The organism is Nocardia cyriacigeorgica (assembly GCF_005863245.1).
Classification (GTDB): Bacteria; Actinomycetota; Actinomycetes; order Mycobacteriales; family Mycobacteriaceae; genus Nocardia; species Nocardia cyriacigeorgica_C.
This window is the reverse complement of the sequence record NZ_VBUT01000008.1, coordinates 226,273-282,566: the sequence shown is the minus strand read 5'-3', so window position 1 is coordinate 282,566 and position 56,294 is coordinate 226,273. Positions and strand designations below refer to the sequence as shown.

Sequence of the window (56,294 nt, the reverse complement as noted above, 5' to 3'; positions counted from 1 at the left end):
TTCACCCACCATCCCACGATTCCGGTATCGGCGGCACTCGCGCTCACGCCGCAGGAGTCCGGATCGCCGGGCCGCCGTGTCTCGAGCGCGCTGCGGCCCTGCACGGTGATCGTGGTGGTGGTGTAGCCGAGCTTGTCATTGTTGGTGCGCTCGTTGTTGAGCGAGCCGATCTCGTACCAGTTCAGCGTGACCATCCCGCCGCCGGTCGCGCCGCCCTCCAGATCCCACATGCACACCGCGCCGTAGAACGAGGGCTGCACGAAGCCGGTCTCGTCGACGACCTTCGCGATCTGATCCTGGGAGACCACATCGCATTCGCGCAGCAGCTTGTCGAAATCGGTATTGACCGTGCTCGCCTCGGCGGCGCCGGCCGGCTGGGCCGAGCCCTCGACGGTGCGCCCGCAACCGCCGAGGACCAGCGTCAGGCCGACGGCCGCCGTCACCGCCATCGTCGCGCGCACGCGCCTGCCCCCGCTCATCACCGTTCCCCTCATTGCAGCCTCTGCACGGTCAACTCGGCCAGCTTGCGCATCTTGTCGCACGGATTGCCGCCGTTGGCCTCGAACAAGCCGTAGGACATCGACCATTCGAAGAAGTCGTCGCCGATCTGGACCGCGAGGTCGCAGACCGAACCGCTCGGCTCCAGCGCCTGGAAGCCGGTCTTGCCCGCGACCTCGATCGACTGCGGGTTGCGGCCCTGGGTGGTGACCCAGGCGCGCTCGCGTTCGATCGGGCTGCCGCGGAAGGAGGCGAAGGTGACGCTGGTGGATCCGCTGCCCGCCGCCTGCCAGTTGCAGCCGGTGGAGTTCTTGAACACCTGCGAGATCTGGGCCATCCCGGCGACCTGACGCACCTCGTCGTCGGTGACGTGGCCGCATTCGCCGACGAACGGACCGAGGGTGGCGACCTTCGGCGGCGGCCGGTGCGAGACCTGCGGAGATTCGTCCCCCTCGCTGGAGCCGCACGCCGACAGCAACAACGTCAGGGCCGCAACCGAGACGAGGACCGACGGGATACGCATGCGATGAACTCTACCGACCGGTCGCGAGTCCGGCCGCGCTACAAATTGCCGCGGGCGTCCTGTTCGCGCTCGATGGCCTGGAACAGGGCCTTGAAATTGCCCTTGCCGAAGCCGAGCGAGCCGTGCCGTTCGATGAGCTCGAAGAACACCGTCGGACGGTCGGTGAGCGGACGGCAGAAGATCTGCAAGAGATAGCCGTCCTCGTCGCGGTCGACAAGAATGCCACGAGATTGCAACTCCCGCACCGGAACTCGCACCCGGCCGATCCGCGCGCGCAGCTCGGGGTCCTCATAGTAGGCGTCGGGGGTCGGCAGGAACTCGATGCCCTCGCGGCGCAGATTGTCCACACACGTGAGGATGTCGGAGGTGGCCAGCGCGATGTGCTGGACGCCTGGGCCGCGATAGAACTCCAGGTACTCGTCGATCTGCGAGCGCTTCTTGCCGACGGCGGGCTCGTTGAGCGGGAACTTCACCCGATGATTGCCATTGGCCACGACCTTGCTCATCAGCGCCGAGTACTCGGTGGCGATATCGTCGCCGACGAATTCGGCCATATTCGTGAAACCCATGACGCGGTGGTAGAACTCGACCCACTCGTCCATCCGGCCCAGCTCCACATTGCCGACGACGTGGTCGATCGCCTGGAACAACCGGACCGGAGCACCCGGCCGCGGCTGGTAGGTCGAACGCCGGGCGACATAGCCGGGCAGGTAGGGGCCGAGGTAGCCGGAACGGTCGACCAGGGTGTGCCTGGTCTCGCCGTAGGTGGCGAGGGCGGCCGAGCGGACGGTGCCGAATTCGTCGGTCTCGTCGTGCGGTTCGACCAGCACGGTGGCGCCGTGGCGGCGCGCCCAGTCGATGCACCGGTCCACATCGGGCACTTCGAGGGCGATATCGACGACACCGTCCCCGTGGCGATCGTGGTGGGCGATCAGCGGACTGTCCGGATCGACGGCGCCCTTGACGACGAATCGCACACCACCGCTGCGCAATACGAACGCCTTGTGGTCGCGATTGCCGGTCTCCGGACCCGAATAGGCCTCCAGCCGCATCCCGAACGCCGACTCCAGGTAGTGCGCGGTCTGGGTCGCGTTACCGACCACCCACACCAGCGCGTCCCAACCGATCACCGGGAACGGATCGACACTCACATCGTGGTCCACCAGGCCGACCAGGGTGCGCAGCTCATCGTCGGCCGGGGCATCGGCGCGCCGGGTGTCCGGTAACTGCTCGAGAGTCATGCACCTAGGAAATCGCCGCGCGCGCCGGTAGGCAACCAGCGGGTTTCCGAGTAGCCACACTGGCAGATCGGTCTAGTAAGGCGCCTCGGATGCTGGGCAGAATGACTAGCATTGAGGCATACCGCAGTGTCCGAACGGAGGCCGCCCATGTCGCGCACGCCGGCGAAACTCGACGAACTCGATCTCGCGATCCTGACCGCGATGCACGAGTACCAGAAGGCGGGGATCCTGGAGCTGTCCCGGCGCACCCGGGTCGCGCGGGCCACGGTGCAATCGCGGATCGCGCGAATGGAGGAGGCCGGGGTGATCGCCTCCTACGACCCGCAGATCGACGTCACCGCCGCCGGTTTCGAGGTGCAGGCCTTCGTCACCCTGGAGATCGCCCAGGGCGCGCTCGACGCCGTCGCCGCCGAACTCGAGGCGATCCCCGGCGTGCTCGAGGCCTACGCGACCACCGGGTCCGGTGATGTGCTGTGCCGGATCGGCGCGGATTCGCACACCGGGCTGCAAGAGGTACTGCTCAGCATCGACCGGACGCCGCCGGTGGTGCGTTCACACAGCGTGATCGTGCTGTCGACGGTGGTCGAGCGGCGCACGCTGCCGTTGCTGCGGACCCTCACGCCGACGGGGACGAGTAAGGCGCCGGCATATCGCGGGAATCGACCGCCGTCCTAGCGCCCTCATGGGCGCAGGTCGGCACCCACGTCGAGGATGTCGAGCCGCGGCGCGAGGTCCGGTTCGAGAAAGGCCAGCAACGCCGAGGCCTCGGCTTCGACCTCGGCCTTCTCCCGCGCGGTCCAGGCGCGGTTCGGGCTGATCCGCATCCTGACGGCGGTCTTGTCCGGAAAGACTTTGTACATGCCGGCCAGGAAGCCGTCGACCAGGATCGGCGAGGCCAGCAGCCGGGAAATGCCGGGCTGGCCGTCGGGTGCGATGCGCGAACGATCCTGGTGGGAGAGCAAGGCGTTGTCGTACCAGCCGAGCAGCCGGACCGGCGCGGGCAGATCGGGATCGGCCAATTCGGCGTCGGCCAGGTCGTAGAGGGTGCGGCCGCGCTCGTCGCTGTAGGTGCGCAGGCGGTCGCCCAACTGCGCGACGACCGTCTTCATGCCGGTAAGCCGCGACCAGGTCTGCATATCCATGGTGCTCGCCGGCCCGAACGCGCGCAGGTACCGCACCACCAAGTCGGCGACCGGATAGTCCGGGTCCAGCGGCGCGCCGAGCCAGGGCTGCACCCGCGACCAGATCGGTCTGCTGTTGTCGCGCCACATTCCGCGCGGCGGGGTCTGCAATACGGGCAGCTGATACAGCCAGGTCTGCACCACCGCCCCCGGGTCGCGGTCGGGAAACAGTTCGGCGGCCCTGGCGCGTAGCTCGGCGGCCGGCATCGGCTCGTCGCCGAGCACCTCTTCCCCGCGCCTGCGCACCTCGTCCGGATCCAGGCCGACCATCGCGCCGTAGTTGAACCCCTTGCGGAACGGGACCTTCTCCAGTTCCGGCTGGATCAGCGGCGCGATGCGCAGCGCGTCGGGCGGGGTGACCAGGTGAATCGTGCCGCGCATCAAGGTGATCCGGACCAGCGAACGATCCAGCAGGCCCGCCGAGACCGCGGCCGGATCGAAATCGGCGAGGCGACTCCACAACGCGACGAACGGCGGCGGCACATCCTGGGCCTGCAAACCCACCAGGTGATCGCACATCTCGGGCACCGAGAGATTCGCGCGTTCGAGCAGGTGCTGGCGGGCGAGCAGGGTCCGGTTCAGCGTCCGGGTGGTCAGTTTCATGGTCCGCTCACGGTAGAGCGAGCCACCGACAGGCGCTAGGCGAACCAACAGCACATGCGACGCACCGAGCCGATTCAGCGCCTCGGTGCCGGCGCATGCGGCTGAGCGACAGACCTACAACGGCCGCGCACGGCGCCGACTCGATTCCGCCGACCGCGCAGCCGAGCCCGGCGACTCAGCGCACGGTGACGACGACCTTGCCGGTGGCCGTGCGGTTGTCCAGCGAGGCGACCGCGTCGGCGGCGCGCTCCAGCGGGAACAGCACCGGCTGCGGCGCGGTGATCGCGCCAGAGGCCAGCAGCGGCTCCACCTCGGCCCACTGTTCGGCCAGGTAGCCGGGATGTGTCATCACCCATTCGCCCCAGGCGGCGCCGACCACCTCGACGTTCTTGAGCAGCAGCCGGTTCACCTTCACGGTGGGGATCTCGCCTGCGGTGAACCCGACCACCAGCAACCGGCCCGCGGAGGCGAGCGAACGAATGCTGTCGGTGAAACGGTCGCCGCCCACCGGGTCGAGCACGATATCCACCCCGCGCCCGCCGGTCAGCTCCTTCACCGCGTCCAGCCAGCCGTCGGTGAGCACCACATCGGTGGCACCGTTGGCTCGCGCGACCTCGGCCTTCTCCTCGGTGCTCACCACCGCTATCGTCCGGCCTGCGCCGAGGGCGGCCGCCATCCGCAGCGTCGAGGTGCCGATGCCACCGGCCGCGCCGTGCACCAGCACCGTCTCGCCCGGCGCCAGCCTGCCGCGATTACGCAGGCAGAAGTGCACGGTCAGATCGTTGAACAGAATGCCGGCGCCGGCTTCCAGCGACACGTTGTCGGGCAGCCGGAACACCATCTCGGCGGGCACCACGGCCACCTCCGCCATGGCATTGCCGAGCAGCGTCAACGCGATCACGCGATCGCCCGCGCGCACATGCGCGCCCTCGGGCGCCTCGCGCACCACACCGGCGATCTCGCCACCGACGACGAACGGCAGCTGCGGCTTCATCTGGTACAGCCCGCGCGTCATCAGCACATCGGGAAACGCGACTCCGGCCGCGTGCACATCGATCACCACACTGCCAGGGAACGGCGTGGGCTCCGCGATATCGACGACCTCGATGGACTCGGGTCCTTCCAGCTTGCTGACCTGGGCTGCGCGCATGTGCCGACCTCTTTCGTCTCCGCGCCGTCGTCATCGGCGACGCCGGATCCCAACATAATCGGCGCGGCCGCACCCCGCGTGCCCAACCCGCGCACCGCCACACCCGGCCCGCGCGCCGGCACCTCGGCGCGCCCGATCCGCTTGTGCGCAGGCCCTGTTCAGCGGCGGTGCCTTTGTTAAGCTCTCCCACAGTGCATCGGGAGGGAAGGGGGACGTCCGTGAGCGAGAACGAGAGCAGCACGACCATCCGCGTCGATCCGGAGGTGCTGCGCAGTTTCGCCGGGCAACTCGGCGACGAAGCGGGCAACGTCAGCGGACTCGGCACGGCCGAGGACGCGAACGTCAGCGGAGCGGTAGCGGCGCTACCCGGCACCACCTTCGGTACCGCCGCGCAGCACGCCGTCGACGCCACCGGCAAGTGCCTACAGCGCATCAGCGACCGGCTCACCACGGTGGCCGACAGCCTGCGCAATACCGCGGGCGCCTACGAACTCACCGAAGCCGATTTCGAGCAGAAGCTGCGCACGATCGGACTGACGCAGTGACCCTCACGATCCCCGACGTCGAGCAGTGGAAGCCCGACCAGCTCGGCACCGCCGCCACCAACGCGTCCAACCTCGCCACCCGCCTCGACGGCCTGGCCACCTCCGGGCGCACCAGCACCGAGACCTTGCAGTGGAGCGGTCCGGCCGGCACCGCCGCCAAGACCAGGATGGATACCGAGAAGACCAGGACCGGCGCGGTCAGCGCGGCCCTGCTGGAATTGCAGACGGCGCTCAACGTCGAGGTCGGCAACCTCACCGAGACCAAGAACAAGGTGCTGCAACTGCGCGATGCCGCGCAGACGCCCAACGGCGAGATGCCCGGCTTCCAGGTCGCCGCCGACGGCACCGTCAGCGCCCAGGCACGCATGGACTACCTGCGCAAACATGCCGAAGGCAAGGCGAATGTGGAAGGCGAATGCCTGGCCGAGATGTATCTGGCCGCGGTGCATCAGTGGCATATCGCCAATGCGCTCAAGGCCGCCGCCGATGCCGCCGAGCGGGCTCGGGTCGCGGTCGAGAACGCGGCCGTCAAGCTGGACCAGGCCTTCGAAACGCTGGGCGATCCGAAGCTCAACGTCGCCCCGCCCGCGGTCCCGGCGAATACCGCGCCCGCGTCGGTATCGGCGCCGCAGAGCGATAAGCCGAGCAACAGCAGCCCGCTGATGTCGGGTTCCGGCTCCGGATCCGGCGGCAGCGGCGGCGGTGGCGGTGCGAGCTCGGGCGGCGGCAGCTGGTCGGAGAGCGCCCTGGCCTCCGGCGGCCCGCCGAGCAAGATGCCCACCGGCGAGCAGGCGCAATGGATCCAGGAAGCCATCCGGGTGCTGCGCGAAAACGGTTACGACGTCTCCGATTCCGATGCCGCGATCATCGCCGCCATCATCGAGAAGGAGTCCGGCGGCGACCCGAACGCGATCAACCTCTGGGACAGCAACGCCGCCGCCGGTATCCCGTCGAAAGGCCTGATGCAGACCATCGACCCCACCTTCAACTCCTACAAGCTGGCCGGCCACGACGACATCTGGAACCCGGTCGACAACATCATCGCCGGATCCAGGTACGCCATCGAACGCTACGGATCGCTGAGCAATGTGCCCGGCATCGTGGCCATGAGCCAGAACCAGGGTTACGTCGGCTACTAGGACGCGAGGAGGTTGCTGGAACCCCGGTTCGCGGGCAGGCGGTGCGCCCCGACCCGGCGGCTCGACGCGAGGGTGTGACGCACGCCCCGTAAAGTCTTCTCACAAGAAGCACCGCATGAGAACGCGGCACACCGTGCAGCGCGAGGAGCACAAGTGTCACTCGATCAGCCACTCGCCCCGCTTCCCCAGGAGGGCATGGGCTTTGCCTCGGCGTGGCCCGTCCGAGCCGGCGATGTGGATCCCTACAACCGTCTGCGATTCGACGGCGTCGCCCGCTATCTCCAGGACATCGCCTGGGAGCAGCTGCAACAGACGCTGCTGGAGCGGACCGATCCGAACTGGATCGTCCGGCGCACCGTCATCGACGTCGTCCGGCCGATCATGTGGCCGGATCAGGTCCGGCTGGAGCGCTGGTGCTCGGCCATGTCGACCCGCTGGACGAATATGCGGGTCCGGATCACCAGCGACAACGGCGGTCTCATCGAGACCGAGGGATTCTGGATCAATATCAGCGAGTCCAACAACCGCCCGGCCCGGATCAGCGATGAGGGCCTGGCCTACCTGGCGCAGACCGCGCAGGAACACCGGCTGCGCTGGCGGCCGTGGCTCACCGACGCCACCCCTCCCGAATCGGACACCGACCTGCCGTTCCCGGTCCGCGCCACCGATATCGACCAGTACAACCACGTCAACAACGCCTGCTACTGGCAAGCGGTCGAGCAGTTCCTGGTCGACTATCCGAAGCTGGTGGCGGGCCCGCACCGCGCCGTCATCGAATACGTCGCGCCGGTACTGGCGCGCGAGCACATCACCGTGCGCAGTCGCTACGAGCCCGGTGACGGCGCGGGCGCGCCCACGCTGCGCCTGTGGTTCGTCGTCGGCGGCACCACCACGACCATCGTGCGTGTGATGCCGCTGCCCAGCTGATCGAACGGCACCTGGCCGCGCGCCTCCCGGCGTTTACCGCGGTCAGGTGCCGCTCGGGTTCGCTCAGCTGTTGGCGGCCTTGAGCAGGTCGGGGCGGGTGGTGAATTTGACCCGCGGACGACCGGCGGATTTGCCCGCGGTGCGCTCGGCCTGGTCGATGGCCCGCCAGCCGTCGCGGTCGACCAGATCCGGCTGACGCTGTTGGACCAGGGCCCGCAGTGCGGCCCGGTCACCCCGTGGGTTGGCGAGTTTGCCTGCGATGAAATCGGCGATCAGGGCCTCGACGGTCTCCTCGGCGTCGACCCGGTTGGAACCGATCACACCGCGCGGGCCGCGCTTGATCCAGCCGCTGACATACACCCCGGGCACCGGTGTGCCGTCCTCGCCGATGACCCGGCCGTGCTCGTTGGGCACCACCGCGCGCCGCTCGTCGAAGGGCAGGCCGGCGACGGGTTCACCGCGGTATCCGATGGAACGCAGGACCAGCGAGGCGGGCAGGCTGCCGGTGCGGTCGGTCGGCCGGGCCACCAACTGCTCACCCTCGGTGAGCAATTCGTTGTGCACGTACTCCAGCGATTCCACCCGGTCGGTACCGGTCAGCCCGGTGGGCGAGGCCAGGTAGCGGAAGACGATCCGCTTGTTGGCCGGATCGCTCGGGGCCGCGGCGTACTCCTTGGCCAGGGTGTACTTCAGCGCCAGCGACGGCTCCACGTCCGGATCGTCGAGAATCGCCTGGCTGGCCGGATCCAGCTCCAGTTCGGCCGGATCGATGACGACGTCGACGCCCTTCAGATGCGCCAGCGCCATGAACTCCGGCGAGGAGTAGGCGGCCTGCAACGGACCGCGCCTGCCGAGCACCACGACCTCGCGGATATTGCTGCGGCGCAGCGCGTCGAGGGCGTGGTCGGCGATATCGGTCTTGGCGAGCTCATCCGGGTCGACGGTGAGCACCCGGGCCACATCGAGGGCGACATTGCCGTTGCCGACGATGACCGCGCGCTCACCCGACAGATCGAATTCCCGGTCGGCGTAGTCGGGATGACCGTTGTACCAGGCCACGAACTCGGTCGCGGAATGGCTGCCGGGCAGGTCCTCGCCGGGGACGTTCATATGCCGGTCCGAGGCCGCGCCGACGGCGTACACCACGGCGTGGTGATGTTCGAGCAGCTCCTCGTGGGTGATGTGCTCGCCGACCTCGACGTTCAGATAGAACTGGAGCGTGTCGCGGCGGAACGCCGTCTGGAACATGTTCGCCACGCCCTTGGTGCCCGGATGGTCCGGGGCCACACCCGCGCGCACCAGGCCCCACGGCGTCGGCAGCCGGTCGAACATCTCCACCTCGACCTCGGATCGGCGCAGGAGTTCATCGGCGGCGTAGCAGGCGGCAGGGCCCGCACCGACGACCGCCACCCGTAGCGTGCCCAGCTCCTTGGGTGGCCGGACGGGCGCGGCGATCGGGTCGAAGTTCGTCTCCAGCGGATGCCGCTGGAAATAGGCGGCATTGACATCGCGGAATCGGGCCAGCGAGGCGGTCAGGTCGTCTTCGGAGAAGATGGCGTCTACCGGGCACGCGTCGACACAGGCTCCGCAGTCGATGCAGGTGTCCGGGTCGATGTAGAGCATCTCGGTCGTCGCGAACTCCGGCTGGTCCGGGGTCGGTCGGATGCAGTCGACCGGGCACTCGGAAACGCAGCTGGCGTCATTGCAACAACGCTGCGTGATTACGTAGGCCATAGTGTGCAAATCCTCGAAAACTGTGCGGGGGCTGTGACCACCCCGGGTTCTGGGTGGCGCAGCGTCACGGAGCGGATCACGGGGTGACCGAGGGCCGTCGTGCTGTGACGCCGCTTTCAGTTTGCCTCGAGTGTGGCAGGTGTCTCTGCACCGGAGGGCTTACGGTGGTGCCATGGTGCGGACTCTGATCCTCATGCGGCACGGTAAATCGGCGTATCCGGACGGCGTGGAGGACCACGAACGCCCGCTCGCACCGCGTGGGCAGCGGGAGGCGGGACTGGCCGGACAGTGGCTGCGCGAGACCCAGCCGCCCATCGACGCGGTGCGCTGTTCGACCGCGACGCGTACCCGGGAAACGCTGGCCGCGACCGGCGTCACCGCGCCGGTGGTCTACGAGCGCGGCATCTACGAGGCCTCGCCGCAGACCCTCATCGAGCTGGTCCAGCTCAGCGATGACGACGTCGCCACCCTGCTGGTGATCGGCCACGCACCCGGCATGCCGTGGACAGCGTGGGAGCTGGCGAGCAACCGCGACAGCGAGCCGGCGATCGAACTCAGCCGCAAGTTCCCCACCTCGGCGCTGGCAGTTCTGCACTTCGACCGGCCGTGGTCGCAAGTGGATCCGGGGACCGGTGAACTGGTGAGCTTCCACGTGGCGCGCTGAGTACGTCGAGACCCCTTGCCGAACTGCCGAACCGGGCCGTCAGCGCAGCAGCTTGCCGCCGAAGACCACACCGGCCCCGAGCAGCACCAGCAGCACGAAGGCCGCGAACCCGCCGAACAACCACCACACCACACCGAGCGCGAGCGCGAACGGCGCGACGGCGATGGCGGTGATCACCGGGCTTTCCTTGACCGTGGCCCAGGCCGAACGGGCCCGGACGCGGTCGATTTCCTTACCTGGCATGGCTCCAGGGTAGGCCGGAAGCAGCAAACGTGTCGGTGCTCGATGCGATGCTCGTCACATGGATTGGAAAATCGAACTCGTGGCCATCCCGGTGACCGACGTCGACCGCGCCAAGGACTTCTACACCAAGATCGGTTTCAACGCCGATCACGATCATTCGCCCAGTGAGGACATCCGTTTCGTGCAGCTCACCCCGCCCGGTTCCGCCTGTTCGATCTGCATCGGGCGCGGCATCACCGAGGCGGCGCCCGGCAGCGTCGAGGGGATGCAGATGGTGGTGGACAGCGCCGAGCAGGCCTATCAGCAGCTGCGCGCGGCCGGCGTGGAGGCCACGCCGGTGAAGGACCTCGGCTGGGGCCTGTTCACCTTCTTCTCCGATCCCGACGGCAACAAGTGGGCGGTTCAGGAACTCCCGGATTACGCGGCCGGTTCGCCCAGCTGAGCCGGGCATCTGCCGTTCCCCTCTCATTTCGCGTTTGCTTGGAGTGCACTCCAGGTGACTAACGTCGTCAGCGTTCGGCGAGAGGGGCAGTCAGGTGAGCGAAACCGCACGTCAGAGTGTCGACAGCAGTGAGAGGGAACGGCCGCGCTATTCGATCGGCGAAGTCGCCGAGCGATGCGGACTGAGCCGGGACACGCTGCGCTGGTACGAGCGGATCGGGCTGATGGATTACATCGGCCGCGATCACACCGGCAAGCGTCGTTTCAGCGACCGTGACCTGGATTGGCTGGAGCTGATCGGCCGCCTGCGCACCACCGGCATGTCGGTGGCGGACATGGTCCGGTACGCGGAACTCGTGCGTGCCGGCGATGCCACGCTGCCCCAGCGCCTGGAGATGTTCCGCGCCACCCGCGCGGACACCCTGGCCAAGATCGCCGAACTACAGCGGACTGTCGCCGTGCTCGATTACAAGATCGAGCTCTACGAAGGCAAGGCGACGACGGTCCGCCCGATCAGGTCGATCCAATGCGAAGGGACAACCGATGAATGACGCATCGCGCAGCGAGTCCGTGCGAGACGGCGGCACCACGACCGAGCACGGAAGCGCCGGTCGACTGGCCGCGACGCCCCTCGGGACCAGCGGCATCGACGTAGGCGCCCAAGGCCTCGGTTGCATGGGAATGAGCGAGTTCTACGGCGCGACCGATCTCGCCGAGGCCCGCGCCACGCTGGACCGGGCACTCGAACTCGGCATCACCCTGTTCGACACCGCCGACATCTACGGCTCCGGCGACAACGAGGAATTCCTCAGCGATTTCGTGCGGGCCAACCGCGAGCAGGTGGTGCTTGCCACCAAGTTCGGCATCGTGCGCAAGGCCGACGATCCCACCTACCGGGGGTTCGACAACTCCCCCGAATACATCCGCGCGTCGGTCGATGCCAGCCTGCGCCGGCTCGGCATCGACGTGATCGACCTGTACTACATGCACCGGCGCGATCCCGAGGTCCCGATCGAAGACACCGTCGGCGCGATGGCCGAACTGGTCCAAGCCGGCAAGGTGCGGGCGCTGGGACTCTCGGAGGTCACCGGCGCGGAGTTGAAGGCCGCCTCCGCGGTGCATCCGATCGCCGCCGTGCAGTCGGAGTGGTCGCTGTTCTCCCGGGACGTGGAGAAGACCGCCGTTCCCGCCGCCGCCGAACTCGGCGTCACGTTCGTGCCGTACTCCCCGCTCGGACGCGGTTTCCTCACCGGATCGTTCAGCACCGCCGACGACCTCGGCGACGGTGATTTCCGCACCCGGATGCCACGCTTCACCGGCGACAACGCCGCGCGCAACGCCGCGCTGCTGGCCCCGGTGCGCGCCATCGCCGACGCACGCGGGGCGAGCGCCGCCCAGGTGGCGCTGGCCTGGGTGCATTCCCGGGCGCACGCCCACGACCTCACGGTGGTGCCGATTCCGGGTACCCGCAAGCGCACCCGGCTCGAAGAGAACGTCGCCGCTGCGTCCCTGGAGTTGACCGCCGACGAGCTCGCGAGCCTGGAACCCATCGCGGACCAGGTGGCCGGTGACAGGTACGCGGACATGTCGTTCACCTCCGCGGGCCGGGAATGAGCCGGGCCGGATGATCCGGTAGCCAACCCGCTACCGACGTCCGAGCGATCGCCGACGAGCACCATCGAGCGTGAGTACGCTGGCGCTCGTCGGCAGTTCCGGTGGGCCAGTGCCGGTCCTGGGCTGCCACCACGATCGGCGCGTCCGACCGCGTGTCGGTCCGAGCACACTCGCGGTACTCGAGAGGAGCAGCGGATCATGACGGAATCGACGGTGGCGACCACGGTCGCCGACAATCACGACAAGCATCGCTTCGAGGTCTTCTACGGCGGTGAGCTGGCCGGCTTCGCCGAGTACGAGGAGCGCGGCGACGAGATCGTCTTCGTCCACACCGTGATCGATGACGCGTTCGGCGGCAAGGGATTGGGCACCACACTGGCCCATCAGGCGATCGAGGACGTAATCGCGCGCGGCAAGACCATCCGGCCGGAATGCCCGTTCATCAAGAGCTATCTCGACAAGCATTCCGAGTACGACGAGCACGTGGTCGGCAAGGGCGCGGGCCGGTGAGCGATCTGGACCCGCATCCGGACGAGGCGCTGTGTGAGCCCTCGCCCGGCCCGGGTCCGGTGGCCGAGCCGTACCCCGCGCGCGAGGTGCCGCTCGGCGGGGTGCGCGGTGTGTTCGTCGAACGGCTGCTGCCGCAGCGCGATCTGCCGACCGTCGGCGCCTGGTGTTTCCTCGATCATTTCGGCTCGCCCACCGTCACCAAGACCGGGGCGCCGCCGGATATCGATCCGCATCCGCATATCGGATTGCAGACGGTGACGTGGCCGTTCGAAGGCAGGATCCGCCATCGTGATTCGGTCGGCTCGGATGTGGAGATCGAGCCAGGGCAGCTGAACCTGATGACGTCCGGCCGCGGCATCGCGCATTCCGAGTACGGCGTCGCCGGCGCGCCCGCCGGGCACGGCCTGCAATTGTGGATCGCGCTGCCCAGCGCGGCCGCCGGGATCGAACCGCATTTCGAGCAGCACCGCGAACTGCCGGCCTACGAAGTCGCGGGCCTGCGCGCGACGGTGCTGCTCGGCACCTTGGCCGGAGTTGCCTCGCCCGCGATCGCCTACACACCCTTGGTGGGGGCTGATGCCCGTATCGATGCGGGCGCGCAGGTGAGGCTGCCGGTCCAGCCGGGTTTCGAGTACGCCGTGCTGGTGCTCGAGGGCGAGATGGCCGTCGCGGGAACCGAACTCGGTCCCGGCCCACTGCTGTACCTGGGCACCGAGCGCGAGGAACTCACTTTCACCAGCGGCTCGGGCGCGCACTTCGCCCTGATCGGCGGTGAACCGTTCGGCGAAGACCTGGTGATGTGGTGGAACTTCGTCGGCCGCAGCCATGACGAGATCATCGCCGCCCGTGCGGATTGGGAGAACCGCAATGTCGAGCGGTTCGGCGATATCGCGGGACATCCACCGCAGCAGCGGATTCCGGCCCCGCCGCTGCCCGGGTTGCGGCTCAAACCACGCAAGCGGCGCTTCGGCAGGCACTGACAGCAGGCGACCCGGCACCGCCGTGGCGGCCCGGGTCGCCGGGAACTGCTGGCGCTCACGCCGATTCGGCCAGCAAGGCGTCCAGAGCCCGGTAGCTGTCGTTGAGCCCGGATTCCATGCCGGACTCGAGCATGCCGTCACGTTCGGCCTTGGTGTGGAACTGGCTGTCGGTGACCACCTTCGTGCGTCCGTCTCCGAGGTCGACGAACGTGGTGGCATCGATGGCGACGTGGGCGGGCATGCCGTCCCATTCGAAGGACTGCACGATCCGCTCCTTCGGGGTGATCTCCCGGAAGCGCCCCTCGAAGCCGTGCGACTCACCGTCGGCGTGTTCGACGAAGCGCCAGTGCCCGCCCTTGCGGAACTCCCAGCGTTCGACATCGAGCTGATTGCCGCGACCCCACCAGCGCGACAGCTGCTCGATCCTGCTGTAGGCGTCCCAGACGCGATCTACCGGGGCGTTGAACACCCGCTCGACATGGATCTCGGTATCCGAGGTCGTGCTGATGACGGCATCGTTCGTGGTAGTGCTCATCGGTTGTGCTCCGTTTCCCTTGGTTCGATTTCCGTTGATTCGAGGAATTCACCGAGACGGTCCATCCGGGCCTCCACCATCCGCCGATAGCCCTGCATCCAGGCCACCTCACGGTCGAAGACGTTCTCGCCGAGCCGGCAGTACCGCACCCGGCCGCGCTTCTCCGTGACCACCATCCCCGCCGCTTCGAGCAGGTGGAGGTGCTTCTTGATGCCGGTGAGGGTCATCGAGAAGCGCTCCGCCAGCTCGCTGACGGTGGCGGGACCACGTCCGAGGTGCTCGAGGATGCCCCGTCGAGTGGGGTCCGCGAGCGCTCCGAAGGAGGCGTCTAGAAAGTCATACTGAACCATCTAGTTCAGTGTTGCCGATCGATTCCGCCGCTGTCAATGCCCTGGCGCGAATTCCCGGCGACTCCTGGTTGTGTGGCGTCACGAAACCTCCCTGGACCACAGCATTTGGTTTCTGCCGTTGCGGTGCGCCCGGTATGGTCTTCGCAACCCGAACCGGACATTTCGCCGACGGCGCGCACGCAAAGGACACGATGAGGCTCACCAGGATCACCGCGACGACACTGCTCACGCTGGCCGTCACCGGCCTCAGCGCCGGCCTCGCCCCCGCCGACCCCGCTGCCGACAAGGCGAAACTCGACCTGTCCGGCACCGTCGAGCAGATCGACTACCGGGTCAGCGCCGACCAGGAGCGGCGCGCCGCGGTGACCACGGTCGACGGCGGCCGCTTCGACCTGATCGAAGACGACCGGGTCGTCACCCTCACCGATCGCACCGGCCACGTCGTCGCCGCGTTCCCCATGGCCATCCGCCTCGGCGACAAGCAGGTCGAACTGACCCCGCTGATCGAGAACGACGGCACCAGCCTCACCCTCGCCCCGGCCGCCTCGGAGACCGCACCCGCCCCGCTGCGCGACATCAACGCCGAGGAACGCTTCTTCGCCGAGGTCGAACGCCACAAGCCGGCCATCATCACCGGCGCGGTGATCGGCGGCGCCATCGGCTTCGTCCTCGGCCTGCCCCTTGGCCTGTTCGTCCTCGACTTCATCACCGTCCCCGTCGGCACCGTCGTCGGCGCCGCCATCGGCGCCTTCGCCGGCCTCGCCCACTCCGGCGGCCAACCCGCCATCGACGCCGCGGTCGCCTATATGACCCGCACGCCCTGAAGGTAGTTCGCCACGGCCTTACACTCAGTTTTGAGGAAACTGAGTGTAAGTTCGGGTCATGGAATCAGTTACGCCATGGCCGCCGATTGGCTGGGAGGCGCGGACTTGGGTTCCATCGGTCCCCCCAGACCTGGTATCGCGAAGGATCCGAGAGCGCCACCGCGGCCCCTACGAGTCCGCTGTCGTGCCACGCATCGCTGCGCAGCCGGTCCACCTGCCCAGCGCGATACTCGCCGTCGCCGACGAAGCTTCGATTGAGATCGCGCGCTTCGATGCCGAGTCCGGCGCACGACTGGCGCCCTTCGGCGCGATCTTGCTGCGATCGGAATCTACATCGTCGTCCCGCATCGAAAACCTCACCTCCGGCGCAAAGGCGATAGCACTCGCCGAACTCGGCGCTACCGATCAACGCAATGCCGTAGAGATCGTCGGCAACGTTCACGCCATGCAGACCGCCATCGACCTCAGCGGCCAGCTCGATGAGAACCTTGTGCTCGCCATGCATTCGGCATTGATGTCGGCCATCGACTCGGGATCGGCCGGCCAGTGGCGGACCGAGCAGGTCTGGATCGGCGGAGACAGCTACGGCCCGCACGGAGCGACGTTCGTCCCTCCGCATCACGACCACGTTCCAGCGGCGATGGCCGACCTTATGGCCTTCACCCGCCGCGATGACATTCCGATTCTTGCGCATTCAGCCATATCGCACGCACAGTTCGAAACGATCCATCCGTTCACCGATGGCAACGGACGTACCGGCCGAGCACTGATCCACTCGATGCTGCGTGCGAAGGAACTCACTCCCAACGTGACGGTTCCGATCGCTGCCGGCCTGCTCACCGATGTCGATGCGTATTTCTCCGCGCTGACCGCCTATCGTGCCGGTGACCTGGCACCGATCGTCACCGCCCTAGCGGAGGCATCATTCGCCGCGATCACCAATGCCCGCCAACTGGTGTCGGAGATCTCCAGCACCAGGCAACGATGGGACTCGATGATCAGGGCCCGCCCGCAGGCCATGTCCTGGCAGGTCGCCGATCTGGCACTACGAATCCCGGTATTCGATGCGGAGACCGTCGCACGAGAACTCGGCACCACTGCCTCGAACGCACTGCGAGCCCTCTCCCCCCTCGCCGAGGCCGGCATCCTCACCGAGTTCACCGGTATGCGCCGCAACCGCATGTGGCAGGCCCGGGAGATCCTCGACGCGCTCGACGCATTCGCCGCTCGCGCCGGTCGCCGAAGCCTCGGCTGACCAGGTTCGGTCGAAGAAAAACATTCGGCCCCCGCACCGTGAACGATGCGGGAGCCGAATGGTGTTGCCTACCTACCGATTACCGGTAGTCGCTGAAACCGTAGTCGTCCAGCGGGACCGCGGCACCGGTGGTGGTGCCGAAGCCCTCGGGGCTGTAGTAGGTGTCGTCGTAGGACGGCACCGCGTACGCCGCGGCACGGGCCTCTTCGGTGGGCTGAACCTGGATGTTGCGGTAACGGTTGATACCGGTACCGGCGGGGATCAGCTTACCGATGATCACGTTCTCCTTGAGGCCGATGAGCTTGTCGGAGCGGCAGTTGATGGCCGCGTCCGTCAGAACTCGGGTGGTCTCCTGGAACGACGCCGCCGACAGCCACGAGTCGGTGGCCAGCGACGCCTTGGTGATACCCATCAGCACCGGGCGACCGGCCGCGGGCTCGCCGCCCTCGGACACGACGCGACGGTTGGCCGCCTCGAACTCGGCGCGCTCGGTGAGCGAACCGGGCAGGAACTCGGTGGCACCGGAGTCGATGATCGTCACACGACGCAGCATCTGACGCACGATGACCTCGATGTGCTTGTCGTGGATCGACACACCCTGCGAGCGGTAGACCTCCTGGACCTCGTGGACCAGGTGGATCTGCACCTGACGGGGGCCCATCACGCGCAGCACCTCGTGCGGATCCGCCGCGCCTTCCAGCAGCTGCTGGCCGACCTCGACGTGGTCACCGTCGGAGAGCAGACGCTCGGTGCCGTCGTCGTGCTTGAACACGCGCAGCCGCTGACGCTTCGAGAGCTTGTCGTAGACGACCTCTTCACCACCGTCATCCGGGATGATGGTGATCTTGTAGAAGCGATCGTCGTCCTCGAGCCGCACCCGGCCGGAGACCTCGGCGATCGGCGCCTTGCCCTTCGGCACACGAGCCTCGAACAGCTCCTGAACACGCGGCAGACCGCCGGTGATGTCGTCACCCGCGACACCACCCTGGTGGAAGGTACGCATGGTCAGCTGGGTACCGGGCTCACCGATGGACTGCGCGGCGACGATACCGACGGCCTCACCGATGTCGACCAGCTTGCCGGTCGCCATGGAGCGGCCGTAGCAGGTCGCGCACACGCCGGTGCCGGTGGTGCAGGTCAGCACGGAGCGGACCTTCACCTCGGTGATGCCGGCCTCGAGCAGCGCCTCGATCGCCGGGTCGCCGAGATCGTGCCCCTTCGTGATGATGACGTTGCCGTCGGCGTCGATCGCATCCTGCGCCAGCGTGCGGGCGTAGGTGGAGGTTTCGACGTGCGCATCGCGGATGAGCGTGCCGTCGGGCTGCTTCTCCGCGATCGGCACCACGATGCCGCGCTCGGTGCCACAGTCGTGCTCGCGCACGATGACGTCCTGCGAGACGTCCACCAGACGACGGGTCAGGTAACCCGAGTCGGCGGTACGCAGCGCGGTGTCGGCCAGACCCTTACGGGCACCGTGGGTGTTGATGAAGTACTCGAGAACGGTCAGGCCCTCACGGAAGGAGGACTTGATCGGCCGCGGGATGAACTCACCCTTCGGGTTCGTCACCAGACCCTTCATACCGGCGAGGGTACGAGTCTGGGTGAAGTTACCCGTGGCGCCCGAATCGACGATCGTGATGATCGGGTTGTCGGCCGGGTAGTGCGCGCGCAGCGCCTTACCGACCTCTTCGGTCGCCTCCTGCCAGATCTTGACCAGGGCGTTGTTGCGCTCCTGGTGATCGAGCGCACCACGCTGGTACTTCTTCTCGATCTGATCCGACTGCGCCTCGTAGCGCTCCATGATCTCGGCCTTCTCCGGCGGAACCAGAACGTCCGACATGGAGACGGTGACACCCGAACGTGTGGCCCAGTAGAAGCCGGCGTCCTTGAGCTTGTCGACGGTCTGCGCGACCACGATCATCGGGTAGCGCTCGGCGAGATCGTTGATGATCGTCGCCTGCCGCTTCTTCGGCATCTGCTCGTTGATGAACGGGTAGTCCGCGGGCAGCAGCTCGTTGAACAGCACCCGGCCCAGCGTGGTCTTGGTGGTCCACGCATCGCCGCGACGCCAGCCGTCGGGGAACAGCTCGGCCTCGACGTCCTTGGGCGGACGCTGCTCGGTCAGCCGCACCTTGATCAGCGAACGCACGGTCAGCTCACCACGGTCGACGGCCATCTGCGCCTCGGCGGGCGAGGAGTACACGCCCTGCTCCGGCCCATCCTTGGTGGCGGGCTGGTACTCGCCCTTGGCGCCTTCCTGCAGGCGGGTCAGGTAGTACAGACCGGTCACCATGTCCAGACGCGGCATGGCCAGCGGGCGACCCGAGGCCGGCGACAGGATGTTGTTCGACGACAGCATCAGGATGCGCGCCTCGGCCTGCGCCTCCGCCGACAGCGGCAGGTGCACGGCCATCTGGTCACCGTCGAAGTCGGCGTTGAACGCCTCACAGACCAGCGGGTGCAGCTGGATGGCCTTACCTTCCACCAGCTGCGGCTCGAAGGCCTGGATACCGAGACGGTGCAGGGTGGGCGCGCGGTTGAGCAGCACCGGGTGCTCGGCGATGACCTCTTCGAGGACGTCCCACACCTGGGGCCGCTGACGCTCGACCATCCGCTTGGCGGACTTGATGTTCTGCGCGTGGTTCAGGTCGACCAGACGCTTCATGACGAACGGCTTGAACAGCTCGAGCGCCATCAGCTTCGGCAGACCGCACTGGTGCAGCTTGAGCTGCGGGCCGACGACGATGACCGAACGGCCCGAGTAGTCGACACGCTTACCGAGCAGGTTCTGCCGGAAACGACCCTGCTTGCCCTTGAGCAGATCGCTCAGCGACTTCAGCGGGCGGTTACCCGGTCCGGTGACCGGGCGACCGCGACGGCCGTTGTCGAACAGCGCGTCCACCGACTCCTGCAGCATCCGCTTCTCGTTGTTGACGATGATCTCGGGCGCACCGAGGTCGATCAGTCGCTTGAGGCGGTTGTTGCGGTTGATCACGCGGCGGTACAGGTCGTTCAGGTCGGAAGTGGCGAAACGGCCACCGTCGAGCTGAACCATCGGGCGCAGCTCCGGCGGGATCACCGGAACGGCGTCGAGCACCATGCCCATGGGCGAGTTGCCGTTGGACTGGAACGCGGCCACGACCTTCAGTCGCTTGAGCGCACGCAGCTTCTTCTGGCCCTTACCGCTGCGGATGGTCTCGCGCAGCGATTCGGCCTCGGCCTCGATGTCGAAGTTCTCCATCAGCTTCTGGATGGACTCCGCGCCCATCGCACCGGTGAAGTACTCGCCGTAGCGGTCGGTCAGCTCGCGGTAGAGGACCTCGTCCACGATGAGCTGCTTGGGGGCCAGCTTGGTGAAGGTGGTCCAGATCTCGTCGAGGCGGTCCAGCTCACGCTGGGCGCGGTCGCGGATCTGCTTCATCTCGCGCTCGCCGCCGTCCTTGACCTTGCGGCGGACGTCGGACTTGGCGCCTTCGGCCTCGAGCTCGGCGATATCGGCCTCGAGCTTCTGCGCGCGGGCCTCGAGATCGGCGTCGCGCTGATCGGCGACGGCCTTCTTCTCGACCTCCATCTCGGCCTCGAGGGTCGACAGCTCGTTGTGCCGCAGTTCCTCGTCGACGCTGGTGATGACGTAGGCGGCGAAGTAGATGATCTTTTCCAGATCCTTCGGCGCCAGGTCCAGCAGGTAGCCGAGCCGCGAGGGCACACCCTTGAAGTACCAGATGTGGGTGACCGGCGCGGCCAGCTCGATGTGGCCCATCCGCTCACGACGCACCTTGGCGCGGGTGACCTCGACGCCACAGCGCTCACAGATGATGCCCTTGAAGCGGACACGCTTGTACTTACCGCAGTAGCACTCCCAGTCCCGGGTGGGACCGAAGATCTTCTCGCAGAACAAGCCATCCTTCTCCGGCTTGAGCGTGCGGTAGTTGATGGTCTCCGGCTTCTTCACCTCACCGTAGGACCACCGGCGGATGTCTTCGGCGGTGGCAAGGCCGATCCGGAGTTCATCGAAGAAGTTGACGTCTAGCACGTAACTTCCTTTCCCCTGTGCGGGTCGAATTCGAGCAAAAGTTCACTAGTGAGTCGAGCGCGGAGGCCGGATGCCCGAGCAGGGCATCCGGCCGGCCGCCTAGTTCGCCAAATCGTCGACGGTGGCCGCTTCGTTCCTGGACAGGTTGATGCCCAGGTTGGCCGCCGCCCGCTCCAGGTCCTCGTCGTCGCCGTCGCGCATCTCGATCGCGGCGCCGTCGGACGACAGCACCTCGACGTTGAGGCACAGCGACTGGAGTTCCTTGAGCAGCACCTTGAACGATTCCGGAATGCCCGGCTCCGGAATGTTCTCGCCCTTGACGATCGCCTCGTAGACCTTCACACGGCCCACCACGTCGTCGGACTTGATGGTCAGCAGTTCCTGCAGGGTGTAGGCGGCGCCGTAGGCCTGCATGGCCCAGCACTCCATCTCACCGAAGCGCTGACCACCGAACTGCGCCTTACCACCGAGCGGCTGCTGGGTGATCATCGAGTACGGGCCGGTCGAACGGGCGTGGATCTTGTCGTCGACCAGGTGATGCAGCTTCAGGATGTACATGTAGCCGACCGCGACCGGGTACGGGAACGGCTCGCCGGAGCGGCCGTCGAACAGGGTCGCCTTGCCGTTCTCGTCGACCATGCGGTCACCGTCACGGTTGGGCAGGGTCGAGGCGAGCAGACCGGTGAGCTCCTCCTCGCGGGCACCGTCGAACACCGGGGTGGCGATGTTCGAGTCGGCCGGCGCGGCCAGCATCTCCTCCGGCAGGGCCTTGGCCCAGTCGGGACGGGAGCCGTCACCGGCCACGTCGACCTTCCAGCCCGCCTTGCCGATCCACCCGAGGTGGGTCTCCAAGATCTGGCCGATGTTCATACGACGCGGCACACCGTGGGTGTTCAGGATGATGTCGACCGGGGTGCCGTCGGGCAGGAACGGCATGTCCTCGGTGGGGAGGATCTTGCCGATGACGCCCTTGTTGCCGTGGCGGCCGGCGAGCTTGTCGCCGTCCTGGATCTTGCGCTTCTGCGCCACGTACACCCGGACCAGCTCGTTCACGCCGGGAGGCAGATCGTCGTCGTCATCGCGCGAGAACACGCGGATGCCGATGACCTTGCCGGACTCACCGTGCGGCACCTTCAGCGAGGTGTCGCGAACCTCGCGGGCCTTCTCACCGAAGATGGCGCGCAGCAGCCGCTCCTCCGGGGTCAGCTCGGTCTCACCCTTCGGGGTGACCTTGCCGACCAGGATGTCGCCGTCGCGGACCTCGGCGCCGATGCGCACGATGCCGCGCTCGTCCAGATCGGCCAGCACCTCGTCGGAGACGTTCGGGATGTCCCGGGTGATCTCCTCGGCGCCCAGCTTGGTGTCGCGGGCGTCGATCTCGTGCTCTTCGATGTGGATGGAGGTGAGGACGTCGTCCTCCACGAGGCGCTGCGACAGGATGATCGCGTCCTCGTAGTTGTGGCCCTCCCACGGCATGATCGCGACGAGCAGGTTCTTGCCCAGCGCCATCTCACCGTTCTCGGTGCAGGGACCGTCGGCGAGGACCTGGCCGGTCTCGACCCGCTGACCCTCGTCCACGATCGGACGCTGGTTGGCGCAGGTGCCCTGGTTGGAGCGGGCGAACTTGCGCATCCGGTAGGACTTGCGGGTGCCGTCGTCGGCCATCACGGTGACGTAGTCGGCGGAGACCTCCTCGACCACACCGGCCTTCTCGTTCACCACCACGTCACCGGCGTCGACCGCGGCGCGCAGCTCCATGCCGGTACCCACCACGGGGGCCTCGGAACGGATCAGCGGCACGGCCTGACGCTGCATGTTCGCACCCATGAGGGCACGGTTGGCGTCGTCGTGCTCGAGGAACGGGATCATGGCGGTCGCCACCGACACCATCTGGCGCGGCGAGACGTCCATGTAGGTGACCTCGGCCGGGGAGACGTACTCCATCTCCTCGTTGCCCTTGCGGGCGAGGACCCGGTCGTCGAGGAAGTTGCCGTCGGCGTCGATCGGCGAGTTCGCCTGGGCGCGGACCTCGCGGTCCTCCTCGTCGGCGGTGAGGTACTTGACCTCGTCGGTGACGCGGCCGTCGACGACCTTGCGGTACGGCGTCTCGATGAAACCGAACGGGTTGACCCGCGCGTACACCGACAGCGAACCGATCAGGCCGATGTTCGGGCCTTCCGGGGTCTCGATCGGGCACATGCGGCCGTAGTGCGAGGGGTGGACGTCACGGACTTCCAGGCCGGCGCGCTCACGGGACAGACCACCGGGGCCGAGCGCGTTCAGGCGGCGCTTGTGGGTCAGGCCCGACAGCGGGTTGTTCTGGTCCATGAACTGCGACAGCTGGGAGGTTCCGAAGAACTCCTTGATCGCGGCGACGACCGGGCGGATGTTGATCAGGGTCTGCGGCGTGATGGCCTCGACGTCCTGGGTGGTCATCCGCTCGCGGACCACACGCTCCATGCGGGACAGGCCGACCCGGATCTGGTTCTGGATCAGCTCGCCGACGGTGCGGATACGACGGTTGCCGAAGTGGTCGATGTCGTCGACCTCGACGGGAACCTCGGCGCCGCCGGGCGCGGTCATCGCGCGGTCACCGGCGTGCAGGCGCACCAGGTACTCGATGATGTTGACGATGTCTTCCTTCGTCAGCACCGAGCTGGTGACCGGCTCGCCCAGGTGGACGCCCAGCTTCTTGTTGATCTTGTAGCGACCCACGCGCGCCAGGTCGTAGCGCTTCTCCTTGAAGAACAGGTTCTCCAGCAGGGTCTGCGCGGACTCCTTGGTGGGCGGCTCGCCCGGACGCAGCTTGCGGTAGATGTCCAGCAGCGCCTCGTCCTGACCGGCGGTGTTGTCCTTCTCGAGGGTGGACATCATGATCTCGGAGAAGCCGAAACGCTCGACGATCTCCTCGGTGGTCAGACCCAGCGCCTTGAGCAGCACGGTGACCGGCTGACGACGCTTGCGGTCGATGCGAACGCCGACGGTGTCGCGCTTGTCGACGTCGAACTCCAGCCACGCGCCACGGCTCGGGATGACCCGCACGCTGTGCAGATCCTTCTCGGTGCTCTTGTCGACGGTGTGGTCGAAGTAGACACCGGGCGAGCGCACCAGCTGCGAGACGACGACGCGCTCGGTGCCGTTGATGATGAAGGTGCCCTTGTCGGTCATCATCGGGAAATCACCCATGAAGACCGTCTGGCTCTTGATCTCACCGGTGTTGTTGTTGATGAACTCCGCGGTGACGAACAGCGGAGCCGCGTAGGTCATGTCCTTGTCTTTGCACTCATCGATGGAGGCCTTGACCTCTTCGAAGCGCGGATCGGAGAAGGACAGAGACATCGACCCGGAGAAATCCTCGATGGGCGAGAGCTCCTCGAGCACCTCCTCGAGCCCACCGACCAGGCCGACGTCGCCGCGGGCGGCTGCCCGCTCACGCCATTCGGGCGACCCGATCAGCCAGGCGAAAGATTCCGTTTGTAGATCGAGAAGCCCGGGCACCGCAAGCGGCTCCCTGAGCTTCGCGAAAGACACCCGCAACGGGGCCCCGGGGATAGACCCCGCAACTCCCAGCTTCGAATTGGCGCTTGTCTGGGTGGAGACTGCCAAGATGCGTCCTTCCAGCACCTCACGCGCGTCGCGTGGTGGTCCGCGACCGTCGCTTGTCTGCTACGAATTCCGCTGGTTACAACCCGAACGAAACTCGAACAGGCACCAACGGAAGTAACACCGGAAGGTGGAACTTACGTGTGCAAATCGAGGTATGGACAGGAGGCAGCCAGCGCAACGTCCAAACTTACACCTACTGACACGGAGGTGTCAAAGTACCAGCCGTGCGAATTTTCGCGAGGCTGACGCGCCGTGTCCGGCCCACCCTGCTCCGGCCGGGTCCGATTCCGCTGGCTGCGTCGAGAACCACGGTGAGCCGAGTGTCGACTGTGACGGATTACCGCCACGGTGACAGCTGCCGCTGCTGTGAATAGCGTGACGGGTCCGGCGGGACTCGTCAAGTGGCAGCGCCGGGTGGACAGTCGGCGAGATCGACTGCCCCGCTGCGCTTGTCCCGGCTTTCCGGCCGCCCTGATCAGGCGCTCGTCAGCGGTCGACGATGTCCTCGGCCAGCCACCGGCCGTCCACCTTGCGCATCTGCAGCACCACCGGCCCGGCCACGCTCTGCTGCGCGATGCCGTCCTTCTCGGCGCTCACCACGAGGTTGACCAGAACCTCGGCGCGATCACCGGTCAGCTTGGTCACACCGACCGGCTCGACATGCGCTTCGGTGCTGGTCCCGGCCTGTTTGATGGCCGAAATGGTGGTGGCGGCGTAGCTGTCGAGCTCCGCGCGCATCTTGCCGGTGAGCACCTTGGAGACGGCTGCCTGATAGCCGTCGATGTCCTTCAGCTGATAGCCGTAGACGGTGCGCAGCGCGTGCTCGGCGGCGGCGCGCACCTCCTCGGTCGCGGCGTTGTCGACGAAGGCGGCGTTGTCGTCGGGGACGCCGGGCCGCAGCGCGGCGACGACGGCGAACACGGCCAGCGCGAGCGCGGCGATGCCGCAGGCCAGCGGGAGGGTCCAGGAGCGGGCGCGGTCGGCTTCGCGGCGCCGGCGCGGGAAGAAACGGCGGCGATCTCGTCCGGTGGGCGCCGGACGCGACAGCCGCGTTGCCCTCGCGGCCTTCGCTCGCGGCGCGCGTTTGACCTTCGCCCCGGTCATGGCGGCCGGGCCGCGGGTCTCCACGCCGCGCGGACCAGCGGCGCGGGCAGGGGCGATACCCCTTGTGCCCGTCGACGGGGTGCCCGTGCGGCGGACCGGGCGCGGCGTGCGTTCGACCGGGCGGCGGGAGGAGATCTTGTTGACGGGTCGGCGTTCAGCCATCGCGGTTCCTCCTGGCACCGGTTGCGGACTGGGGTTGTGGGGTGGGCTCACGGAGTCTCACCCACCGGCGGCGTTGCCCGGGCTGTCCTGGGCAGGAGCATCCGGCGACTCGAGCGGTGCGGGAGCGGCGCTCGACTCGGCCGGTTCGCCCGGCTCACCCGAGGCGGGGCCGGGCGAGGGACCGTCGGGAGTGGCGGGCTGCCCCGGCTCCACCGGATCGGCAGGATCGGTCCCGGCGTCGTTCAACGGCACCGGCTGGCCCAGCGACGACACCTGCTCGGCCTTCCAGATATCGCCGTCCTTGGCCATATCGAGGGTCCAGGTATATCGATACCCGGCCGGCCGCTCTCCAGGCTTGGCCTCGGTGACCCGCAGCACCACCAGCGCCGACGCGCGATCCAGCTCCGAGTTCAGCGAGGTCAGCGCGGCACCGAGCACACTCGACTCCATCCGTACGCCCGCCTGCTTCGCCATCGCCTCGGCCTGCTGCTGATGTTCGGTGGCCGAGGCCAGGATCGGCCCGGTCATCGACGAGCGCGCGAGCGCCAGCGATCCCGGCACGTCGTCGATATTCATCGAGGTCATATTGATCGCGGCCTGCTGCGCGGCATCCAGCGCCGCATCGCGCGCGGCCACCCGCGGACCATCGGTGAAGAAGGCCGCCCGCACCCAGCCCGCCCCGAACCAAGCCGCCGCGGCCAGGGCGATCACCAGCGCACCCACGGCCGCCACGGTCACGACCCGCGGCGGACCGGACCGCTCACCGCGACGATCGGCAGCGCGTTCGCCGGCCGCACCGGCGCCGGGCGCACTCTCGGCCGCGACCTGCGCAGATTCGGATCGGCTGGTCGAAGTGCCGCCGGCCTCGCCGGTCAGCTCGGCGCCGGGATCGGGCGATGCGAGGTCGGCGGGCTCAGCCGATGAGTTGCCTACGCCTTCCGCATTGTCGCGGGGCGGCTCGCGGGTGTCCTCGGGGTCGGGCGGGTCGAGATTCACTGCGCACCTCGTGTCGTATCGGGTCAGCGTTTCGGGGTCACTCCCAGCAGGGTGGAGATCTGGACGGCGATGGGGGTGAGGTTGAGCTTGTCGGGGTCGACCTTGGGGTTGTCGTCCCAGGGCTGGGTGATGAGCGGGTCGGCGAGGTCGGCGCGTTCGCCGCCGCGGACGGCGGTGGGGTTGCCGAAGGGCACCGCGCAGTGGGCCTCGGTATTGAAGGGGAACTCGTCGCGGGTGTCGTCGAAGTCGGGGTTCTGCGCCTTCATCTGGTCGAGGATGGCCTTGGTGCCCTCGTAGCCGACGGTGCAGGCGGGCGGGTTGTTGGTTTCCAGGACGAGCCCGAAGTGGCTGGTGCCGTCGCCGGGCGCGGTGGCCGAGGCGCCGATCGAGAGCTGCGGCAGCATTTGCAGCAGCGGTTTGAGTGCGTAGAACTTCGGCGAGATCGCCAGCAGCAGTACCCGCAGGTTAGCCAGGTCGGTGGTCAGCGCGGCGCCGCTCTCGTCGAGCAGCGCGCCGATCTGTTCTCCGGCGTCGGTGCCGGTGCCGATCAGCCTGCGCACCGCGGGATCGCTGGTCCGCAATTGAGCGGCGAGCTGATCGAGTCCGGCGCTGAATTCGCGGATCGCATCCGATTGGGCGGCCTGGGTGCCGAGCGCGACCCGGCCGTCACGTATGAGCTGCACCGTCTGCGGCAGTGCCTCGCGGAAGCTCTCGGTGAAGGTGTTCAGGGATTCGAGCAGCGCGCGCAGGTCGCCGCCCTTGCCGTCGAGTGCGCGGCCCAGTTCGGTGACGGTGGTGCTCAGCGCGGTCAGGTCGACGGTGCTCGCCAGGGTGTCGACGCTGCCGATCAGCTCCTCCACCGGCACCGGCGTGGTCACCGCGTCGATGATCGACCCGTCCCGCAGATACGGTTCGCCCACGGTGTCCGGTTGCAGGTCCACATATTGCTCGCCGATCGCCGACCGGTTGGCCACCACCGCGCGCGCCGACGCCGGGATCTTGGGCGAGCTCGAATCGATCACCAGCCTGATCAGCACCCCGTCGTCGGTGAGGTCCACGCCGCCGACCCGGCCCACCGGCACTCCGCGATAGGTGACCTCTGCGCCGGTGTAGGCGCCGCCGGTGTGCTCATTGCGCAGCAGCACCTCGTACTGGCCGAAGCCGAGCATGTGGTCGAGCCGGATATAGCGGGCGCCGACGTAGACGACGCCGAGCACCGCGATGATCGCGAAAGCGACCAGTTGCCACCGCACCATGCGCGTCATCGCGGACCACCTCCGAACGGTTCGAGCAGCGGCCCGAGCTGCGGCGGCAACCCCGGCACACCCGGCTGTCCCGGAACCGGCACGACGGCCATCGTCGGCGGCAGCGGGAACAGCGACACCGTCGGCCAGCCGGGGCGCGGCCCGTTGCCGCCGTAGTACGGATTGGACGGATCGACGTTGACCGGCGGCCCGACCGGCGGGATGTACACCGGATCGGGTTTGCCGACGCCGAGGTTGCTCAGGGTGACGCCGATCTGCTGGTCCACCGACAGCCAGGTGTTGACCTGTCCGCCGAAGGTGCCCTCGAGCGTCGAATCCGGGAACGGATAGGTCGGCACCAGCGGCAGCGCGGTCACCAGATCGGGGGCGGCGCGCCCGAGTTCTTGCAGCGCGGGCCGCAATGCGCGCAGATCGCGGATGAGATCGTCTTTGGCCGTATCGATGACGTCGAATCCGGCCCGCCCGACCCGGTCCAGCTGGGCCAGCAGCGCGATCAGCTGGGGCCGCTGTTCTTCCAGGATCCGGATGCCTTCGGGCAGTTCGTCGAGAATCTGATCGAGTTGGCGGGTCTGCGCCGCGACCCGGTTGCTCAGCGTCTCCAGTCCGTCGAGTGCCCTGGTGATGTCGTCGACCTGTTCCTCGAGCCCGCCGATCAGGGTGTTCGCTTGTTCCAGTACCGCTCGCACCCGGTCCTCGCGGCCGCCGAGCGCCTTGTTCAACTCGCTGACGATCGGCTGCAATTGCGCCACCCCACCGCCGTTGAGCAGCAGTGACAGTGCGCCGAGTACCTGCTCCACCTCGGTGGCGTGCCGGGTGTTGGTCAACGGGATCACCGCGCCGTCGGTGAGTCTGGGCCCCGCATCGTCGCCCTCGGGCGCGGACAGTTCGATGAACTTCTCCCCCAGCAGATTCGATTGCCGGACTTCGGCCAGCGCGTTCGCGGGCAGGTCGACCGAGGAGTTCACCACCGTGGAGACATTCGCGGTCCAGCCGTCCTCGGCGAGGCTGATGTCCTCCACCCGTCCGACCGGCACGCCCTCGACCTTCACCGCCGATTGCGGCACCAGATCCAGCACGTCGTCGAAGCGGATATCGATGTGCATCGGGTCCGATCCGACGTCGGCGCCGCCGGGCAGCGGAATGCTGTAGATACCGTCCGACGAGCACGAACCCACCAGCAGCCCGGACAGCATCGCGGCCGCCGCGACCACCATCCGCCGCATCATTTCGGGCCTCCCTGCGAGGGCGGCAGCCGGTTCGACGGCGTGCCGGGCACGGTCCCGGGTACGGGGGCGCGCTGCTGGTTCTCGGCGCTGAGAATGCCGAACGGCAGGATCAGCGTCGGTGTCTTGACGGCGGCGGTGATCTGGTCGGTGATGTGCTTGCAGCGTTCGAGCAGCGGACGCATCTGCTTGCCGAGCGCCTCGAACTTCGGGTCGCCGGGCATCAGTTTGCTCAGGTCGAGCATCCGGCACATCGCGCCGAACGGGTCTTGCAGATCGGTGAAATTGGCGCGCATATCCAGCGTGCCGGATTCACCGTTGTGTATATTGATGAGGTTGCTCAGCGCCACCGGCAGCACCGGCAACGCCTCGGCCAGCGCGTCGCGCCGGTCGGCGAGGGTCTGGGTGAGGGTGATGAGCGAATCGGCATTGCCCTGAATCAGCTGCCGGTTGGCGTCGATGAACCGGGCGACATCACCGAGCGCGATGGACAACAGTTCCAGCGCGTTGCCGAGATTCTGCCGTTCACCCGCCAGGAATGACGATAGGTCGGCGAGCTGGGTATTGAACTGGCGCACCTGCTGGTCGTTGCGGGCGAGCATGGTGATGAACGCTTGCAGATTCTTCACGGTGTCGAAGATGTCGCCGCGCGAATCCGACAGCGTGCGCGCGGCCGCCGACAGTTCGGTGATGCCGTCGGCGATCGCGGCGCCGTTGCCCGCGAGGTTCTGCGCGGTGGTCTGCACCAGTGCGTCCAGCGCGCCGTCGGCGTTGGCGCCGTCCGGGCCGAGCGCTTCCGACAGTTCGGTGATGCTGCGGTAGAGCTGGTCGACCTCGACCGGTGTGGCGGTGCGCTCACGCGGAATCGTGGCGGTGCGCCCCATTTTCGGGCCGCCGCGATAGACGGGGGTGAGCTGGATGAAACGGTCCGAGACGATCGAGGGCGTGATCTGGGCGGCGCGCGCGTCGGCAGGGACGTCGTACGAGCGGTCGACCCTCATCACGATCTTCACCTGATCGCCCAGCGGTTCCACCGAATCCACCGACCCCACCGGCACCCCGAGGATCCGCACATCGGAACCCTCGTAGATGCCGACCGACCGATCGAAATAGGCGGTGATCGTGGTGGTATTGAGCCGGTCGAACACCCACCACAGCGCACCGGCCAGCACCAGCGCGATCACCGCGACCAACGTGATCGCGATCTTGCCGCCACGCCGCAACGCCATCAGTTGCCTCCCAGCGTGCGCACCGGCGGCCGGTAACCGGGGATCTCCGGGAGGCCGGGCGGGGTGATGTTGACGATCACCGCGTCGAACCAGCGTCCGGTGCCTAGCACATTCGCGTACAGCCCGTAGAACGGCGCCGCCAGCTCGAGGGTCTTGGTGATGTTGGCCTGATTCGCGTTGAGCAGATCGATCGCGGCCTGCAAATTGGTCAGTGCGGGCCCGATCTGTTTCTCGTTGTCGGCCACCAGCGCACTCAGCTCGGTGGACACGGTCTGCGCGCCGGCCAGCAACTGCGAGATGGCCTGCTGACGGATATTGAGTTCGGCGAACAGCTGCCCGCCCGAGGTCAGCAGCCGCTCGAATTCGGCATTACGGTCGGCAAGCACCTGGGTGGTCTTCTTGGTCGCGGCGAACAGTTTGCGCAGTTCGTCATCGCGTTTGGCCACCGTGTTCGACAGCCGGGTCACCCCGTTGATCGCGCTGCGGATGTGCGGCGGGGTGGCGGCGAAGGCGTCGGAGAGCACCCGCATGGAGGTGGCCAGCTGGGTGGTGTCGATCTCGTCGAGGGTGCGGGCGGCGTCGCTGAAGGCGTCGATGACGTCGTACGGGGAGACGGTGCGCGACAACGGGATCCGCTCGCTGGGGTCGGCCACCCGCGAACCCTGCGGATCCAGCGCCAGGTACTTCTGCCCGAGCAGGGTCTTGATCTGGATGGACGCCGTGGTCTCGTCACCGATCCAGGTGTCCCTGGTGCGGAAATCCACCACCACTCGGTCGCCGTCGAGCCGCACTCCCGACACCGAGCCCACCTTCACCCCGGCGACGCGCACTTCGTCGCCGCGATCGAGCCCTGCCGCCTCCGAGAATTCGGCCGAGTAGGAGATGCCTGCCCCGATGATCGGCAGCCGGTCCAGGAAGAACGCCGACATCGTCACCAGCAGCACCATCACCAGCCCGAGCACGCCGATGAAGGCGGGGCTGCGTTTGCCGAGCAGAACCCGGTCGTCCATCAGCGGCCTCCTTCCCCATGGCAGCGCGGTGCGGCATTGGTGTAGAGCGGCTGGTTGATCGTCGGCAGCCCCGCGGGCAGGTTCAGCTGAGGCGCATCCGGGGCGCCCGGGCCCGCGACGATGTCGATGCCGCACAGATAGAACTGGAACCACGAGCCGTAACTGCCCACGCGGCCGAGCTTTTCCATCTTGATCGGCAGCGTCGCCAGCGCCTGATCCACTTCGTCGCGGCGTTCGTTGATCACCCCGGTGAGCTGGTTGATGCCGGCGATGGTGCCTTGCAGCGACGGCCTGGTCGGCACCAGCAGCTCGGAGGTGGCGGTGGCGACGTCGCCGAGGGAGGTGACCGCGCGGCCGATGGTGTCGCGCTGCGCGGCGAGTCCGTCCACCAGCGCCGCGGTATTGACCACGAGCTGATCGAACTGGTCCTCGCGGGCATTGATGGTGTCGAGCACCTCGGTCAGATCGCGAACCAGCTCCCCGATCACCGCGTCCTTGTCGGCGATCTTGTTGGTGAGATTCGCGGTGCTGGCCACCAGATCGGCGATGGTGCCCTGCTCACCCTGGAAGACCTGAATGATCTCGTAGGACAGCTTGTTGACGTCCTCGGGCTGCAAGGTCCGAAACAGCGGCCGGAACCCGTCGAACAGGGTGGTCAGATTCAGCGCGGGCCGGGTGCGCTCCAGCGGAATCGTCGCGCCCTCGTTGATTTTCCGGCCCTGTTCACCGGGCCCGCGCTCCAATTCGATGTAGCGCTGCCCGACCAGATTGCGGAAGCGGATGGTGGCCGTCACCGAGGCGGGCAGCCACTCGCGGTCGGTGAGTTCGAATTTCACCTCGGCCACCCGGCGGTCCACGATCGAAATCCCGGTCACCTTGCCGACGCGGACACCGGCGATACGGATCTCATCACCCGGATTGAGCGAGGTGACGTCGGTGAAGCGGGCCTTGAACATGGTTCCGCCGCCGGTGTAGTTCGCGATCGACAGCCCGAGCATCACCGTCGCGAACAACGTCACCACCACGAAGATCGCGAGCTTGATGAGCGGCCCGCCCAGACCGCGCAGTTGCGCCTTCATCGCACACTCACCTCGCTCCCGCGAAAGGCCGGTGCGGCGATCCTGGTCACCCAGCCCGGTACCTGCTCCGGCGAAACACCTTGCGCGGCACCGTAGATCGCACCGAGCGCGTGCTGCTCCCCCGGCGAACCCGCGATGGTCGGCGTGTTGCCCGCGGGAAACACCCCGAACTGGGGTGGTTGCATGGCGCCGATCTGCTGATCGCCGGGATTGCGACTGGGCGGCTGAAAGGAGCCGTCGTTATTGGGCCCGCCCGGATATTGCCCGGCATCCACACCCAGCGGGAACTCCGGGAAGCAGGCCGGGCCGCGGGTGTCGAGCCAGCGCGGTTCATCCTGATTGGGCAGGTAGCGGCCGCGGGTGTTGACCAGCTCGATCGTCACCCGGGAGCCGGGCCGGTCGGTGCCCATGCCCATGATCTCGTCGATGCGCGGGCGCATCTTGGCGAAGTTGGCCAGCGCGCAGGCGTAGGTCGGCGAATAGGTGGCCAGCAGTTCCAGCGCCGGACGGGCGTCGGCGGCCACATCGATGACGTTGTCGTGGTTGGCGATCAGGAAATCGGCGGTCGCGGCGGAGGTGGGCGTCAGGGTGGCCAGCAGGACGTCGATATCGGTGCGTCGCTGCACGATGGTCGCGTTGGTGGTGCGCAGTTTGTCCAGCGCGTCGATGAGCTGCGGTGCGGCATCGGCATATGTGATGGCGGTTTCAGCGAGACTGCGCAGCCCCTCGCGCAATTCGGGCAGCACCGCGTTGACGTCGGTGAGGATGACGTCGAGCCGGTCCAGCGTCGCACCGAGCTCCTCCCCCTGCCCGGCCAGCGCCTGCGAGAGCGCGCCGAGGGTGGCCGCCAGATCCTGCGGCGGAATCGCCTGCAACAGCGGCAGCAGATCGTCGAGCAGTTTGCTCACCTCGATGGCATTGCCACTGGCGTCCTGATGCAGCGTCACCCCGGACGTCAGGTGCTGCGGGCTGGGATCCTGCGGAATCAGCAGATCCACATAGCGTTCGCCGAACAACGTCTTGGGCAGCAGCCGCGCGGTGGAATTCACCGGGATCTGCTCGGCGCGCTCCGGATCGATCGCGAGTTCGAGGGTCACCTGACCGCCCTCGGCGCGGCTGGAACGCACCTCGCCGACGGTGACGCCGCGCGCCTTCACATCGGCGTTCTTGGTCAGCGCATTGCCGACGCTGTCGGTGATCAACCGGACGTCGACCGAGTTCACGAAGGTCTTGTTGTAGATGGCCACCGTCGTCCACAGGAACAGCCCGACCACCACGAAGAAGGCGATGCCGAGCAGCCGATTGCGCACCTTGGCCGTCGACCGCCACCACTGCACCCGGCTGCTCATCCGGCCACCCGCACGGTCGTCGTGGTGCCCCAGATCGCCAGGCTCAGAAAGAAATCCAGCACATTGACCAGCACGATCGCCGCCCGCACCGCCCGGCCCACCGCCACCCCGACCCCGGCAGGTCCTCCGGTGGCGTGAAAACCGTAATAGCAGTGCACCATGATGATCACGAAGGCGAACACCAGCACCTTGAGGAACGAATACAGCACGTCCTCCGGTGGCAGGAACAGCCCGAAATAGTGGTCATAGGAGCCGCTGGATTGGCCGTTGAACCAGATACTGATCATCCGCGAGGCCAGAAAAGTGCCGAGCAGGCCGACGATATAGAGCGGGATGACCGCGAGGAATCCGGCGATCACCCTGGTCGTCACCAGAAACGGCACACCGGGCACCGCCATCACTTCCAGCGCGTCGATCTCCTCGGAAATGCGCATGGCACCCAATTGCGCGGTGAAGCCGCAGCCCACCGTCGCCGACAAGGCCAGCGCCGCCACCAGCGGCGCGATTTCCCTGGTGTTGATATAGGCGGTGAGAAAACCGGTGAGCACCGAACTGCCGAGCGAATCGAGCGCCTTGAAACCCTGCAACCCGACCACCACGCCGACCGACCCCGACATGAACACGATGACGCCGATCGTCCCGCCGATCACCGCGAGCGCACCGCTGCCGAAGGTCACCTCGGCCAGCAGCCGCATGACCTCCTTGCGGTAATGCACCGCGGTGCGCGGAATCCAGGCGATCGCCCTCGAGTAGAACGACATCTGCTCGCCGGCGCGATCGATGACGTTCAGCGGCGCACGTGCGATATCCCCGGCCCGGCGGGCCGTTTTCGCGAAGGCGGGATTGCGGTAGCGGACAGCCACCGTCTCAGGAGCCCTTTGCGGGAACAATCTGCAAATAGATCAAGGTCAGGACCAGGTTCACGAAGAAAAGCACCAGGAACGTGATCACCACTGATTGGTTCACCGCGTCGCCGACTCCTTTCGGCCCCCCGCTCGGATGCAGCCCCTTGTACGCGGCGATAACGCCGGCGATCAGCCCGAAAACGGCCGCTTTGATCTCACCGATCCACAGATCGGGCAGCTGGGCCAGCGCCGAGAACGACGCGAGATAGGCGCCCGGTGTTCCGCCCTGCAACAGGACATTGAAGAAATAGCCCCCGGCGATGCCGACCACCGACACCAGTCCGTTGAGCAGCAGCGCCACCAGCATCATGCCGAGCACGCGCGGTACGACCAGCTTCTGCACCGGATCGACGCCGAGTACCTCCAGCGCGTCGATCTCCTCGCGAATGGTGCGTGAGCCGAGGTCGGCGGCCACCGCGGAACCGGCCGCGCCCGCGATGATCAACGCCGTCACCACCGGCGCCGCCTGCTGCACGGTCGCGAGCACACTGGTCGCGCCGGTGAACGATTCGGCGCCGAGCTGTTTGATCAGCGAACCGGTCTGCAATGCCACGACCGCGCCGAACGGAATCGCCACCAGGGCGCTCGGCAGGATCGACACGCTGGCGATGAACCAGGATTGCTCGATGAACTCCCGCCATTGGAAGGGCCGGCGAAAAACCTTGCGCGCCACATCGAGGAACAGCGCGAAGATCTTTCCGGCCTGAGCGAACCCGGACTCGACCGGAGTCCGTAAACGCGCGAGCGTTGGGTTCACGGTGGCCGATGTTACCTGCGTTACACCTTGCGGCAGTCGCGCATAACTGCCGTGTCGCGGTCTTTATCGGCCACCCGGCCTCGAAAAGACGAATACCGCGCCGGTATTCCGGCGCGGTATCCGAGGGGGTGTGGTCTTACCTGTTCGGCATCTGCTGGTGCGGCACAGTGGAGTCGTACGGGCCGCCCTGCGACAGCTGGGCGGTGTCGTAGGACATCACCTGGGTGTCGTCGTTCTCGTCGAGCGACTGCTGGATGGCGACCTGCGCGGCGTGCGGCAGGGTGTGCATGATCTCGCGCACCCGCTGCTTGCGGCGGTGCACCGCCTGGCGCACCGGCATACCGGGGGTGGCCTTCATCTGCGGGATGATGCCCTCGATCTCCTCGGCGCCGCCGTGGTGGTGACCGGCGTCGACCATGGCCTGCTCGCGGGCCATCTGCGCCTCGTCCTTTTCCTCCGACATACCGATCGGGCCGATCATCCGGCCGTTGAGGAACTGCTTGACCACCGGCTCGTCGGAGGTGAGCAGCACCTCGCGGGGACCGAACATCACCAGCTGACGACGGAACAGCATGCCGATGTTGTCGGGCACGGTGCGGGCCAGGTTGATGTTGTGGGTCACGATCAGGATCGTGGCGTCGATCTGGGCGTTGATGTCGATGAGCAGCTGGCTCAGGTAGGTGGTGCGGACCGGGTCCAGACCGGAGTCCGGCTCGTCGACCAGGATGATCTGCGGGTCGAGCACCAGCGCGCGGGCCAGGCCGGCGCGTTTGCGCATACCGCCGGAGATTTCGCCGGGGAGCTTGAACTCCGCGCCGAGGAGACCCACCATCTCCATCTTCTCCATGACGATCTTCTTGATCTCCGACTCCGACTTCTTCGTGTGCTCACGCAACGGGAAGGCGACGTTGTCGAACAGATGCATGGAGCCGAACAGCGCGCCGTCCTGGAACAGGACGCCGAACAGCTTGCGGATCTCGTAGAGCTCCTTGTTGGAGCAGGTGGTGATATCGGTGCCGTCGATGTAGATCGAGCCGCGCTCGGGGCGCAGCAGACCGATCAGCGACTTCAGGAAGACCGACTTACCGGTACCGGAGGGACCGAGCAGCGCACTGACCTCCCCGGCGGGCAGGGTGATCGATACGTCCTGCCAAATCCGCTGGGAACCAAAGGACTTGGTAATGCCTTCGGTCCTGACCTCGACGCCCACGCCAACCTCCACATTTCTCAGCGAGCCGCCCCACCGGCGAACCGCGCGCTCGACCTCGCGGTGTGTCACGTCACAGTGGGTTCGGTCACTCTATCGCATGGGCATGTCGTCGCACACCCCAACCTGACCGAAGAGTAACCCTCGCACGGTCCCGTTATTCGCCCGGCCCTGATACGCGGCCGGAAAACACGAACGGGCGGCCCCTCGAAAAGGGACCGCCCGTTACGGCGTTTCGCTCGGAAATTACTTGACCGAGACCGAGGCGCCGGCCGCTTCCAGCTTCTCCTTGGCGGCGTCGGCGGCGTCCTTGGCGACCTTCTCCAGGATCGGCTTCGGGGCACCCTCGACCAGGTCCTTGGCTTCCTTCAGGCCCAGGCCGGAGACGATCTCGCGGACCACCTTGATGACCTGGATCTTCTTGTCGCCGGCACCCTCGAGGATGACGTCGAACTCGTCCTGCTCTTCGGCGGCCTCGGCGGCACCACCGGCAGCGGCGCCACCGACGGCGGCGACGGCGACCGGAGCGGCAGCGGTGACCTCGAACTTCTCCTCGAACTTCTTGACGAAGTCCGACAGCTCGAGCAGGGTCATGTTGCCGAAGGTCTCGAGCAGTTCGTCAACGTTGGCCATTGTTGTTTCCTTTCGGTAGATGATGTCTGGGTCGGACGAGAATCGCCCGGGGGTTGGTGGCGCTTATTCGGCGCCTTCGGCCCGCTTCTTGTCCTCGAGCGCGGCGGCCAGGCGGGCCACCTGCGACGCGGGAGCGTTGAACAGGCCTGCAGCCTTGGCCAGGTTGCCCTTCAGCGCACCGGCCAGCTTGGCCAGCAGCACCTCGCGGGTTTCCAGGTCGGCGATCTTCTCGACCTCGGACACGGACAGCGCGTTGCCGTCCATGTAGCCGCCCTTGATGACCAGCGCCTTGTGGTCCTTGGCGAAGGTCTTGAGCGCCTTCGCCGCGTTGACCGGCTCGCCCTGGATGAAGGCGATAGCGGTCGGTCCGACGAACAAGTCGTCCAGGCCCTCGACACCGGCCTCGGCGGCAGCCCGCTTGACCAGGGTGTTCTTGGCGACGGAGTACGTGGCGTCGGCACCGAGCGCGCGGCGCAGTTCGGTGAGGGCACCAACGGACAGGCCACGGTATTCCGTGACGACGGTGGCCGTCGAGCTCTTGAACTGCTCAGCGATCTCCGCGACCGCGGTGACCTTCTCGGGTTTTGCCATACTTCGCCTCCTCTCTGATGTCGGTTCGGACCCGAACTACCGACCTGAGGTGGCGATACAACAAACGCCCCGGACGCAGAGCGTTCCGGGGCGCAATAGGACATACGATACGAGCCGGGGCCCGTGTCGAGTACCTGCCTCGGCTCTCCCTGCGTGGGCCGCCGGCTGCTGCCGGACCTTCGACCGAACCCATGCGGGAACGGCGACCAACGGTCTTCGGTAGAACGGATTGGGTAGCGATCGAACACGTCGATAACTTCGCTTCAGAGTACCGGTAGGTCTCCCATCTGGCAAAACGGGGTTCTTCCAGTCCTCGAAAAGGTCATTTCGAGTGTCTTGCATCACATTTGATGTCCAGAGTGATCGAGATCGCTGACATTAAGTGTTACTTCAAGTAACTGTTACTGCATACCCTGCTCGGCATGACAACCTCACTAGTCGCTCCACCGGTGCTGCTGGAACGACGCGCGCACCGATTCCTCGCGCTCGCGGTCATCTGCCTGGCCGAACTGCTGGTCGTGCTCGACAACACCATCGTCAACGTGGCCCTGCCGTCCATCGGCGTCGAACTGTCCACCGGCGTCAGCGGCCTGCAATGGGTGGTCGACGCCTACACCCTCACCTTCGCCGGCCTGCTGCTGGCCTTCGGCAATCTCGGCGACCGCTACGGGCGGCGCCGGGTGATGATGATCGGCCTGGCAGGCGTCGGCGCGATGTCGGTGGCCGGTGCGCTGTCCACCTCGCTCGACGGCGTCATCGCCGCCCGCGCCGCCATGGGTGTGTTCGCCGCCGCGGTGTTCCCGGCGACGTTGGCGCTGGTCATCAATATCTTCACCGACCGAAGGGAACGCGCCCTCGCCATCGCGGCCTGGACCGCCATGGCCGGCTTCGCCATCGCGATCGGGCCGATCTCCGGCGGCTGGCTGCTCGAGCATTTCTCCTGGCATTCGGTCTTCTGGATCAACGTGCCGGTGGCGCTGGTGGCCCTGATCGCCACCGTGTTGTGGGTGCCGGAATCCCGGTCGTCGGAGGTCGGCAGGCTCGACCTCGTCGGTATCGCCCTGTCCATCGCCGGCATCACCCTGCTGGTGTGGGCGATCATCGAGGCGCCGCACTACGGCTGGCTCTCGGCGACGACGCTCACGGCGGGCGCGGCAGGTCTCGCGCTGCTGGCCGCGTTCATCGGCTGGGAATTGCGCACCCGCGCACCGATTCTGGATATGCGCCTGTTCCGTAACCGCCGGTTCTCGCTGCCCGCCTTGGCCATCGCGGTCGGCTACTTCTCGATGTTCGGTTTCCTGTTCCTGATCACCCAGTATTTCCAAGGAGTCCGGGAATATACGCCGCTCGAATTCGGTATCGCTTCTTTGCCTTTCGCGTTCTCGGTCGCGGTCGGGGCGCCCGTCGCCACCCTGCTCGCGCAGCGGCTCGGCACCACCCCGGTCATCGTGTTCGGTCTGCTGCTGACCGGGCTCGGCCTCTATCTCGGCGGTCAGGTGAGCGTCGACAGCGCGTATCTCACCGATGTGCTGCCGTCGATGGTGTCGATGGCACTCGGCCTGGCGATCGTGCAGGGACCCGCCACCGAATCGATCATGTCGTCGCTGCCGTTGAACGAGGCGGGCGCAGGCTCGGCGGTCAACGACACCACCCGTGAATTCGGCGGCACCCTCGGTGTGGCCGTACTGGGCTCGATCGTCGCCTCGTACTACACGACGAAGGTCGCGCCGCTGATCGACCGGGTGCCGGGGACGCTGATGTCGGACAACGAGAAGGACTTCGCGAAGGCGACACCCTTGAGCGTGCTGGAAATGCGTAAGCGGGAACTGGCACCGTTCTTCGAATCGCAGCGCGAGAACATCATCACCGCGATGAAGGCGGCCTGCCTGGAAGGTTCACATGCGGCGTCGCTGGTGGCCACGGGTGCGGTGGTGGGCTGTGCGGTGATCGTCGCGATCTTCCTGCCCTGGGGTGTGCAGGACGGGGATTCGGTGCTGCTCGGCTGGCGCGGGAAACCCGAATCGGACCCCGTGGATTAGACCGTCGAGGCCTACCGTGGCGACCCGGCCGATCGGGGAACGACTGGGTGACCGGCGTCGGCTACTTACGATGCCGTCCGGCACGGGTTTCGGCAGGCGGGGAATCGGAGCCGTCATCGCGGCTCCGGTCGCTTCCACCGTCACCGATCCGGCGGGGTTTGGGCAGGCGGCGGCCGGCGGCGGCATCGTCACCGGCGCGCTTGCGGCGCAGTTCGTCGAGATCGACGACACTCCCGTCCCGGTCGGTGCCGTGCGAGTCGGCCGATGTCGTCGTCCCCCAGGTCGTCGCGGCGCCGACCGGCCACGAACCGGTTTCGCGCTCCAACTCCGACCGCATCACCGGCCTGGTCGGGGCCGGGTCGTAGACGGTGCCGTACTCCGGACGCCACTGTTTCGCAGGCGTCGGTTCTGCCACTCGCCGCGGGCGTCGCGGGAGCGGAACAACCTTCGGGGACCGCCGGTCCGGTTCTTGCTGATCCGACATCGAACTAGCAGCCGCCCGGTGCCGCGACATCGTTCGGCGCACCGAGCCGATGTCTGATCCTTGTGCCGAGTCCGTCACTCACGCCCTCATTGTCTCTCAGCATCCCCGCAAACGCAGAACCGGTCGGCGCCCGGCGCGCTGCCGAACCAGGGCGATGTGAGCCGTGAACGCCGAAACGGCGGGAACGCAGATCGCGTTCCCGCCGTTTCGGTGGAGCTCAGGTGCTGCTTACGCGTCCTCGTCGAGGAGGTTGCGGGTGCGGTTCGGGTCTACCGGGATGCCCGGTCCGGTGTTCGTCGAGACCGTCACCTTCTTGACGTAGCGGCCCTTGGCGGTCGACGGCTTCACACGCAGGATCTCGTCCAGCGCGGCGCCGTAGTTCTCCACCAGCTTGGCATCGTCGAAGGACGCCTTGCCGATGACGAAGTGCAGGTTGGCCTGCTTGTCGACGCGGAAGTTGATCTTGCCGCCCTTGATGTCGTTGACGGCCTTGGTCACATCGGTGGTGACCGTGCCCGTCTTCGGGTTCGGCATCAGGCCGCGCGGGCCGAGGACACGCGCGATGCGGCCGACCTTGGCCATCTGGTCCGGGGTGGCGATCGCGGCGTCGAAGTCCAGCCAGCCGCCCTGGATCCGCTCGATCAGATCCTCGGCGCCCACGGCGTCCGCACCGGCGGCCTCGGCCTCGGCGGCCTTCTCGCCGGCCGCGAACACGATGACGCGGGCGGTCTTACCGGTGCCGTGCGGCAGGTTGACGGTGCCGCGGACCATCTGGTCGGCCTTACGGGGATCCACACCGAGACGAACGGCGACCTCGACGGTCGCGTCGGTCTTGGTGGTGGCGGTCTCCTTGGCCAGCCGCGCGGCGGCCAGCGGGGAGTAGAGCTTGGTGCGATCGACCTTCTCGGCCGCGGCGAGGTACGCCTTGCTTCGTTTTGCCATGTTTTCTCTGTCCTTAGCTGTGGTTCAGAAGTGGTTGATCGGGCCTGGCCGGCCCTCCCACCTGTGCAGTTAGAGCGCTCAGCCCCGGTGCCTGATGGAGGGCTTCGCTACGCCTGCGTGGTTACGCTGCGCTGCCGCCTCCGGCGCTGACGCTCAGCCCTCGACCGTGATGCCCATCGAACGAGCGGTACCGGCGATGATCTTCGCGGCCTGCTCGATGTCGTTGGCGTTCAGGTCTTCCTGCTTGGTCTTGGCGATCTCGCGCACCTGGTCCATGGTCACGGTGGCGACCTTGTTGCGGTGCGGCTCAGCCGAACCCTTCTGCACGCCTGCGGCCTTGAGCAGCAGCTTGGCGGCGGGCGGGGTCTTCAGCTTGAAGTCGAAGGTCCGGTCCTCGTACACCGAGATCTCGACCGGAATGACGTTGCCACGCTGCGACTCGGTCGCGGCGTTGTACGCCTTGCAGAACTCCATGATGTTGACGCCGTGCTGACCGAGCGCGGGGCCGACCGGAGGGGCCGGGTTCGCCTGGCCGGCCTGGATCTGCAGCTTGATGATCCCGGCGAGCTTCTTCTTCTTGGGGGGCATCTTTCTTCCTTGGTTTCGGTTCCTTACGGTTGCCGTAAGCCTTGCGCGGGTGTGCACCCGCAGCCGGGCGCACCCGGCGAACCCTGACACCTTACCGGGATCGCCTGTGCGGCTGATCGAGCGGGGCGGGTGGCCCGCCCCACGATCAAATCTTCGCGACCTGGGTGAATGCCAGCTCGACGGGGGTTTCACGGCCGAAGATCGACACCAGCACCTTGAGCTTCTGCTGTTCGGCGTTGACCTCGGAAATGCTGGCGGGCAGCGTCGCGAACGGACCGTCCATGACGGTGACCGACTCGCCGACCTCGAAATCGACCTCGATGACCGGCTTGGCGACGGCCTCGCTGGCGGCTTCCTGAGTGGCGGAGGCGGCAGCGGCCGCGGCGGCCGGGGCCTTCTTCTGCTGCGAGGCGGGCACCAGGAACTTCACCACGTCGTTGATGGTGAGCGGCGAAGGCCGGGAGGTCGCGCCGACGAAGCCGGTGACGCCGGGGGTGTTGCGCACCGCGCCCCAGGACTCGTCGTTCAGTTCCATCCGGACCAGGATGTAGCCGGGCAGCACCTTGCGGTTGACGTTCTTGCGCTGGCCGTTCTTGATCTCGGTGACCTCTTCGGTGGGCACTTCCACCTGGAAGATGTAGTCCTCGAGGTCGAGGTTCTGCACACGGGTCTCGAGGTTGGCCTTGACCTTGTTCTCGTAGCCCGCGTAGGAGTGGATGACGTACCACTCGCCGGGCGCGCGACGCAGCGCGGCCTTCATCTCCTCCACCGGATCGGCCGGAGCCTCGTCGATGGGAGCCTGTTCGGCAGCGGCGGCCTCGTCAGCGGGCGCGGATTCGTCGACGGCCACGGACTCGTCGGCGGATTCCTCGACGGAGTCGGCGGCCGACTCGGCCACCGCGTCGTCGACCGGGAACTCGTCGTTTGTGTCGTTCTCCGGGGTGCTCACTGGGGCACTCGCTTCCTGTGTCGTCACGTAAATCCTCTGCGTGCCGGGCCGGGCATGGCGGAACGCTCCCGCCCGCCCCCGGGATCGGCTGCCGGCGTCGGCGTCGTACTGCTCAGCCGAACAGCCAGTCGACACCCTTGACGAACGCCACATCCAACCCGCTGATGAACGCGACCATGAAGACCACGAACACCAGAACAACGCTCGTATAGGTGACCATCTGCTTCCGGTTGGGCCAGATCACCTTGCGCAGTTCCGCGATAACCTCACGCAGGAACTTGATCAAACGCTTGAACGGATTGCCCGACTTCTTGCGTTCGGCCCGATCGGAGGTCTTGGCTGCCTTGCGCGGGCGGTCGATCGTGGCGACCGCGCCGTTATCGGCCGACGAGGACGACGAACCGGTGCGGGCCCGCCGGGCGGACCGCTTGCCGCTCGGCCGACTCGCTGCGGCGGTGCCATCGCCGTCGTCGCGAGTGTCCCGCTCGTCAGTCACGTCAGAACCCTCTCTCATCGCTGGCATCCAGGGCAGGGGCGACAGGACTTGAACCTGCAACCTGCGGTTTTGGAGACCGCTGCTCTGCCAATTGAGCTACGCCCCTTCGGCTGGACGGTGGTGCTGATGCCCAGCCACATGTGCTGTATTCAGTTGTTCGCTGGTGTCACACAACACGCGCGCCGCTCCGGCAGTTGCCGGCCCCGTCAGCGGTGGTTCCGGAGCTGCGCTCCGGGCCGCCTGGAACCAGCCTTGCAGAGCAGCGCGCATCGGCTGGTGACCCCAGAAACCCGAGTGTACGTGAAGACCGGTGGCATTAGCCAATCCGGCCCCACGAACCAGGTCAGGACAGCTGGACGGTGGCGGTCGCGCGCCCGAAGATCTTGCGACCGGCCGACTTCGCGACGATGGCGACGACCGCGGTCTTGGTCTCGGGATCGACCGATTTCACCTTGCCGGTGAACTCGACCTCGGCCGGTTCGTCCACGCCCACGTACACCGGGCTGGTGAAGCGGACGTTGTATTCCTTGACCGCGCCGGGATCGCCGAGCCAGGAGGTGACGAATCCGCCGCCGAGGCCCATGGTCAGCATGCCGTGCGCGACGACGTTGTCCAGGCCGACGAGTTTGACGACTTCGTCACTCCAGTGGATGGGGTTGGCGTCACCGGACACGCCCGCGTAGTTGACCAGGTCGCCGCGGGTCAGCCGGACGGTGCGCGGGGGCAGCTCGTCGCCCGCGCTGATCGAGTCGAAGGCGATGGCGTGCTTGCTCGGCGCGACCTCGGGAGCGGTCGGCACCGGGGCGGGAGTCGGCGTGGGCATCGTGCGGGGGTGCTGCTGCGGGGTTTCCTCGCCGAGGCCGTGCATGAGCACGTTGCGGACCGCACCGGCCAGGTTCGGGTCGATATCGCCGCCGCTGCGGCCGATGAGCGTGGTGTAGGTGGTGAGCACCAGCTCGTCGCGCTGATCGGTGACGATGTTCTTGGTGACGATGATGTCGCCGCCGAAGGCCTGCCGGAACGAGTGCAGGTAGACGTCGCAGGTCAGCTGGTCGCCGACCTTGATCGGCCGGTGGAATTCCAGGATCTGGTCGGTCTGCATGATCTGGCTCAGGTCGTAGCCGGTGACGACCTCTTCGAACAGCTTGCGCTGGGCCAGGATGCCGACCAGGGAGATGAAGGTCAGCGGCGCGAGCAGGCCGTCGTAGCCGTACTCCTGCGCGACGTCTTCCTCCCAGTGCACCGGGTGGTAGTCCTGCACGGCGCGGGCGTATTCGCGGACCTTTTCGCGGCCGACCTCGTAGTAGTCGTCGACGCGGTAGTGGTGACCGACCATGGCTGCCGCGTGTTCGGCGGGGTCGAAACTTTCGCCCGTCGCGACCGCTTCGTCTGTACCGGTGTTCATTGTCACGGGAGGACTGTACCTATCTGACCCCGTAGGCGGAGTCGGTGGAGCGTTGACCACCGCTGGCCAGATGCACCGTGCAAACGCAGTCGGGCCGGACGCGAGGTCCGGCCCGATGCTTGTATCACGGCGGTTGTGTTCCGGCTGGTGCCGGAAGCGATGTCCCGGCGCCGATGCACGCGGTAGCTACACGCGTGGTTGGCTCAGCGGGACTCGCGGTGCGCCCGGTGCGTGCCGCAGTTCGGGCAGAACTTCTTCAGCTCCAAGCGGTCCGGGTCGTTACGCCGGTTCTTCTTGGTGATGTAGTTGCGGTGCTTGCACTGCTCGCAGGCCAAGGTGATCTTTGGCCGGACATCGGTGGACTTCGCGGCCACGATATGCCTTCTTTCCGGAACTGGGCTTGATCGGTTGTGGTAGCGATGGCCGGACTTGAACCGGCGACACAACGATTATGAGTCGTTTGCTCTACCGACTGAGCTACACCGCCACGAGTCGCATTGCCTGCGGTGCCGTGCCCAGCCCCTCCGAGCGGGGAGCGATGCCGAGTCGGTCACCACCGGCAATCCGGCGAGCCCCCTAACGGAATCGAACCGTTGACCTTTTCCTTACCATGGAAACGCTCTGCCGACTGAGCTAAGGGGGCATGACCTCTTACGCACCGTGACCCAACTTCCGTGACCCCGGCGCTTCGAAGTCTTGAACGAGGTTACACACTCACCCGTCTATGCACCAAACCGGCTGGTCAGAGCCGGTATTTCCGATCTCGCAGACCCGGCGGGCCGTGGAGCGGAGAACGGAGTGACCCGGAAACGGAAGAACCCCCGCGGATCATTTCGATCCACGGGGGTTCTCGGTGGCAGGTGTAGGATTCGAACCTACGTAGGCTTTCACCGACAGATTTACAGTCTGCTCCCATTGGCCGCTCGGGCAACCTGCCGTCGCGCTTCTCGGCGCGCAGAGCAGAATACAACGAACCCACACCCGGAATGCAAACCGGCTGTACAGCGGCATGGTGAGACCGGCTCGTTCGTGCCGACGGCGACACAGACCGCGTCCGGGGACTAATCTCGTTCGGCCGGGTAGAACTAGGTGGGTGCGGCGAACCATCCGGCGCGAACCTCGAACGCCGGACCGTCAGGACAGGAGCGCAGTGTGGCCGATTCGTCTTTCGATGTCGTCAGCAAGGTCGATCGCCAGGAGGTCGACAACGCGTTGCATCAGGCGGAGAAGGAGCTGAACACCCGCTACGACTTCCGCGGCACCGGTGCCGCGATCGAATGGTCCGGTGAGGACAAGATCGTGATCAGCGCCGAGGCCGAGGAGCGGGTCAAGGCCGCACTCGAGGTGTTCAAGGAGAAGCTGATCCGCCGCGATATCTCGCTCAAGGCGTTCGATGCCGGCGAGCCGGTGGTGTCGGGCAAGACCTACAAGATCACCGGCTCGCTGGTGCAGGGCATCGACGCCGAACACGCGAAGAAGATCTCCAAGAAGATCCGCGACGAGGGCCCCAAGGGCGTCAAGGCCCAGATCCAGGGCGACGAGCTGCGCGTCAGCAGCAAGAAGCGCGACGACCTGCAGGCCGTGATCTCGCTGCTCAAGGGCGAGGACTTCGGCATCGCCCTGCAATTCGTCAACTACCGGTAATAGCACTCACCGCCCCGGGCGGGGTGCACGTCACGGACTTCCAGGCCGGCGCTCACGGGACAGACCACCGGGGCCGAGCGCGCGCGGGGCGGTGATGGCAGCCCTGTGGAGCGGGGAAGATCACCGCTCCAGCCGGGTCGTCAGCTACGCGGGCGGCCGGCCAGCTCTTCGAGGCGGGCGATGCGGTCGGCCATCGGCGGGTGGGTCGAGAACCAGCGGGCGGCGCGCTCACCCGGGCGGAACGGGTTGGCGATCATCAGGTGCGACTGGGCGGTGAGCTGCGGCTCGGGCGGCAGCGGGGCGGCTTGGACGCCGCGTTCGAGCTTGCGCAGGGCCGAGGCCAAGGCGAGTGGATCGCCGGTGAGTTCGGCGCCGGACTGATCTGCCTGGTATTCGCGGGATCGCGATACGGCCAGCTTGATGAGGGTGGCCGCGATCGGGCCGAGCAGCGAGACCAAGATCACGCCGATGATGTTCGGCCCGCCCTCGCGGTTGCCGCCGAACGCGGTGGCGAAGAAGGCAAGGTTGGCCAGGCCGGAGATGACGGCGGCCAGCGCGCCCGCGACCGACGAGATGAGGATGTCGCGGTTGTAGACGTGCGAGAGCTCATGGCCGAGCACGGCGCGCAGCTCACGCTCGTCGAGGATCTGCAAAATGCCGCTGGTACAGCACACCGCCGCGTGGCGCGGGCTGCGGCCCGTGGCGAAGGCGTTGGGGGCGTTGGTGGGGCTGATGTAGAGGCGCGGCATGGGCTGGCGCGCGGCGGTGGCGAGTTCGCGCACGATCCGGTAGATGACCGGCGCCTCCAGCTCGCTGATCGGCTGGGCGTGCATGGCCTTCAACGCCAGTTTGTCGCTGTTGAAGTAGGCGTAGGCGTTCATGCCGACGGCCAGCAGGATCGCGATGACCAGGATCGTCGGGCTGCGGAACATCGCCCCGGCGAACACGATCAGCGCGGAAAGCCCGACCATCAAGCCAAACGTCTTGATCCCGTTCGCATACCCATGCCCGTGCATACGTCTCCTCGCCGCTCCCCCGTCCTGTATGGATTTCCGCGCCGCCCGGCGGCGCACAACGCTCCTCGACTGCTACTGATCTTCACGTAATCCAGCTGTGCGAGTGCTACAGAATGGCAACGATCGCGGCGGTGCCGGAGTTCCGGCCCGCCGCGCGGAGGGATCAGCCCACGCGTTCGATGGTGTAGCGCACCAGCCGCACGAGGGCATCGTTCGCGGGGCCGGGCGGCAGCGCCGAGAGTTCGGCATAGGCCAGGTCGGCGTATTCCTGCAGCTTCTGCTTGGCCTGGGTCATCCCGGGCGAACGGCCGAGCAGCTCGAGCGCCTCATCGACCTCGGCGTCGGTTTCCAGCGGACGAGCCAGCAGGGCGCGCAGCCGGTCGCCGTCGGCGCCTTCGTCGCGCAGGGCATAGAGCACCGGCAGGGTGTGCACGCCTTCGCGCAGGTCGGTGCCGGGGGTCTTGCCGGACTGGGCGGATTCGGAGGAGATGTCGATGATGTCGTCGGAGATCTGGAACGCGGTGCCGACGGCGTCACCGAGACGGGCCAGCCGCTCGACGTGTTCGGTGTCGGCGCCGGAGAAGGTGCCGCCGAAACGTCCGGCGGCCGCGATCAGCGAGCCGGTCTTCTCCCACACCACCCGCAGGTAATGCGCGACGGGATCCTTGGCCTCGGACGCACCCATGGTTTCGCGCATCTGGCCGGTGACCAGTTCGGCGAAGGTTTCGGCGATGATGCGCACCGCGTCGGGACCCAGGGTCGACACCAGCCGGGAGGCGTGCGCGAACAGGTAGTCACCGGCGAGGATGGCGATGCTGTTGCCCCAGCGCGAATTCACGCTGGGCGCACCGCGACGCATGGTGGCCTCGTCCATCACATCGTCGTGGTACAGGGTCGCCAGATGCACCAGTTCGACGACGGTGCCCGCGGTGATCAGGTCCGGGTCGGTCGGGCGCGGGCCGAGCTGGCCGGTCAGGATGGTGAACAGCGGACGGAACCGCTTGCCGCCGGCCTTGGCCAGATGCAGGGCCGCTTCCTGAAGGAAGGACGCGCCGTCGGACAGCTCCTCGATCAGCAGCTTCTCGACATCGGCCAGGCCGTTGCGCACCGTGGCGGCGAGTTCGGAATCGCCGAGATCCACCCCCGCTACTACCGTGCTCTCGTCGCTCACAGCAGATGTGCTCATTTCTTCTCCCAGCGATGCGTCCGACCCACGGTCAAAGAACCTAGCGTGTCCACGGTAGATAACCCCATGAACACCGTCACTCCCGGCAATATCCGCTGGGGCGCACCGCACACCTTCGCATACCGGACGCGGCGGCGGACGTCGAGCCCGGCGGTGCGTCGGCGGTGGAGTTCGCCGGCCCGCCGCATGTCACACGGCACCGGCGTCGACACCGGTGCGGGCGCGCTGCGAGTATGGGTCCATGGGTGCACCGGATGTCACACCAGCGGGCGGTGACGAGCAGACACACGGCGCGGTCCCCGCGCACGCCGATGTCCTCGTGGTCGGAGCGGGACCGGCCGGGTCGGCGGCGGCGACCTGGGCCGCGCGAGCGGGTCGCGATGTGCTGCTGGTCGACTCGGCGGTGTTCCCGCGCGACAAGACCTGCGGCGACGGCCTGACCCCGCGCGCCACCGCGGAATTGGAACATCTCGGGCTCGGCGATTGGGTGCGCGCGCACACCGTCAACCATGGTTTGCGGATGACCGGCTTCGGCCGCGAGGAGCTGCTGCCGTGGCCGGGCGGGTCGTTCCCCACCTACGGAAGTGCCGTTCCACGCACCGAACTCGACGACAAGCTGCGCGAGACCGCGGTGAAGTCGGGGGCTCGGATGCTGGAGGGCGCCAAGGTCGTCGACGTCACCAGAGACGGTGAGCGGGTCACCGGCGTGACCGTGCGTACCGGGACAGGCACGCGGTCGATCAGCTGCCGAACCCTCGTCGTCGCCGACGGGGTGCGTTCGCCGGTCGGCAAGATCCTCGGCCGCGAATGGCATCGTCAGTACGCCTACGGTGTTGCCGCCCGCGCCTACATCAGCTCTGGGCGGTCGGCCGATCAATGGATCACCTCGCATCTGGAATTGCGGGACGCGAACGGTTCCCTGGTGCCCGGCTACGGCTGGGTGTTCCCGCTGGCCAACGGCGAGGTCAATATCGGCGTCGGTTCGCTGGCGACCGAGCGCCGTCCCTCGCATATCGCGTTGAAACCGCTGCTCGAGCACTACACCGCGTTGCGGCGGGAGGAGTGGGAGTTCAGCGGGTCGCTGCGCGCGGTGGCCTCAGCGCTGCTGCCGATGGGCGGGGCGGTGTCGAATATCGCCGGGCGCAACTGGGTGCTGGTCGGTGACGCCGCCGGCTGCGTGAACCCGCTCAACGGCGAGGGCATCGACTACGGGCTCGAGGGCGGGCACATGCTTGCCGACCTGCTCGACGAACCCGATCTGAGCACTGTGTGGCCGGAATTGCTGCGAGCCAAGTACGGCCGCACGTATTCGGTGGCGCGCCGGATCGCCGGGCTGGCCACCCATCCGCGGATGGTGCCGATGGGCGGGCCGCCGGTGATGCGGTCGAAGTTCTTGCAGCGCACCGCGGTTCGGGTGATGGGCAATCTGGTCACCGACGAGGACGTGGATCTGGTGGCGCGGGCCTGGCGGATGGCCGGGCGGATGTCGCGGCGTTTCGACGAGCGTCCGCCGTTCTGTTAGCCGCTGCCGTGACGCCGCGACCGGTGCCCGAAGACCTGCTCCCGCATCTGCGGCGGGCCCGGGATCTCGCCGACCGCGACTACGCCCAGCCGCTGGACCTGGACGGCCTGGCCGCCGCAGCGGGCGTGTCGAAGTACCACTTCCTGCGCTGTTTCGCCGCGACCTATGGCAAGACGCCCGCGGTGTATCTGGCCGAGCGGCGCATCGAGCGGGCGCAGGACCTGCTGCGCGCCACGAATGTCACCGTGACCGAGGCGTGCATGCTCGTCGGCTACACCAGCCTCGGATCGTTCTCCCGGAAGTTCACCGAACTCGTGGGAATGTCGCCGTCGGCGTATCAGGCGAAGTTCGCCGCCGATGGCGCGCCGCGGATCCCGGGCTGTTACGTGTTCATGCACGGTTTGTCCGATCGCGCACCGCGGCCCGACAGCGGCCTGTGACGGCGAACCACACCGAGCAATTTCGGAGAAGCCGATGCCCGGTCGGCCGCCCTAGCCTGAGCTCATGACTCCGATCAAGAACATTTCGCTGGTCACGGTGTATGTGACCGATATGGACGCGGCCAAGCAGTGGTACATCGACAAACTCGGTTTCGTCGAGACCGCCGATGTGACCATGGGCGACAGTGGTTTCCGCTGGCTCACCATCGCCCACCCCGATCACCGCGAGCTGGAAGTGACACTGATGGTGCCGGGCCCGCCGCTGGATGAGAACCTGGCCGAAGCCACCCGTCGCGCGCTCGCCAACGGCACGCACGGCGCACTGGGCCTGGCCACCGACGACTGTCAGAAGGCCTACGAGGAACTGTCGGCCAAGGGCGTGGAGTTCGTGCAGCCGCCCTCGGATCGCCCCTATGGCGTCGAAGCGGTGATGCGCGACAACTCCGGTAACTGGCTGGTGCTGGTGGAGAAGAAGGATTACGACCCGAGCGATTTCGCTCAGTAGTCGCCGGATGTGGATGCACGCCACGCCCGGTGTGCATCCACCTCGCGGATCAGGCCGAGGCCTGCCCGGCGAACCACTTCTCGATGAACTTGCGCTCGCTGTCGAGGACGCGGTGATGCAGCTGCTCGGCCAGCGGCTCGATGGCCCCGCCGACCAGCGGAACCTTCACCTTCACCGTGCCGACGACCTCGATTTCGCTGCCCTCGGCGGTGGGGCGCAGTTCATAGGTGCCCGACATCTCCGAGTTGACGCCCTTGGACGTGCCCTCGAAGCTGCCCTTGGCGATCTCACCTGTCAGCGGCTGCCAGGTGTCGGTGCGGGAGACCACCAGATCGCTCTTGAGCACCTTGCGCACGATGCCCGGAATCTTGTCGGGACGGATCTTCTCGCTCATCGCGAGCCGGATGGTGCCCTCGCCGCCGGGATGGGCCAGATCGAGGGTGGCGGTCTCGGCGCCGGCGAAGCGGGCCTGCCACAGCTCGTCGCCGGTGAGTGCCCGGTGCAGGTCCTCCACCGGAACGGTGTAGGGCACCGTGAAGCTGAATTTTCGGGACATGGCGTCACGGTAGCCGACCAGGACACGGCAGGCCCGGCATCGCGTGCGCATGGTGGACGGGCATGTGGTGCGGCGGGCCAGTAACCTGTGGCGGTGTCGGAAACCAGTCAGCCGGAAGGGCGCACGGTACGCCTGCGGCGGGCGCGGATCGGGGTGCTCACCGCCGCGATCGTGGTCAGCGTGCTGATGGGGCTGCTGGTGCTGGCGGCCTGGCGCAACGACTACCTGATCAGTTCGGATATGGGCCGCACCACCGGCGAGGTGATCTCCGCGGGCCGGCTGCGCTCGGCGGTGAAGTATGTGACCCCCGACGGTGTGACGCACAATCCGAAGGTCGGGGTGCTCTATCCGACCAACCTCACCAAGGGTGAGCACATCAACGTCGAATACAACCGCGCCGACCCCGACCTGGTGCGCGTGGCCGGGCGCGATGTGCGGGTGGCGATACCGCCCGCCCTGTCGGTGATCGCGGTGACCTGGGCGCTCGCGCTGCCCACGCTGTGGATTCTGCGGCGAACCGAACGCAGGCCGGTCGAGGTGGCGACGGCGAAGGTCTGAGCGGGTCCGGGAGCTGTTCGCCGGAACTTCGCGTGGGCGTCACGTCGGCGTGACTGGGCTGACGGCGCCGCCGACCACACTGGAGACGTGCGCGTAGCCATCGTGTCGGAGTCTTTCCTGCCGAATATGAACGGTGTCGTCAATTCCGTGCTCCGGGTCCTCGACCATCTGGACCAGCACGGGCACGACGCGCTGGTCATCGCGCCGGACACGGTGCGCGGTGAGCCACCGGCGCCGCGATTCCACGGGCGCTTCCCGGTGTATCGCGTGCCCGCGGTGATGGTGCCGAAGATCAGCTCGCTGCCCGTCGGCCTGCCGCAGCCGGGGATGGTGCGGGCCATCGCGGACTTCGATGCCGACGTGGTTCACCTGGCTTCACCGTTCCTGCTCGGGGCGGGCGGGCTCGGGGCGGCGCTGCGGCTGGATCTGCCCGCGGTGGCGGTGTATCAGACCGACGTCGCCGGGTTCGCGAAGAGCTACGGGCTCGGGCTGGCCAGCCGGGCGGCCTGGGCGTGGACGCGGCGGATCCACGAGGGCGCGGCCCGGACGCTGGCGCCGTCGTCCGCGGCGGCGGCCGATCTGGCCCGGCACGGGATCCCGCGAGTGCATCGCTGGGGGCGCGGGGTGGATATCGCGCGGTTCACGCCCTCGGCCCGACGGGCAGCTGTGCGGGAATCGTGGCTGTCCGGTTCGGAGAAGCTGATCGTCGGTTTCGTCGGACGGCTGGCGCCGGAGAAGCACGTCGAACGGCTCGCGCCGCTCGCGCACGATCCGGACATCCAGCTGGTGGTCGTCGGCGACGGCCCCGAACGCGCCCGCCTGACCCGCCTGCTGCCCGGCGCCGTCTTCACCGGCGAACTCGGCGGCGACGAACTCGCCCAGGCTTATGCGAGCCTGGACGTGATGGTGCACGCCGGCGAACACGAAACGTTCTGCCAAGGCGTCCAGGAAGCCTTGGCCTCCGGCGTCCCCGTCATCGGCCCCGACGCCGGCGGCCCCCGCGACCTCATCGCCCACTGCCGCAACGGCTACCTGCTGCCGGTGGACCGCTTCACCGAACTCCTCCCCAGCGCCGTAGCCGCCCTCCGCGACCCCACCCTGCGCACCCGCTTCGCCGGCGCCGCCCGCAAATCCGTCCTGCACCGCACCTGGCCCGCCATCTGCGCTGAACTGATGGGCCATTACGCCGAGGTGAGCGGCACCGAATTCCGAATCCCGCGCTCGGCGTAAGCGGCCCGCGCCGCCCGGAAGCCCCGCCCCGATGGCTTCCGCCTGCTAGAGATCGACGACCGCAATCGATTTGTCGTCATGTTGCTTCGACCTGGGCAGCCGTCGGCCGTTCGGGTCGACATCGGATTCCCACCGCCGCAGCCGGACGAGCAGATCATGCAGCTCGGCATTCGACATCCGCGCTATCTCCTGCCAGTCCAATCCGGTGACGGGGAGCAGATCGAAAGCGCCATCCGTCGCCGAAATCACCCAGGAGACCGCATACAGCGGAAAGCCGGCCGTGATCGCCTCGTGCGCCGCCGCTGGTTCGGACTCGGCAATCCAGTAGCCACCGGGACGATTTCGCATGTGCAGCTGACGACGTTGCAGTCGCTGAAGTATCGCACGATGAGTGTCGTCGTAGCCTCCACCTGACCTGAGCCTGGTGATGTACTGCCCGGCCTCGGGAAGCTCGAGTGCCGCGAGCCGGTCGTCCAGGAATATCCGGCATGAGCCATCTTTCAGCCCGACGACAATCGCGCTGTCGCCGAGAACCAGCACATCGAGGGTGCGCTCGCCTACCCGAGCCACGGCGACTGTGCTCGACGGAGACTTTCCGGGCCGCAGGTCGAGCTGCTGTGACACCGCGATCAACGACTCCGCCAGCGCGGTCTTCAGATCGGATGTCTCGCTCACGCGCCGGGCCATTTCGCCTGCCAAGACATCGACATAGCGGGCAGCGGAGGGAGTTTCGGGGTCGAACGAGGAAGCGCCGTCGAGCAGGATGGTGCCGTTGCGGAGGAGAACCACACGGTCCTCATCCGCCCGCGCAGCCAGCTGAGCCGCGGCTATCCTCATCCGTCGCCTGGCCCGGACTCGTACGGACCGGCCAGCAGACGGCTCGCGGTAATCACGAAACCCCGGTCGAACTCGCATTCGACGATGCCGCTGATAAACGCGGAGCCGGGGTCGTACACCGCCGCTACATTCGCCGCGAGCCAGTGCGCGACGCCGAGGGAACCCACGCTGGTGAGGCCGGCGATGTGCACGATGACGCGTCCTCGGTCGCGGCGCGAGAAATAGCCGATGTCATGGCGGTCTGCGTTGTCGCGCAGATATGGGGAGTGATGTCGTCGGCCGGTGCGACTGTCGACGATGCACCATCCCTGCGCATCCTGGTCGAACCCGATCGCCGCATCGTCCGCGAGGAGTGTGCGCGCGATCGGAGCAGACTTCGGGCCGCACACGATCACCGCGTCACCCGCGGGCAGGTCGGCCGTATCCGGATCGATGGCGAAACTCGATGATGCCAGGGCCAGTTCGGTGAGTATCTGTTCGACAGTTGCCTGCGTCATCCGGTAGGCGGCGTCGAAGAATGACCGCTCGCGACCTTCTTCGAAGCCGAGTCGACGCGGAATCCCGACAGCGACCGGCCCCACCCCGAAGAACGCCCGCTCGAGCGGCGGTGCGGTAGCGCGGATCTGACTCACCCGCCCCTTAGTCAGCCCCAGCAACTCCGCGATCTCGGTGTAGCTCTTCCCCTGGCTCCGGTGCGCCTCCTCGATCGCCGCCTTCCGCACCCGCGCCAGTTCGGCTGCCCGCTGCTGGTAGATGGCGATGAGTTCGGCCGCACGCTGCCCACGACGGATCGGATCCGGGTCGTTGCGCACTGAGTCGAACTCGTCGGAGGTAGCCACGGCCCGAGTTTAGAGGCCCTTGACCCGCTCCCCCGCACCGTCGCGATGCACTTGAGCGAGGTTGAATCCGCTTGTACACGTTGGTCTTCCACTCGTTGGACGACCACCGGAGCGCGGGGTTGGCGGCTGGATCGATACGATGTCGCGGGTGGCCTACCGTTGTTGGTGATCGTCGTTTCGGTGTGGTGGCCGTATGACCGGGGCGGCAAGTAGCCGCCCCGGGCCATTCACGAAGCCGTCCACGTCACCGAGAGTTCGTGGACGCCGTAGATGTTCATGTCGGTGCGGAGTTTCACCTCCTCCGGTGAGATGGCGAGGGTGAGGGTGGGGAAGCGGCGGAGGAGGGCGGCGAAACCGGAGCGCATTTCGATGCGGGCCAGTTGTTGGCCGAGGCACTGGTGGATGCCGTGGCCGAAGGTGTTGTGGCCGCGGGCCTTGCGGTGGATGTCGAGGTGGTCGGGGTTGTCGAAACGCTGTGGGTCGCGGTTGGCGGCCAGCAGGGAGACGACGACGGTGGAGCCGGCGGGGATGGTTTCGCCGCAGAGTTCGATGTCCTCGGTGGCGTAGCGGTAGAAGATGTCGGCGACCGAGAGGTAGCGCAGCAGTTCCTCGACGGCGTCGGGGATCAATTCCGGATCCGCGTGCAGTTGCGCCAGCTGGTCGGGGTGCTCGAGCAGGGCGAAGGTGCCCAGGGCCAGCATGTTCGCGGTGGTCTCGTGGCCGGCGAGCAACAGCAGGAAGGCGATGCCGGTCAGCTCGTCGAGACCGAGGTCCTCGTCGCGGGCCAGGTCGGACAGGATGTCCTCGCCGGGCTCGGCGCGTTTGCGGGCGACCAGTTCGGCGAGATAGCCGTGCATGGCGCCGAACGCGCCCATCTTCTCCTCCAGCGTCTGATCCTTGACCAGGAACTTGGCCGAATTCACCTGGAAGTTCGCCCGGTCCTCGTAGGGCA

The 56,294-nt window shown here is 67.2% G+C and carries 56 protein-coding genes and 4 tRNA genes (2 of these 60 only partly in view); 19 read left to right on the top strand and 41 right to left on the bottom strand.

What is annotated here, in order from left to right:
- The 3 genes in view from FEK34_RS21685 to hppD are tightly spaced (at most 38 nt apart) and all read right to left on the bottom strand, a layout consistent with a single transcriptional unit that may run on beyond the window.
- On the bottom strand, window positions 1–479 hold the 5' portion of the coding sequence (locus FEK34_RS21685; RefSeq protein ID WP_249357926.1) for a DUF3558 domain-containing protein. It extends 82 nt beyond the left edge of the window; the window shows 479 of its 561 coding nt (coding positions 1–479); the start codon lies at window positions 477–479; its stop codon lies beyond the left edge, outside the window.
- Between the two features lie 11 nt (window positions 480–490).
- Window positions 491–1,021, bottom strand: coding sequence for a DUF3558 domain-containing protein (locus tag FEK34_RS21680; RefSeq protein WP_138450402.1), 531 nt, complete (start codon window positions 1,019–1,021; stop codon window positions 491–493).
- A gap of 38 nt (window positions 1,022–1,059) precedes the next feature.
- A complete protein-coding gene (gene hppD / locus FEK34_RS21675) occupies window positions 1,060–2,262 on the bottom strand; it encodes a 4-hydroxyphenylpyruvate dioxygenase (protein ID WP_138450399.1) in 1,203 nt (400 codons plus the stop codon).
- Window positions 2,263–2,409: 147 nt separating this feature from the next.
- Here hppD and FEK34_RS21670 point away from each other — a divergent pair, with 147 nt between their 5' ends.
- Window positions 2,410–2,937, top strand: coding sequence for an Lrp/AsnC family transcriptional regulator (locus FEK34_RS21670; protein ID WP_138450397.1), 528 nt, complete (start codon window positions 2,410–2,412; stop codon window positions 2,935–2,937).
- Window positions 2,938–2,942: 5 nt separating this feature from the next.
- Here the strand turns inward: FEK34_RS21670 and FEK34_RS21665 are convergent, their stop codons facing one another.
- Entirely contained in the window at window positions 2,943–4,046 is a 1,104-nt protein-coding gene (locus FEK34_RS21665; protein WP_138450395.1) for a winged helix DNA-binding domain-containing protein, read from the bottom strand.
- A 175-nt stretch (window positions 4,047–4,221) separates the two neighbouring features.
- On the bottom strand, window positions 4,222–5,196 hold the full coding sequence (locus FEK34_RS21660) for an NADPH:quinone oxidoreductase family protein (RefSeq protein ID WP_138450393.1): 975 nt from the start codon (window positions 5,194–5,196) through the stop codon (window positions 4,222–4,224).
- A 218-nt stretch (window positions 5,197–5,414) separates the two neighbouring features.
- Here FEK34_RS21660 and FEK34_RS21655 point away from each other — a divergent pair, with 218 nt between their 5' ends.
- The 3 genes from FEK34_RS21655 (at window position 5,415) to FEK34_RS21645 (ending at window position 7,807) form a co-directional block, all read left to right on the top strand.
- The gene (locus FEK34_RS21655; protein WP_138450391.1) at window positions 5,415–5,741 is read left to right on the top strand and encodes a type VII secretion target; all 327 of its coding nucleotides are present in this window, start codon (window positions 5,415–5,417) and stop codon (window positions 5,739–5,741) included.
- Window positions 5,738–6,880: a transglycosylase SLT domain-containing protein gene (locus tag FEK34_RS21650; protein ID WP_249359471.1), complete on the top strand. Its 1,143-nt coding sequence runs from the start codon at window positions 5,738–5,740 to the stop codon at window positions 6,878–6,880. Before FEK34_RS21655 ends, FEK34_RS21650 begins: the two co-directional genes overlap by 4 nt.
- 153 nt (window positions 6,881–7,033) lie before the next feature.
- Window positions 7,034–7,807, top strand: a complete 774-nt coding sequence (locus tag FEK34_RS21645; protein ID WP_212748797.1) for an acyl-[acyl-carrier-protein] thioesterase — start codon at window positions 7,034–7,036, stop codon at window positions 7,805–7,807.
- A gap of 63 nt (window positions 7,808–7,870) precedes the next feature.
- On the opposite strand, the gene FEK34_RS21640 is transcribed toward FEK34_RS21645, so the two are convergent.
- Window positions 7,871–9,541, bottom strand: a complete 1,671-nt coding sequence (locus FEK34_RS21640) for an FAD-dependent oxidoreductase (protein ID WP_138450389.1) — start codon at window positions 9,539–9,541, stop codon at window positions 7,871–7,873.
- A gap of 172 nt (window positions 9,542–9,713) precedes the next feature.
- Here FEK34_RS21640 and FEK34_RS21635 point away from each other — a divergent pair, with 172 nt between their 5' ends.
- The gene (locus tag FEK34_RS21635; RefSeq protein WP_138450387.1) at window positions 9,714–10,205 is read left to right on the top strand and encodes a SixA phosphatase family protein; all 492 of its coding nucleotides are present in this window, start codon (window positions 9,714–9,716) and stop codon (window positions 10,203–10,205) included.
- Window positions 10,206–10,244: 39 nt separating this feature from the next.
- Here the strand turns inward: FEK34_RS21635 and FEK34_RS21630 are convergent, their stop codons facing one another.
- On the bottom strand, window positions 10,245–10,448 hold the full coding sequence (locus tag FEK34_RS21630) for a hypothetical protein (protein ID WP_036540424.1): 204 nt from the start codon (window positions 10,446–10,448) through the stop codon (window positions 10,245–10,247).
- Between the two features lie 58 nt (window positions 10,449–10,506).
- Between FEK34_RS21630 and FEK34_RS21625 the strand changes: the two genes are divergently transcribed.
- From FEK34_RS21625 to FEK34_RS21605, 5 genes are all read left to right on the top strand, one after another.
- Entirely contained in the window at window positions 10,507–10,890 is a 384-nt protein-coding gene (locus FEK34_RS21625) for a VOC family protein (protein ID WP_138450385.1), read from the top strand.
- A gap of 94 nt (window positions 10,891–10,984) precedes the next feature.
- Window positions 10,985–11,440, top strand: coding sequence for a MerR family transcriptional regulator (locus tag FEK34_RS21620; RefSeq protein WP_138450383.1), 456 nt, complete (start codon window positions 10,985–10,987; stop codon window positions 11,438–11,440).
- Window positions 11,433–12,503 (top strand): aldo/keto reductase, encoded by a 1,071-nt coding sequence (locus FEK34_RS21615; protein WP_138450381.1) that lies wholly within the window; start codon window positions 11,433–11,435, stop codon window positions 12,501–12,503. Before FEK34_RS21620 ends, FEK34_RS21615 begins: the two co-directional genes overlap by 8 nt.
- Before the next feature lie 198 nt (window positions 12,504–12,701).
- Complete coding sequence (locus FEK34_RS21610; protein WP_138450379.1) at window positions 12,702–13,013, top strand: GNAT family N-acetyltransferase; 312 nt, start codon at window positions 12,702–12,704, stop codon at window positions 13,011–13,013.
- A complete protein-coding gene (locus FEK34_RS21605) occupies window positions 13,010–13,993 on the top strand; it encodes a pirin family protein (protein ID WP_138450377.1) in 984 nt (327 codons plus the stop codon). The genes FEK34_RS21610 and FEK34_RS21605 overlap by 4 nt, the downstream gene beginning before the upstream one ends.
- Window positions 13,994–14,048: 55 nt before the next feature.
- Here FEK34_RS21605 and FEK34_RS21600 read toward each other — a convergent pair whose 3' ends face one another.
- Both FEK34_RS21600 and FEK34_RS21595 read right to left on the bottom strand, forming a co-directional pair.
- Window positions 14,049–14,528 (bottom strand): SRPBCC family protein, encoded by a 480-nt coding sequence (locus FEK34_RS21600; protein WP_138450375.1) that lies wholly within the window; start codon window positions 14,526–14,528, stop codon window positions 14,049–14,051.
- The gene (locus FEK34_RS21595) at window positions 14,525–14,878 is read right to left on the bottom strand and encodes an ArsR/SmtB family transcription factor (RefSeq protein ID WP_138450373.1); all 354 of its coding nucleotides are present in this window, start codon (window positions 14,876–14,878) and stop codon (window positions 14,525–14,527) included. Before FEK34_RS21595 ends, FEK34_RS21600 begins: the two co-directional genes overlap by 4 nt.
- A gap of 191 nt (window positions 14,879–15,069) precedes the next feature.
- Between FEK34_RS21595 and FEK34_RS21590 the strand changes: the two genes are divergently transcribed.
- Window positions 15,070–15,702 (top strand): hypothetical protein, encoded by a 633-nt coding sequence (locus FEK34_RS21590; protein ID WP_138450362.1) that lies wholly within the window; start codon window positions 15,070–15,072, stop codon window positions 15,700–15,702.
- A gap of 58 nt (window positions 15,703–15,760) precedes the next feature.
- Window positions 15,761–16,957 carry a Fic family protein gene (locus FEK34_RS21585; protein WP_138450360.1) on the top strand — a complete coding sequence of 399 codons (1,197 nt, stop codon included), beginning with the start codon at window positions 15,761–15,763 and terminating at the stop codon, window positions 16,955–16,957.
- Between the two features lie 79 nt (window positions 16,958–17,036).
- Here FEK34_RS21585 and FEK34_RS21580 read toward each other — a convergent pair whose 3' ends face one another.
- The 15 genes from FEK34_RS21580 to rplJ all read right to left on the bottom strand — a co-directional run bounded on the left by FEK34_RS21580 (window position 17,037) and on the right by rplJ (window position 38,106).
- Window positions 17,037–20,990 (bottom strand): DNA-directed RNA polymerase subunit beta', encoded by a 3,954-nt coding sequence (locus FEK34_RS21580; RefSeq protein ID WP_138450358.1) that lies wholly within the window; start codon window positions 20,988–20,990, stop codon window positions 17,037–17,039.
- Window positions 20,991–21,089: 99 nt separating this feature from the next.
- Window positions 21,090–24,614, bottom strand: a complete 3,525-nt coding sequence (locus FEK34_RS21575; protein WP_138450356.1) for a DNA-directed RNA polymerase subunit beta — start codon at window positions 24,612–24,614, stop codon at window positions 21,090–21,092.
- Window positions 24,615–25,082: 468 nt separating this feature from the next.
- Complete coding sequence (locus FEK34_RS21570; RefSeq protein WP_249359464.1) at window positions 25,083–25,862, bottom strand: hypothetical protein; 780 nt, start codon at window positions 25,860–25,862, stop codon at window positions 25,083–25,085.
- A gap of 57 nt (window positions 25,863–25,919) precedes the next feature.
- Window positions 25,920–26,858, bottom strand: coding sequence for a hypothetical protein (locus FEK34_RS21565; RefSeq protein WP_249359463.1), 939 nt, complete (start codon window positions 26,856–26,858; stop codon window positions 25,920–25,922).
- 23 nt (window positions 26,859–26,881) lie between these two features.
- Window positions 26,882–28,123, bottom strand: a complete 1,242-nt coding sequence (locus FEK34_RS21560) for an MCE family protein (RefSeq protein ID WP_138450354.1) — start codon at window positions 28,121–28,123, stop codon at window positions 26,882–26,884.
- Window positions 28,120–29,349, bottom strand: a complete 1,230-nt coding sequence (locus FEK34_RS21555) for an MCE family protein (protein ID WP_138450352.1) — start codon at window positions 29,347–29,349, stop codon at window positions 28,120–28,122. The genes FEK34_RS21560 and FEK34_RS21555 overlap by 4 nt, the downstream gene beginning before the upstream one ends.
- Window positions 29,346–30,575 (bottom strand): MCE family protein, encoded by a 1,230-nt coding sequence (locus FEK34_RS21550; RefSeq protein WP_138450350.1) that lies wholly within the window; start codon window positions 30,573–30,575, stop codon window positions 29,346–29,348. Before FEK34_RS21550 ends, FEK34_RS21555 begins: the two co-directional genes overlap by 4 nt.
- Window positions 30,575–31,585 carry an MCE family protein gene (locus tag FEK34_RS21545; RefSeq protein WP_171048324.1) on the bottom strand — a complete coding sequence of 337 codons (1,011 nt, stop codon included), beginning with the start codon at window positions 31,583–31,585 and terminating at the stop codon, window positions 30,575–30,577. The genes FEK34_RS21550 and FEK34_RS21545 overlap by 1 nt, the downstream gene beginning before the upstream one ends.
- Window positions 31,585–32,664 carry an MCE family protein gene (locus FEK34_RS21540; protein ID WP_171048323.1) on the bottom strand — a complete coding sequence of 360 codons (1,080 nt, stop codon included), beginning with the start codon at window positions 32,662–32,664 and terminating at the stop codon, window positions 31,585–31,587. Before FEK34_RS21540 ends, FEK34_RS21545 begins: the two co-directional genes overlap by 1 nt.
- Window positions 32,661–34,013, bottom strand: coding sequence for an MCE family protein (locus FEK34_RS21535; protein WP_138450348.1), 1,353 nt, complete (start codon window positions 34,011–34,013; stop codon window positions 32,661–32,663). Before FEK34_RS21535 ends, FEK34_RS21540 begins: the two co-directional genes overlap by 4 nt.
- A complete protein-coding gene (locus FEK34_RS21530; RefSeq protein WP_373365079.1) occupies window positions 34,010–34,774 on the bottom strand; it encodes an ABC transporter permease in 765 nt (254 codons plus the stop codon). The genes FEK34_RS21535 and FEK34_RS21530 overlap by 4 nt, the downstream gene beginning before the upstream one ends.
- A 106-nt stretch (window positions 34,775–34,880) precedes the next feature.
- Window positions 34,881–35,675: an MlaE family ABC transporter permease gene (locus tag FEK34_RS21525; protein WP_036540477.1), complete on the bottom strand. Its 795-nt coding sequence runs from the start codon at window positions 35,673–35,675 to the stop codon at window positions 34,881–34,883.
- A 136-nt stretch (window positions 35,676–35,811) separates the two neighbouring features.
- On the bottom strand, window positions 35,812–36,885 hold the full coding sequence (locus FEK34_RS21520; protein WP_138450346.1) for an ABC transporter ATP-binding protein: 1,074 nt from the start codon (window positions 36,883–36,885) through the stop codon (window positions 35,812–35,814).
- A 243-nt stretch (window positions 36,886–37,128) separates the two neighbouring features.
- Complete coding sequence (gene rplL, locus FEK34_RS21515) at window positions 37,129–37,515, bottom strand: 50S ribosomal protein L7/L12 (RefSeq protein WP_138450344.1); 387 nt, start codon at window positions 37,513–37,515, stop codon at window positions 37,129–37,131.
- Between the two features lie 63 nt (window positions 37,516–37,578).
- Window positions 37,579–38,106, bottom strand: a complete 528-nt coding sequence (rplJ, locus tag FEK34_RS21510; RefSeq protein ID WP_014353098.1) for a 50S ribosomal protein L10 — start codon at window positions 38,104–38,106, stop codon at window positions 37,579–37,581.
- Between the two features lie 422 nt (window positions 38,107–38,528).
- Between rplJ and FEK34_RS21505 the strand changes: the two genes are divergently transcribed.
- Entirely contained in the window at window positions 38,529–40,145 is a 1,617-nt protein-coding gene (locus FEK34_RS21505) for an MFS transporter (protein ID WP_138450342.1), read from the top strand.
- 61 nt (window positions 40,146–40,206) lie between these two features.
- Here FEK34_RS21505 and FEK34_RS21500 read toward each other — a convergent pair whose 3' ends face one another.
- From FEK34_RS21500 to FEK34_RS21450, 11 genes are all read right to left on the bottom strand, one after another.
- Window positions 40,207–40,560, bottom strand: a complete 354-nt coding sequence (locus FEK34_RS21500; protein WP_138450340.1) for a hypothetical protein — start codon at window positions 40,558–40,560, stop codon at window positions 40,207–40,209.
- 297 nt (window positions 40,561–40,857) lie between these two features.
- Entirely contained in the window at window positions 40,858–41,571 is a 714-nt protein-coding gene (gene rplA, locus FEK34_RS21495; protein ID WP_036540481.1) for a 50S ribosomal protein L1, read from the bottom strand.
- A 153-nt stretch (window positions 41,572–41,724) separates the two neighbouring features.
- Complete coding sequence (gene rplK / locus FEK34_RS21490) at window positions 41,725–42,159, bottom strand: 50S ribosomal protein L11 (RefSeq protein ID WP_014353103.1); 435 nt, start codon at window positions 42,157–42,159, stop codon at window positions 41,725–41,727.
- Window positions 42,160–42,304: 145 nt separating this feature from the next.
- Window positions 42,305–43,108 (bottom strand): transcription termination/antitermination protein NusG, encoded by an 804-nt coding sequence (nusG, locus tag FEK34_RS21485; protein ID WP_138450572.1) that lies wholly within the window; start codon window positions 43,106–43,108, stop codon window positions 42,305–42,307.
- Window positions 43,109–43,220: 112 nt separating this feature from the next.
- Window positions 43,221–43,631, bottom strand: a complete 411-nt coding sequence (gene secE / locus FEK34_RS21480; RefSeq protein ID WP_432760974.1) for a preprotein translocase subunit SecE — start codon at window positions 43,629–43,631, stop codon at window positions 43,221–43,223.
- A gap of 6 nt (window positions 43,632–43,637) precedes the next feature.
- A tRNA-Trp gene (locus tag FEK34_RS21475) sits at window positions 43,638–43,710 on the bottom strand.
- Between the two features lie 237 nt (window positions 43,711–43,947).
- Window positions 43,948–45,009, bottom strand: coding sequence for a fused (3R)-hydroxyacyl-ACP dehydratase subunits HadA/HadB (locus FEK34_RS21470; protein ID WP_138450570.1), 1,062 nt, complete (start codon window positions 45,007–45,009; stop codon window positions 43,948–43,950).
- A gap of 203 nt (window positions 45,010–45,212) precedes the next feature.
- Window positions 45,213–45,383, bottom strand: a complete 171-nt coding sequence (gene rpmG / locus FEK34_RS21465; RefSeq protein ID WP_011211653.1) for a 50S ribosomal protein L33 — start codon at window positions 45,381–45,383, stop codon at window positions 45,213–45,215.
- A 37-nt stretch (window positions 45,384–45,420) separates the two neighbouring features.
- Window positions 45,421–45,496 (bottom strand) — tRNA-Met (locus tag FEK34_RS21460).
- Window positions 45,497–45,579: 83 nt separating this feature from the next.
- Window positions 45,580–45,652, bottom strand: a tRNA-Thr gene (locus FEK34_RS21455).
- Between the two features lie 211 nt (window positions 45,653–45,863).
- Window positions 45,864–45,946: transfer RNA gene (locus tag FEK34_RS21450), tRNA-Tyr, on the bottom strand.
- A gap of 215 nt (window positions 45,947–46,161) precedes the next feature.
- On the opposite strand from FEK34_RS21450, the gene FEK34_RS21445 reads away from it, so the two are divergent.
- Window positions 46,162–46,653, top strand: coding sequence for a YajQ family cyclic di-GMP-binding protein (locus FEK34_RS21445; RefSeq protein WP_014353107.1), 492 nt, complete (start codon window positions 46,162–46,164; stop codon window positions 46,651–46,653).
- A 140-nt stretch (window positions 46,654–46,793) separates the two neighbouring features.
- On the opposite strand, the gene htpX is transcribed toward FEK34_RS21445, so the two are convergent.
- The gene (htpX, locus tag FEK34_RS21440; RefSeq protein ID WP_138450337.1) at window positions 46,794–47,669 is read right to left on the bottom strand and encodes a zinc metalloprotease HtpX; all 876 of its coding nucleotides are present in this window, start codon (window positions 47,667–47,669) and stop codon (window positions 46,794–46,796) included.
- 163 nt (window positions 47,670–47,832) lie between these two features.
- Window positions 47,833–48,855: a polyprenyl synthetase family protein gene (locus FEK34_RS21435; RefSeq protein ID WP_138450334.1), complete on the bottom strand. Its 1,023-nt coding sequence runs from the start codon at window positions 48,853–48,855 to the stop codon at window positions 47,833–47,835.
- 241 nt (window positions 48,856–49,096) lie between these two features.
- On the opposite strand from FEK34_RS21435, the gene FEK34_RS21430 reads away from it, so the two are divergent.
- The 3 genes from FEK34_RS21430 (at window position 49,097) to FEK34_RS21420 (ending at window position 51,322) form a co-directional block, all read left to right on the top strand.
- Window positions 49,097–50,377: a geranylgeranyl reductase family protein gene (locus tag FEK34_RS21430; RefSeq protein WP_171048322.1), complete on the top strand. Its 1,281-nt coding sequence runs from the start codon at window positions 49,097–49,099 to the stop codon at window positions 50,375–50,377.
- Between the two features lie 23 nt (window positions 50,378–50,400).
- Window positions 50,401–50,817 (top strand): helix-turn-helix transcriptional regulator, encoded by a 417-nt coding sequence (locus tag FEK34_RS21425; RefSeq protein WP_036540516.1) that lies wholly within the window; start codon window positions 50,401–50,403, stop codon window positions 50,815–50,817.
- A gap of 64 nt (window positions 50,818–50,881) precedes the next feature.
- Window positions 50,882–51,322: a VOC family protein gene (locus tag FEK34_RS21420; RefSeq protein ID WP_036540491.1), complete on the top strand. Its 441-nt coding sequence runs from the start codon at window positions 50,882–50,884 to the stop codon at window positions 51,320–51,322.
- Window positions 51,323–51,371: 49 nt separating this feature from the next.
- Here FEK34_RS21420 and FEK34_RS21415 read toward each other — a convergent pair whose 3' ends face one another.
- Window positions 51,372–51,878 (bottom strand): DUF2505 domain-containing protein, encoded by a 507-nt coding sequence (locus FEK34_RS21415; RefSeq protein WP_130917954.1) that lies wholly within the window; start codon window positions 51,876–51,878, stop codon window positions 51,372–51,374.
- 93 nt (window positions 51,879–51,971) lie between these two features.
- On the opposite strand from FEK34_RS21415, the gene FEK34_RS21410 reads away from it, so the two are divergent.
- Both FEK34_RS21410 and FEK34_RS21405 read left to right on the top strand, forming a co-directional pair.
- Complete coding sequence (locus tag FEK34_RS21410) at window positions 51,972–52,436, top strand: DUF3592 domain-containing protein (RefSeq protein WP_138450332.1); 465 nt, start codon at window positions 51,972–51,974, stop codon at window positions 52,434–52,436.
- 87 nt (window positions 52,437–52,523) lie between these two features.
- Entirely contained in the window at window positions 52,524–53,666 is a 1,143-nt protein-coding gene (locus tag FEK34_RS21405) for a glycosyltransferase family 4 protein (RefSeq protein WP_138450330.1), read from the top strand.
- Window positions 53,667–53,711: 45 nt separating this feature from the next.
- On the opposite strand, the gene FEK34_RS21400 is transcribed toward FEK34_RS21405, so the two are convergent.
- The 3 genes from FEK34_RS21400 to FEK34_RS21390 form a co-directional block, all read right to left on the bottom strand.
- Window positions 53,712–54,503, bottom strand: a complete 792-nt coding sequence (locus FEK34_RS21400) for a protein phosphatase 2C domain-containing protein (RefSeq protein ID WP_171048321.1) — start codon at window positions 54,501–54,503, stop codon at window positions 53,712–53,714.
- Window positions 54,500–55,225, bottom strand: a complete 726-nt coding sequence (locus FEK34_RS21395; protein ID WP_249359461.1) for a sigma-70 family RNA polymerase sigma factor — start codon at window positions 55,223–55,225, stop codon at window positions 54,500–54,502. The genes FEK34_RS21400 and FEK34_RS21395 overlap by 4 nt, the downstream gene beginning before the upstream one ends.
- Window positions 55,226–55,569: 344 nt before the next feature.
- Window positions 55,570–56,294 carry the 3' portion of a cytochrome P450 gene (locus FEK34_RS21390; protein WP_138450324.1) on the bottom strand. The gene runs 490 nt beyond the window's last position, so the window shows 725 of its 1,215 coding nt (coding positions 491–1,215); its start codon lies beyond the right edge, outside the window; the stop codon is at window positions 55,570–55,572.

Bases quoted from the DNA above. Each gene is read 5' to 3' on its own strand.
- FEK34_RS21680 (WP_138450402.1), bottom strand. From the start codon at position 1,021: ATGCGTATCCCGTCGGTCCTCGTCTCGGTTGCGGCCCTGACGTTGTTG.
- hppD (WP_138450399.1), bottom strand. From the start codon at position 2,262: ATGACTCTCGAGCAGTTACCGGACACCCGGCGCGCCGATGCCCCGGCC.
- FEK34_RS21670 (WP_138450397.1), top strand. From the start codon at position 2,410: ATGTCGCGCACGCCGGCGAAACTCGACGAACTCGATCTCGCGATCCTG.
- FEK34_RS21665 (WP_138450395.1), bottom strand. From the start codon at position 4,046: ATGAAACTGACCACCCGGACGCTGAACCGGACCCTGCTCGCCCGCCAG.
- FEK34_RS21660 (WP_138450393.1), bottom strand. From the start codon at position 5,196: ATGCGCGCAGCCCAGGTCAGCAAGCTGGAAGGACCCGAGTCCATCGAG.
- FEK34_RS21640 (WP_138450389.1), bottom strand. From the start codon at position 9,541: ATGGCCTACGTAATCACGCAGCGTTGTTGCAATGACGCCAGCTGCGTT.
- FEK34_RS21635 (WP_138450387.1), top strand. From the start codon at position 9,714: ATGGTGCGGACTCTGATCCTCATGCGGCACGGTAAATCGGCGTATCCG.
- FEK34_RS21630 (WP_036540424.1), bottom strand. From the start codon at position 10,448: ATGCCAGGTAAGGAAATCGACCGCGTCCGGGCCCGTTCGGCCTGGGCC.
- FEK34_RS21625 (WP_138450385.1), top strand. From the start codon at position 10,507: ATGGATTGGAAAATCGAACTCGTGGCCATCCCGGTGACCGACGTCGAC.
- FEK34_RS21615 (WP_138450381.1), top strand. From the start codon at position 11,433: ATGAATGACGCATCGCGCAGCGAGTCCGTGCGAGACGGCGGCACCACG.
- FEK34_RS21610 (WP_138450379.1), top strand. From the start codon at position 12,702: ATGACGGAATCGACGGTGGCGACCACGGTCGCCGACAATCACGACAAG.
- FEK34_RS21600 (WP_138450375.1), bottom strand. From the start codon at position 14,528: ATGAGCACTACCACGAACGATGCCGTCATCAGCACGACCTCGGATACC.
- FEK34_RS21595 (WP_138450373.1), bottom strand. From the start codon at position 14,878: ATGGTTCAGTATGACTTTCTAGACGCCTCCTTCGGAGCGCTCGCGGAC.
- FEK34_RS21590 (WP_138450362.1), top strand. From the start codon at position 15,070: ATGAGGCTCACCAGGATCACCGCGACGACACTGCTCACGCTGGCCGTC.
- FEK34_RS21585 (WP_138450360.1), top strand. From the start codon at position 15,761: ATGGAATCAGTTACGCCATGGCCGCCGATTGGCTGGGAGGCGCGGACT.
- FEK34_RS21570 (WP_249359464.1), bottom strand. From the start codon at position 25,862: ATGGCTGAACGCCGACCCGTCAACAAGATCTCCTCCCGCCGCCCGGTC.
- FEK34_RS21560 (WP_138450354.1), bottom strand. From the start codon at position 28,123: ATGACGCGCATGGTGCGGTGGCAACTGGTCGCTTTCGCGATCATCGCG.
- FEK34_RS21555 (WP_138450352.1), bottom strand. From the start codon at position 29,349: ATGATGCGGCGGATGGTGGTCGCGGCGGCCGCGATGCTGTCCGGGCTG.
- FEK34_RS21550 (WP_138450350.1), bottom strand. From the start codon at position 30,575: ATGGCGTTGCGGCGTGGCGGCAAGATCGCGATCACGTTGGTCGCGGTG.
- FEK34_RS21545 (WP_171048324.1), bottom strand. From the start codon at position 31,585: ATGGACGACCGGGTTCTGCTCGGCAAACGCAGCCCCGCCTTCATCGGC.
- FEK34_RS21540 (WP_171048323.1), bottom strand. From the start codon at position 32,664: ATGAAGGCGCAACTGCGCGGTCTGGGCGGGCCGCTCATCAAGCTCGCG.
- FEK34_RS21535 (WP_138450348.1), bottom strand. From the start codon at position 34,013: ATGAGCAGCCGGGTGCAGTGGTGGCGGTCGACGGCCAAGGTGCGCAAT.
- FEK34_RS21530 (WP_373365079.1), bottom strand. From the start codon at position 34,774: ATGTCGTTCTACTCGAGGGCGATCGCCTGGATTCCGCGCACCGCGGTG.
- rplL (WP_138450344.1), bottom strand. From the start codon at position 37,515: ATGGCCAACGTTGACGAACTGCTCGAGACCTTCGGCAACATGACCCTG.
- rplJ (WP_014353098.1), bottom strand. From the start codon at position 38,106: ATGGCAAAACCCGAGAAGGTCACCGCGGTCGCGGAGATCGCTGAGCAG.
- FEK34_RS21505 (WP_138450342.1), top strand. From the start codon at position 38,529: ATGACAACCTCACTAGTCGCTCCACCGGTGCTGCTGGAACGACGCGCG.
- rplA (WP_036540481.1), bottom strand. From the start codon at position 41,571: ATGGCAAAACGAAGCAAGGCGTACCTCGCCGCGGCCGAGAAGGTCGAT.
- rplK (WP_014353103.1), bottom strand. From the start codon at position 42,159: ATGCCCCCCAAGAAGAAGAAGCTCGCCGGGATCATCAAGCTGCAGATC.
- secE (WP_432760974.1), bottom strand. From the start codon at position 43,631: ATGCCAGCGATGAGAGAGGGTTCTGACGTGACTGACGAGCGGGACACT.
- FEK34_RS21470 (WP_138450570.1), bottom strand. From the start codon at position 45,009: ATGAACACCGGTACAGACGAAGCGGTCGCGACGGGCGAAAGTTTCGAC.
- htpX (WP_138450337.1), bottom strand. From the start codon at position 47,669: ATGCACGGGCATGGGTATGCGAACGGGATCAAGACGTTTGGCTTGATG.
- FEK34_RS21435 (WP_138450334.1), bottom strand. From the start codon at position 48,855: ATGAGCACATCTGCTGTGAGCGACGAGAGCACGGTAGTAGCGGGGGTG.
- FEK34_RS21430 (WP_171048322.1), top strand. From the start codon at position 49,097: ATGGGTGCACCGGATGTCACACCAGCGGGCGGTGACGAGCAGACACAC.
- FEK34_RS21420 (WP_036540491.1), top strand. From the start codon at position 50,882: ATGACTCCGATCAAGAACATTTCGCTGGTCACGGTGTATGTGACCGAT.
- FEK34_RS21415 (WP_130917954.1), bottom strand. From the start codon at position 51,878: ATGTCCCGAAAATTCAGCTTCACGGTGCCCTACACCGTTCCGGTGGAG.
- FEK34_RS21400 (WP_171048321.1), bottom strand. From the start codon at position 54,503: ATGAGGATAGCCGCGGCTCAGCTGGCTGCGCGGGCGGATGAGGACCGT.